Genomic DNA, 57,063 nt, shown 5'->3' on the forward strand with positions numbered 1-57,063 from the left:
TACGCACTGAGCCTGCGTGACGCAGCAGGTCTTCGAGCAGGCGAAATTCCGTGGCGGTGAGGTTGAGCATTTCGCCGCCCACCTCTGCGGAATGCGCCTCGGTGCGCACACGAATGCCGTGCCGCTCAAGCACCGGGCTTTCGGCTGTGCGCCCACCGCGCCGTAGCACGGCCTTTACCCGCAGCATGAGCTCGCGCACGCTGAAAGGTTTGACCACGTAGTCATCGGCTCCAAGGCTCAAACCCACAACGCGGTCCACTTCTTCGCCTCTGGCCGTGAGCATGAGCACGGGAATGTGCGAGGTTTCGGACTGCGCGCCAAGACGGCGACACACTTCAAAACCGTCCACCCCGGGCAGCATCACATCCAGAATAACCAGATCGGGCGTGTACTGCCGTGCCAGGGCCAATCCCTGCGTACCGTCGGCAGCTTCATGCACCGTGAACCCCTCGCGCTCCAGATTGAAACGCAAAAGTTCGCGAATGTCGGCTTCATCTTCTACAATCAATATTTGCTGGCTCATATGTTTCACCTCTATGACGCAAGCAGAGTAAAACGACTTTGTGCGCCAAACTCATGGAGGGCATGTTACAATTGCGTGACGAAAATTCTTTTAAATTTTCATTTTAATTTCAGCATGTTAGTTGCGCAACCTCCAGCTTCACGCAGTCTTCTTCGTTTCGTCATATTTCTGTAACAGAGGAGGGCAAAAAGGGAAACGTACCGGGAAGCACCCCGGTATCAACCACGACAAATAGAGGAGAATCTCCATGACTATCGGAAAATTGTTCGCCACCGCCCTTACGGTTCTGAGCCTCAGCGCTCCCGCCATGGCCGCCCAGCAGGTTGTCATCAACGGCTCAACCACGGTGCTGCCTGTGGTGCAGAAGGCTGGCGAATCCTTTATGGCCTCGCACCCCGATGTGGAACTGAGCATCTCCGGCGGCGGTTCCGGCAACGGCATCAAGGCCCTGATCGAAAAGCAGTGCGACATCGCCATGAGCTCGCGCGACATCAAGGAAAAGGAAGTTGAAGCCGCAAAGAAAAACGGCGTGACTCCCAACCGCATCACCATCGCTGTTGACGCCATCGTGCCTGTGGTCAACCCTGCCAACCCCGTTACGGCCCTTACCTCTGCCCAGCTGCGCGACATATACAGCGGCAAGGTTACCAACTGGAAGGATGTGGGCGGCGCCGACGGCAAGATCGTGGTTATCTCGCGCGACACCTCTTCCGGCACCTTTGAATGCTGGCAGGAACTGATCATGAAGGAAGAACGCGTGAGCCCCGCGGCCCTGATGCAGGCCTCCAACGGCGCAGTGGTGCAGACCATTTCCAAAAACAAGAACGCCATCGGTTATGTGGGCCTTGGCTACATGGACAAGTCCACCAAGGGTCTCAAGGTCAATGACGTAACCGCCAGCGCCCAGACCGCTCTTTCCAAGCAGTGGCCCATCGCCCGCGAACTCTTTGTGTTCACCAACGGTGCTCCTGCCGGCGGCGCCAAGGCCTTTGTGGAATACCTGCTGGATCCCGGCAAAGGCCAGAAGGACGTGCTTGAAGTGGGTTATGTGCCCCTGGGCAAGTAGGTAGCTGACTACCGCGAACACCCACAGCATCGGCGGAGCGGGCCGCCCCGGGCCCCCCCCCACCGCCGGCGAGAAGGCGCAATGCGCTCCAGAGACATCAAGGAAAAATCGGTGCGGGTCACCCTTACCGCCCTGGCAGGCAGCTCTTTGCTGGCTCTGGCAGGCATTGTCATTTTTCTCTTCATGGAAGGTCTGCCGCTGTTCAGCGAATATTCCTTCTTCAATTTTCTGTTCGGCAGCCTGTGGTACCCCACCGAAGAGCCGGGCCTGTTTGGCATTTTTCCGCTGCTGATAGCCTCGCTGGCGGTTACGGTGCTCTCATCGCTGCTGGCTGTGCCCATGGGCGTGCTGACAGCGGTTTATCTGACAGAAATTGCCCACCCCACCGTGCGGCGTGTCATCAAGCCCTTTGTGGAATTGCTGGCCGCGCTGCCTTCGGTTGTGCTGGGCTTTTTGGGCATGGTGGTGCTTGCGCCATTTTTGCAGGATTTTCTGGATGCCGACACAGGGCTTAATCTGCTGAATGCCTCGCTCGTGCTGGCTCTCATGAGCGTGCCAACCATATGCTCTGTCTCGGAAGACGCCCTGTTTGGCGTGCCGCGCGACCTGCGTGAAGCCTCGCTGGCTTTGGGCGCAACACGCTGGCAGACCACGGTACGCGTGGTTATTCCCGCTGCGCTTTCCGGCATTGGTACGGCTGTGATGCTGGGCATGTCGCGCGCCATTGGCGAAACCATGGTCGTGCTCATGGTTGCTGGCGGGGCGGGCATCATACCCACATCGCTGCTCTCTCCAGTGCGCCCCATGCCTGCGAGCATTGCCGCGGAAATGGCCGAAGCGGCCTTTCGCAGCGAACACTACCACGCCCTGTTTGCCATCGGCATTGTGCTCTTTTTCCTGACGCTGGCTTTTAACCTGGCCGCCGGGTACATCGCCGAAAAGCACCGTCAGGTGGGGACGTCCAGTCTGTAGGCTGCCCTTGGGCAACCAGCAGACAGGCCGCTGCACGCAGTTTTAAGCCAGTTCACACGAGGAACATTCATGTCAGCCACAACTCGCCTCACCCCAGTTACTTCCGATGGGCCCAGCATCAAGCTGGAACCGCGCCCGCTGGAGGAAGACCTCATGAACCACGACGTGGAACCACCCGTGAAAGACGGCGTGCGTTTGCAGTTTGCCAGCGGCAAGGGTCGCGGCCAGTATCAGACATTCATGTTCTGGCTGCTGAGGGCCGTGGCCGCCTGCAACGTGATGGCGTTGCTGGCCGTATGCGCGTTTCTGTTCCAGAACGGCCTGCCTGCCATGAGCTGGACATTTCTTACAGAAGCGCCGCGTCAGATGATGACCAAAGGCGGCATATTGCCCTGCATTATCGGCACGGCAATCCTGTCGCTGGGTTCGCTGCTCATTGCCTTTCCTCTGGGTGTGGCCTCTGCCGTGTACCTGAATGAATACGCCAAGCGCAATGCCTTTGCCCGCTTTGTGCGCCTTGGCGTCAACAATCTGGCTGGCGTGCCCTCCGTAGTATTTGGCCTGTTCGGACTTTCATTTTTCGTAACATTTTGCGGATTTGGGGTGAGCATCCTTTCTGGCGTGCTCACTCTTGCGGTGCTGACACTGCCGGTGATCATCGGCACGGCCGAGGAATCGCTGCGCAACGTGCCCGATACCTACCGCGAAGCCTCGCTGGCCCTTGGCGCAACCAAGTCGCAGACCATTGCCCGGGTTATACTGCCCTGCGCATTGCCCGGTATGCTTACCGGGGCCATTCTTGGCGTGGCGCGCGCAGCGGGCGAGACTGCCGCCATCATGTTCACGGCCTCCGTGTTCTACACCCCAAAAACTCCGGATTCCATTTTCAGCCCGGTCATGGCCCTGCCCTACCACATGTACGTGCTCGCCACCGCCGGTACGGAAATCGACAAGACGCGCCCCCTGCAATACGGCACAGGCCTTGTGCTGCTGTTGCTGGTACTGGGCATGAACCTCATCGCTATCATCCTGCGCGACAGGTTGCAGAAACGTCGCTGATCTCTCAACACCCTCCTGCCTCATTCTCCAAACACCGCCTTCCTTCCTTTCTCCGCCAGAGCCCGCGCAAGCGGGCTCTGCCTGTCTGTGCGGTCTGCACTCGCAAAACCTACCCACCTGCCCGCCTCCTGCGCCCCATACACACGGGCTTCTGGTTTACAGGCGTAAAAAAAGGGAGGCCCGAAGGCCCCCCCTTGAATGCGTATCCTGTCGTGCGAAACGACCGGCGCTTGAATTAGAAGCTGTACGCGAAGACCACTTTGGCCTGGTACATGTCCTGCTTCTGGAAGGAGCTGGCGGTGTTGGCCTTCTTCCAGGTGCTGTTGTCCATGCAGTTGACCATGTAGTCGAGTTCGACGTTCATCTGCAGGTTCTGGTAGATCTGGTAGGTGTTAACCAGGTTGAATTCCACCAGACCGTCGTTGGTGGTCAGGTAAGGAGCGATGTTGCTGCTCAGGCCGGTGTTGAAGGCGTAAGCATTGGGCATGAACTTAACCATGCCGGTGCTGTTGGTGCCGCCCCAGTAAGCAACACGGAAGGTGTGCTTCAGGTCCTGCAGGAAGCTCATGTCCTTCAACTGAGCGCCGATACCCCAAGTGCCGGAGTAGTCAACGCCGTAGTCCTGACGCAGCCAGCCAAGGTTGCCGTCGCCCATGTAGGAGGTCATGTTGCCGGTGGGCACCAGGGAAGGCATGCGTTCGGAGCCGTTCTTCACGCTGTTGTCGTCACCGGAGGCGTACCAACCGAACAGACCGGGGGTGGCCCAATCCATCTTGTATTCAACAAGAGCCTTGGCCAACCAGCCCTGACGCTGGGTGTCGCCGCGCACGGTGGGACCATTCTGGCCCTTCACCACGTCGTAACGGCCCATGGCTTCCACGAAGCCGTAGTTGATGTCGAGTTCGATGTTCAGGGGATCGAACGCGGTAACGGCGATGGGCAGACCGGCCCAGAACATGGAGCCGTATGCCTTGGAGGTACCGGTGGTGGCGAGGTCGTTACCCTGGACAGCCAAGGGGTAAGGACGCAGGGTCAACGGCGGGTTGCCGTCGGTCACGCGCCAGTTGTTGCGGGTGTAACCGGTCAGGGTGTTGCGGCCCTGCATGCCGTACATCACCCAGGGGGTGGTGCTGACGCCGTCAAACGTCAGGGGGGCCATCAGACCGAACAGATCCATGTTGTCCAGATAGTTCTGGGGATTGCCGTTGTAACGGGCGTCGGTGCCGTTGAAGTTGTCGTTGAAGGGGCGAGCCCAGAACGCGGTCATGCTGACGTTGTCGTTGAACTTGTAGGTGCCAACCACAGCGGCCACGTCGGTATCAAGAATAGCAGAGCCACCGGCAACGGTGTTGGGCAGGGCAAGACCCTGAATACCCATGCGGATCTTGGCATCGGTCTGGGGGATGGCCCAGTCGATGTAGGCGTTCTTCACTTCAACGACCTGGCCGTCAGCACCAAGGGCGGCGCCGCTGCTGGACTGGCCCCACTTCTGGTCGCCGATTTCGAAATACACGGTGCCGGACAGGGCTTCGGAAGCCACGGCGTCCAACTGCAGGCGCACGCGCTGCTGGGCAGCAAAGGTGTCGCTGGTGTCGGCCTTGACCTTGCCGTTGTTGCCAAGGCGGGTCTTGCTCACCAGGCTTTCGTTACCAGCGCTGAAGCCCACGAGCCACTGGCCCTTGGCCTTGAAATCAATGGCGCTGGCACCGGTGGCCGCGCCGAACACCAGGCCAGCGGCCAGGATGAGCGTACAAATGCGTTTCATAAATCCCTTCCTCTCTAGTTTTTCCCACAGGGTTAACACAGGCCTGCTCCAACACAGGCGAAGAAAAGATACCTGCGTTTTGTGTCGAAGGCAACCGTTTTCGTCAAAAAATTTTTACCAGTCTGTGACAACGGCATGATTCTGACACCTCGCCGACACATCTACTGAAGACCCAAACTTGCCATCAAGGCTCACACAGCCAGTTGCAGCCCACATATTTCGCAATGACTGCTTACTTGGGGATACGGCGCCCACCCTGATAGAGTACAATTTTTTTGCGGCTACTCTGCGGCATACCGCGTTAGGCAACAAAAAAAGGCCCACTTCCAGCAGGTGCTGCACGCAGCACAAAACCGGAAGCGGGCCGTTGATTCGAACAGGAACAAGCTGAAACTACAGGAAGTCCGGGTCCGCCGCAGCCTTACCCTCTGCCAGCATGATGCGCACATAGTGCAGACTGTGCTCGTCAACCGGAATGATGGGAAACGTTTGCGAGCATCCCGGGCAGCGTACCATGCGCGGCTCTGTGGGGCTGGCCTGTGGCACATGCTTGCCGCAGTTGGGGCACTGGTAAAAAAACAGTATCTCCATGCCGTCGGGTGCAACGGGCTGGATGGGACGCTTACGCTCAGCCACGGTTGGCCTCCCCCTCGGTTTGGGGCGCGGCCAGATTGCGCCCGGTCATAAGCTCGGAGGGTTGCATTCCCCAGAGGCCAAGAATAGTGGTGGCCACGTCGGCCAGTCTGCCGTCCTGCAATGCATGCACCTTGCCATCGGATTCCAGCAGAATACACGGCACGGGATTGGTGGTGTGGGCCGTATGCGGCTGCCCCTCGGGGGTGAGCATCTTCTCGCAGTTGCCGTGGTCGGCAATGATAATCATACGCCCACCGCGCGCCTCAACGGCAGCGGTCATGCGGCCGACACAGGTGTCCACCACCTCGCAGGCATGCACCGCGGCCTCAAGTATGCCTGTGTGACCGACCATGTCGCCGTTGGCGAGATTGCAGACCACCAGATCATATACGCCAGAATTCCAGGCTTCCACAAACCTGTCTGTCACTTCCGGCGCGCTCATGGCAGGTTTCTGGTCATAAGTTTTCACCTCGCGCGGCGAAGGCACCAGGATGCGGTCTTCTCCGGCAAAGGGTTCCTCAACCCCACCATTAAAGAAATACGTAACGTGGGCGTACTTTTCCGTTTCTGCCAGGCGCAGCTGACGCAGCCCATGACGCGAAACAACCTCGCCAAGCCCCATGCTCACGGCCTCTTTGGGAAATGCCACGGGAATGTTGAAGCTCGACTCGTAGGCGGTCATGGAAGCCACGCTCGCAAGGGCAGGCACACGGCCACGGTCAAAACCGTCGAACCCAGGCTGGATAAAGGCCTGCGTAAACTGGCGCATGCGGTCAGCTCGGAAGTTGAACAGGAACAGCCCGTCGCCGTCGGCCATGCCAAGGGGCTCGCCCCCGGCCTCAAAGCATACGGGCTTGATAAATTCATCGGTCACGCCTGCGGCATATGAAGCCTCTATGGCCTCTATGGGCGAGATGGCAGCAGCAGGAACCCCGTGAACAATCACTTTCCAGGCTTCCTGGAGGCGTTCCCAGTGCTTGTCCCGGTCCATGGCAAAAAAACGGCCCACCATGCTGGTAACGCGGGTCTGGCCCTGCCCCTCGATGCTCTGCAAAAGCGCGCGCATAAAATCCACGCCGCTGTGCGGGTCGCGGTCGCGCCCGTCCATGAGACAGTGGATGCGCACAGGCACGCCAGCCTTGTGAGCCATGGCGCACAGGGCTTCGAGATGATGGATGTGGCTGTGCACGCCGCCATCGGAGAGCAGACCTGCCAGATGCAGCTTGCCTCCGCTTTGCCTTACCGATTCAATCAGGCCGTTGAGCACCGGGTTGGCGGCAAAACTGCCGTCTTCCAGGGCAACGTCAATGCGCGTCATGTCCTGATACACCACGCGGCCCGCGCCGATGTTCAGGTGCCCCACCTCAGAGTTGCCCATGTAACCGCGCGGCAACCCCACATCGCGGCCAGAGGCCACAAGGCGGGAATGCGGACAGCGGGCGTTGAGCGCGTCCATATTGGGTGTTGCAGCCACAAAGGGCGCGTTGCCGGGCCCCGGCTCGGCGAGGCCCCAGCCATCAAGAATCAGCAAGAGCGTGGGCGTCATGATTATTCCCCGGTACGGGCGCTTGCCAACGAGGCAGCCTTGCCCCACAGGGCTTCAAGACCGTAGAGCTCGCGCACAGGTTCCAGAAAAACGTTGACGACTATGTCGTTCATGTCCACCAGAATCCACTGCCCGGCGGTGTAGCCTTCCATGCGCAGGTATTCATAGTTGCTGGCACGGCACAGCTCGCCCACGCCGTCGGCAAGGCTCTGGGCGTGGCGCACTGAACCGGCGCTGGCAATAACCAGAGCCTCGGCAAAGCCGCCCTGTTCAGCCATGTCTATTCTGACAACGCGCGCGGCCTTATGCTCTTCAAGCCAGGTCATCACGGCCGCCAGTTTTTCTTCCAGGGGAACATCCGCAAAACGCTTGGGGGCAGCGCCCCCTGCAGGTGATAAAGGAGTATTGTTTTCCATACGCTCCACATAACGTAAAGCCGGGCCAAGGGCAATGCCGCCAGCGGCCCGTGGTGCTGCAAACCCCATTGGGGGCCGCTGCGTGCGCAGAATCGCCGCAACCCGTATTGACCGCGCCCGCGCATTGCGGCATACCCAAACGAAGCTTTTATCTAGGGATCAGTGTAGCGCCAATGCGCCGCCAAACGCCAGCCGCAGAAGGAGAGGGCCGTGCTTTTCAACATCAAACAGGAAACTCTGCCACGCGAAGACATGGAGGCGCTGCAGCTGCGCCGCCTGCGTGATTTGTGCAACCGCGTCTACGCCAACGTGCCCTTTTATCGCAAGCGCTTCGACGAAGCGGGCATCACCCCTGCCGACATCAAGTCTCTGGCAGACCTCAAGCTACTGCCCTTTACGGAAAAACAGGATCTGCGCAACAACTACCCCTATGGCCTGTTTGCGGTTCCCAAGGACCACATCGTGCGCCTGCACGCCTCAAGCGGAACCACCGGCAAGGCCGTTGTGGTGGGATACACCCAGCGCGACCTTGAAACCTGGGCAGAGCTGATGGCCCGCAGCCTCTCCGCGGCCGGTGTTGTGCGCTCTGACGTTGTGCACGTGGCATACGGTTACGGCCTTTTCACCGGCGGCCTGGGTGCGCACTACGGTGCCGAACGCCTTGGCGCAACGGTTGTGCCCGCTTCGGGCGGTGCCACACGCCGCCAGGCTGGCCTGCTGCGCGACTTTGGCGCAACAGTGCTGTGCGCCACCCCCTCCTACGGGCTGCACCTGTGGGAAGCATCAATGGAAGTGGGCGTGAACTTTCGCGAGCTGCCTCTGCGCATCGGCATCTTTGGCGCAGAGCCCTGGTCCGAAGCCATGCGCCGCGACATTGAAGACAAGATGGACATCAATGCCCTCAATATTTACGGCCTCTCTGAAATCATGGGCCCCGGCGTGGCCATGGAATGCGAAGAAGCCAAGTGCGGCATGCACCTGTGGGAAGACCACATTTTGCCCGAAATCATCGATCCGATCACGGGCGACCAGCTGCCCCCCGGTGAAGTGGGCGAACTGGTGCTGACCACTCTGACCAAGGAAGGCATCCCGATGTTGCGCTACCGCACGCGCGACCTCACAAGCCTTGACTACACGCCCTGCCGCTGCGGGCGTACCCACGTGCGCATCTCGCGCCTGCAGGGTCGTAGTGATGACATGCTCATCATCCGCGGCGTCAACGTGTTCCCGCAGCAGATTGAGGGCATTCTTATGGAAAGCAACGGACTTTCCCCCAACTACCAGATTATCGTCGACCGCGTGCACAACCTCGACACCCTCGAAGTGCGCGTGGAGATGAACGAAAATCTCTTTGCCGACGAAATCCGCAAGCTGCAGATGCTCGAAGGGCACCTGCAAAAGGCCATCAAGGAATATCTGGGCGTTTCCGCCAAGGTGCGCCTGATGGAACCCCGCTCCATCGAACGCTCAGAAGGCAAGGCCAAGCGCATCGTGGACAACCGCCCCAAGGACTAGGGCAAGAAAACAGCCATATCAAATTGGCACAGACATTTGGCTGTGCCTGTGCATATTGCAGGGGCTGCCGGTGATGCCGGTGGCCCCTGAGCATGACTTGATACCGCCGCCTAGCCTTACACGAATTTCAATAGTAATTTTAGCATGTTATGCGTGTTTACAAATTTGTTGCGGAAAAAAGTTCAGCAATGCTTGACACCTCAGGCCAGTCAGCGTACAACCCTTCTTCGTTGAGCGGGAGTAACTCAGTGGTAGAGTGCAACCTTGCCAAGGTTGAAGTCGCGGGTTCAAATCCCGTCTCCCGCTCCACTTTTTTTGCTGGCGGCATAGCCAAGTGGTAAGGCAGAGGTCTGCAAAACCTCCATCTCCAGTTCAAATCTGGATGCCGCCTCCAAACAGCATCCTTTACGCTTCGCCGTTTCGCATACCATGCGGGAGTAACTCAGTGGTAGAGTGCAACCTTGCCAAGGTTGAAGTCGCGGGTTCAAATCCCGTCTCCCGCTCCACTTTTGCGGGAATAACTCAACGGTAGAGTGTCAGCTTCCCAAGCTGAAGGTTGCGGGTTCAAATCCCGTTTCCCGCTCCAAAAAAGCTTGCAATATTAGGCTCTTGCAGAACATCTCTGTAAGAGCCTTTTTTGTTGCCCCAATTTTGGTCGCCCCTCGAACAACGTTCAGCAAACATCCACAAAACTGTCACCTGATGTCCTCATTCTTACGTTGACTCCTCACCATTTGGGGCGTAGGTGTCTTCTAGCTTATCGGTAGGCGAGGCTACCTCAGGGATATGGGTTACTGCCGCGGAGTAGTGGAGACACTATGAGAAGGCCAACAGTCGATGTCGCATAAGGCATGGACTATGTAACTTCACCGCCCTGGGGAGCTAAAACTTGAACGATGCGAATGCCCCGCTTGGGGCTTTGGGTACGTCCCTGTCATCGTTTTGCGCCATGACCGGGGCGATTTTTTTATCACAACTGGCAATTCTGCCTAAACAGGGAAATTCCCAAACTCAGAGGACAAAAATGGAACCGGACAGTAGATACAGCCCAAATTCTGATTTCGTACCGCGAAGGTGCGTGACGGAAGGGATGTTCATGTCCGTTCCGCCACGATAGCTCTGGGTTCATCAGATTATGGGCTGTGCTTCCATCAGTTTTCATTTGTGGAGGTGCACTCATGCGTCAAACTACTCGCACTGCGCGCAAAAATGCCCGTGCAAGGGAACGCCACTATAAAGAAGCTGGCGATCGTCTTGCGCTTGCGGCAATGCTCGATGCCAACACCCTGCTCAAAAAGCTCAAGACGGCCAGAGATGGCCTGAATGAAGCACAGATACGCACGTCACGCGACCTGTTCGGCAGCAATGTCATCACCCGTGGCAAAAAGCAGTCTCTTTTCAGCAGGCTGGTTGGGGCGTTCATCAATCCCTTTACGGCCATTCTTCTTGGCCTGGCCACAGTGTCTGCCTGTACGGATATTTTGTGGGCAGATCCGGGCGAGGCGAATCCCAAAACTGTTATCATCATCATGACCATGGTCATGATTTCTGGCCTGCTGCGCTTTGTGCAGGAGGCCCGGAGCGGCGCGGCTGCCGAAAACCTGCTCAAGATGATCAAGACCACAACCTGCGTGCAGCGGCGTGAAGTGGGCAGAGCAGAAATTCCGCTTGAAGACGTGGTGGTGGGTGACATTGTCTATCTGGCCGCTGGTGACATGATACCAGCGGACATGCGCATTATTCAGGCCAAGGACCTTTTTGTCAGCCAGTCTGCCCTGACCGGCGAGAGTATCGCCATAGAAAAAATCGCCACAGAGGTTGAAAGTGGCCTGAGCAGCATGGCTGAATGCCGCAACCTGGCCTTTATGGGGTCAAACGTGGTGAGCGGCAGCGCCATGGGTGTTGTGGTCGCCACGGGCGATTCCACCATATTCGGCGAAATGGCAAAGAGCATCACGGCAAAGCCGGTGCAGACCAGTTTTGAAAAGGGCATTAACCAGGTTTCCTGGGTGCTTATCCGCTTCATGCTGATAATGGTTCCCCTGGTTCTGTTTATCAACGGCTTTACCAAGGGCGACTGGGTAGACGCCGCTCTGTTTGCCCTCTCGGTTGCTGTGGGCCTTACCCCAGAAATGTTGCCCATGATCGTGACAACATGCCTTGCCAAGGGCGCGGTAAGCATGGCCCGCGAAAAAACCATCATCAAGAACCTCAATTCCATCCAGAATCTGGGGTCTATGGATATTCTGTGCACTGACAAGACGGGCACGCTGACCCTCGACAAAGTCGTTTTGCAGTACCACCTGAATATCCATGGGCAGGAAGACATACGCGTGCTCCGCCACGCCTTTTTGAACAGCTACTATCAGACCGGCCTTAAAAACCTGATTGATTTTGCCATCATCGAGCGCACCCTGCAGGAACAAAAAGAAAATCCTTCTCTGGTTGACCTCTCTGACAAGTTCACCAAGGTGGATGAAATTCCTTTTGATTTTGAACGGCGGCGCATGAGCGTTGTGGTGTCAAACGGCAAAACCCAGATGATCACCAAGGGCGCCGTGGAAGAAATGCTCGCTGTGTGCGGCTATGCCGAATACAAGGGCGAGGTGCTTCCGCTCTCTGATGAAATCAGGGAATACATTTTAAAGAAAGTGTCGGCCCTCAACGACGACGGCATGCGCGTTATCGCGGTTGCGCAAAAAACAAACCCGTCGCCGGTGGGCGCTTTTTCTGTCGCCGATGAATCCGACATGGTCTTGATGGGCTATCTGGCTTTTCTTGATCCGCCCAAGGAATCAACGGAAAGAGCCCTGAAAGCCCTGCATGAACACGGCGTGGGCGTAAAGATTCTTACGGGCGACAACGACAAGGTGACGCGCTGCGTATGCCGCCAGCTGAAGATTCCCGTGGAGCACATGATGCTGGGCTCTGACATCGCGGGCATGAGCGAAGAAGAGCTGTGCCTCAAGGTTGAGGATGTGAGCGTTTTCGCCAAGCTTTCTCCCCAGCAGAAAACGCAGGTCATCACGGCCTTGCGTGCAAACGGGCACAGTGTTGGCTACATGGGCGATGGCATAAACGATGCCGCAGCCATGAAGGCCGCCGATGTGGGTATTTCTGTAGACAGCGCCGTTGATATCGCCAAGGAATCGGCGGACGTCATCCTGCTGGAAAAAGATTTGATGGTTCTGGAAAAAGGCATCGTTGAAGGCAGAAAAACGTATGCCAACATGATCAAATACATAAAAATGACGGCAAGTTCCAACTTCGGCAACATGTTCTCGGTGCTTGCGGCCAGTGCGTTTCTGCCGTTTTTGCCCATGCTCTCGATCCACCTGATTCTGCTGAATCTTATTTATGATCTGAGCTGCACGGCAATACCCTGGGACAATGTGGACAAGGAGTATCTGGCTGTTCCCAGAAAGTGGGATGCCTCGTCCATTGGCAAGTTCATGCTGTGGATCGGCCCCACGAGCTCTGTTTTTGACATCACAACCTATCTGCTGATGTATTTTGTCATCTGCCCCATGATGTGCGGCGGGCAGCTGTTCCACCATATTACAGACCCAGCGGTGCAGGCCCAGTACATTGCCGTATTTCAGGCGGGCTGGTTTGTGGAATCCATGTGGAGCCAGACCCTGGTTATTCACATGATCCGCACGCCCAAGATACCGTTTTTCCAGAGCCGCGCCTCTGCCTCGGTAACCCTGGTAACGTTTACCGGCATTGCGGTGCTCACCATGATTCCGTTTACTGCATTTGGGGCATCCATCGGGCTTGGCACGCTGCCGCCTGTATACTTTGCCTGGCTTGCGGTAACCATTCTGCTGTACATGGTGCTGGCAACTATCGCCAAAAAGGCCTTTGTCTGGAAATATGGTGAGCTCCTGTAAAATGATGCCTGTCTGAAAACAGCGCGCTGAATATCCAGCATCTTGGCAGAACGCCAATGAACAGAAAGTCCCAGTCCAGCGGCAAGCTGAACTGGGACTTTCAATAGTGACGCATTCCAGAAAAGAGCCATCGCACAGGGCAGCGGGCGTAGGCCCCAAATACGGCAAACATCTCAAGAGAACACGCGGCGCATGCGCCGACGTATTATTTGCAGTAGATCCCCTGGGCGGCATCCTTGTGGCAGGAGACGCAATCCGCAAAGTTCGATGAACCGGGCAGTTTGCGGTGTTTGTGTACAAACCAGGGGGTATCGGTCACCCGCAAGGGGGATTGCCCCGCGAGATGGCGCGCAACTTTGTCCCCTCGACGGTTCGCACCTGAGCCTGCCGCCTGCTCTTTCAGCCAGCGCTCAACGACAGCAGCGTCTTCTGCTGGCACAGAGACCTGCGAACCAAAATGCTCATCAAGATTACTCATGATTTTGCTCCAGGAGGTTGCCGGCAGCATCCAGGCGGGGTACGCAATGTGGCATCCGCCACAATTGTTTACGTACGCGGCAGGCGGGGTCGAATCGCAGTTTCTGTTTCCCCTGTCATGTCTATCACCCGCCGCTGAAACAGCGGCAAAAAACAGACTCACAGAGAAGAAGACCACCACGACACCCAGGCTTTTCAAACAGGCCATCACATACTCCTGTCCCTGTTATCACACCAGAGAACACCCTAGCGCTCACAAACGCAATTGCCGCATCAGCAGTACCGTTGAGCAATAAAGACATTTCGCGGCGGAAATGTCCGCAACTCTCTTTTTTTCGATATCTTATACCCATACCTCGAAATGCATCTCTCAACTTCGCCAGTGGTCATGCGAAATGTATATTCTGATGGCCGCCTTTTTTCCATAGGCAGGCGCACGTCTGCAGTATGGTTTTTGTTGTTTGGCATTGCGTTGTATTTTGAGCTGATGCAGTCAAAAGCCATATATCCTTTTGGCTTGACGCACTCTCCGTAAATCTTGAACAGATCTTCCAGTGACGCTCCGGGGATATGATACAACCAGTTTACGGAAAGCAGCACATCAACCTTTTCAGGGCGAAATCTGGGGTTCAGTGCATCATCCACAATAGTGTTAATGCGGGTCTTGTAATATTTTGCCAGCAGGTCGCACATTTCAATCGCGGAAACCGCAATATCGCTCCCCCCCAAACGCTGAAAACCTCTTTGCTGCAGCCAGAGCAGGTTCGCGCCACTGCCGCAACCCACTTCAAAAACATGCGCGGAACTGGGCACCATTTGCGTAATCCACTCGCAGGGCACACATACGTGCGGCCGCCAGGGACGGTGTTTAATGGCATACGCATGCCACCAGCTTGCATTTGTTGTTTTGGAGCACCACTGCAGGTATTTCTGGGAAACACCCAATCTGTAACGATAGCTCTGCAGCCAGCCATTGACATAACACACGGCTTTATCAAGCATAGAACAATCTCCCATGCCTATAGAAGCCGTGAACGCAAAAAGCGTCCACAACTTCACAGGAATAGTTGCGGAAAAAAGGATCTGCCTTTTAGGAAAAAAGCAGAGCTTCGGGAGGATGTTCTATGGAGTGCGCTATGCAGTACGTGTTTTGCAGCAACTGAAAACACGGCACCAAGGAAAGCGAAGGCACAGCGCTTAAAGGAATCGGCGAAGAATAAAGAAAATGACTTAACGGCTCAAGATCTTGATGCTCATTTGTTTCATGCTGTAGCTGAAACTTTGAAACGCGGGCATTGTCATCATAATCATTAACTATATCAAGCACCGGTGAAAAAACGACAAAAAGCATCATAGCCACGCACAACGACCTCAAGAATGTCACGGCTAAAGAACCGGACATTGTCGCCGGGGATTTCCCCTTGATCGCGTGCTTCATACTCAACATAAAATTCCGTATTCATCAATTTTAGAATGACGAATAATATTACATTGGCAAAGTACATGCAACACCGCGCCACTGCAAAAACCTTATGCCCCAGACAGTGAGACATTCTTGCATTATCAGCAGCAAAAAAGACAAGTTGCGTTATGCCAGTTTTTCTCATGATTGATTTTAACACAATAAAAATTTCGGTTGGCCTTTTTTGTGACAGACAACACTTGGCTGCGCCATGTGGGTAATCTCTCCTCAGGCTTCGTGCCCGCCCTCAAGCACCAGCACCAGCAGGTCGAGCCCCTGGCGGAACGTCTGCATGGTTTCGGGCGACGATATGGCCAGCCTTACGCAGTTTGGCGGCGGCATATGCCCAACGGTGAACTTTTCAGACGAATACACCTGCAAACCCACCCGCTGCGTGGCCTGCTCAAAGGCGGTGCTTGTCCACCCATCCGTCAACTCAAGCCACACATGCATGCTGCGCTGGTCCAGCACAAAGCTGTGGCCGTGCAGCCGTTCTTTGAACAGGGCCATGCGCCTGTCCAGCTCGCTTTTTTTTCCGGCTATTATTTTGTCCGCAATGCCAGAATTGATGGTTTCACAAATAATCTCTGCGCAGAGGGGCGGCGTCATCCATATGCTGTCCACCACGCCTTGCGCAATGCTGGCGCACATGGCCTGCGGCGCAACTACAAAGGCGATGCGCAGCCCGGTATAAAAAGCCTGCGCCATGCCGCAGATAAAAATACTCTGCTCTGGCAGCAAGGCAGACAGGGTGCGTTCGCCACCTTCTGCCAAAAAGGCGTCAACGCCATCCTCAAGCAGAAGCAGGCCATGCCGCCGTATTACCTCACTCAAGGTAAGCCGCCGCTGCGGCCCCATGGAACTGTTGGTGGGGTTTTGCACCAGCCCCGCAGTGTACAGGCCTTTGACCGCCTGGCGCTGGCACAGGGCGTCCAGCGATTCGGGCAGCATGCCCTGCGCGTCCATTTCTACTGCTTCCAGTCGTATGCCGTTGGCCCGCGCCGCAGATTTAACGCCGGGATAGGTGTACTTTTCCACGGCGACCCTGTCTCCGGGCTCAAACAGGGTTGAAAATATGCAGTGCAGGGCGTGCTGCGTGCCTGCGGTGACAACCACAGTTTCTGCCGAGGCGCATACGCCAAAACGGGCCACCCAGCGCGCACCAGTTTCGCGGTGGCCGTAATGCCCCTGCGGAAAAGCGTACGGCACATAGCGGTGCAGCCCCCCGCGTGCAAGCACCTGCCCCACAACCTCTTCCAGATAGTGTTCTGAACCGTGCAGGGGGTGCACAAGCCCCATGTTTACCGCCTTTACGTTCTGGACGGTGGTATCCACCAGTGAAGCGGCTACCCCGGCATCAGCCGCCACAAACGTGCCCATACCAACCATGGCCGTGATGAGATTGCGTTTCTCAGCCTCTGCATAGGCCCGCGTTATGGTGGTGACCGTTACCCCCACTGCCTTTGCCAGCTCGCGGTGCGAGGGCAGGCGGTCGCCCGGTTGCAGCACCCCCGAGCGGATATCACGCTCAAGAGCATCTGCCAGCGCGATGTACAGGGGTTTGTTGGTATCCATTATTTTAAGATTCCACATGGGTGTGCCAGCCAGGGTATCAGGTGTCTTACATACAGCTGTGTGTTTACGCACCAGCCATTTATGCGTATACAATAAAGCAATCTTCGTAAATTTCTGCCGCCATGCTCTGCCCGGCCGGGCATAACCGCACCGCAGCAGAATCACGGCAGGGGATGCGAATGCAGACCCCCCTGCAGCACTTAAGGAGAACGCATGCCTTTTTTCAAAGACTGTTCCGGCACCGCCGCGGTTGCGGCTGTACTGGCTGTCGTCGTCTCTTTTACCGGATCTGCCGTGCTCATCTTTCAGGCTGCCCATCTGGCTGGCCTGTCGGAGGCTGTGACTTCCTCATGGATATGGGCTGTATCCATCGGCAGCGGCATAACCGGAATCTTTTTGAGCTGGAAAATGAAGATACCGGTTATCACGGCATGGTCCACGCCGGGGGCCGCCCTGCTGATTGCCATGCTGCCCGGAGTACCGCTGGGCGAGGCTATCGGGGCCTACATTGCCAGCGCCCTGATCATCACGGTCATCGGCCTCACCGGCACGCTCGACGCCATCATGAGGCGCATACCGGCGGCGGTGAGTTCCGGCATGTTTGCGGGCATTCTTTTCAGCTTTGGTGCACGGGTTTTCAGCAGCGTGCGGCCTGATCCCGTGCTGGCTTTGGGCATGATTGGGTGCTTCATCGTGTTTCGGCGCGTCTCGCCTCGGTATTCAGTGGCGGTGGTTATGGCTGTGGGCATGGGCATAGCGGCGGCAGGCGGCATGATGCATTTTGAAAGTCTGGCTTTTGCGCCCACCGCACCGGTATTCATCACGCCGCAGTTTTCATGGGCAACCGTTGTGGGTCTGGGCATTCCGCTGGCCCTGGTAACCATTACGGGGCAATACATTTCAGGCATGGCAGTGCTGCATGCCTCTGGCTACCGTGTGCAGTCCAACGGCATCATGGCTGTGACAGGCATATGCTCTGCTCTGCTGGCTCCCTTTGGCGCACACGCCATCAACCTTTCTTCACTCACGGCCGCCATCTGCACCGGGACGGAAGCCCACAAAGATCCGTCCAGACGATACGTTGCGGGTGTTTTTTGCGGGGGGCTGTATATTGTTGCCGGGGTGCTGGGCTCAACCATCATCTCGCTGTTTTCGGCCCTGCCCCAAACATTTGTGGCTGTGCTGGCGGGCCTTGCCCTGATCAGCGCGTTTACCACTGGCTTTATGGGTATATTCAAGGACAGCGATAACATCGAAGCGGGCATTTTTGCCTTTCTGGCCACGGCCTCGGGTATGGATTTTCTCGGTCTTGGTTCCCCTTTCTGGGGCTTGCTGTTTGGCGGCCTTATGTTTGCAGTGCTGGCCTGGCGTAAACCATGTCCTCAATGCTCACAAAAAAAGGCATAGCGGGTTACCCCTCGACAAAGCCCGCAGGGCAGCCCTGCGGCATGGAGCTGGCACATAAAAACGTGCGTTTATCCATCTGCTTATCCACATATTGAAATATATGCAACATGCTGATATAAAACAATTTTTATATGTTTCTGATATATTTTTTCCTCCATCCCCCAAAGCCATTGCGTCCCGCCTAGTGACGTGCTAGCTTTTTTTTGCGGAGATTAGTTCGCAACCACCTATAGCAAGGAGGCAGTTTATGGATAATGCCGTTTTGTTGAGGCCCTTCGGATGGCGCATTGAGGATTCCGTCCTCGGCTCTGTTTGGGATGGTTGGATGAACTGGTGGCGTCGCATGCTGGCAGCCGCCGACCGCTTCTAAGCACAGTCTGTGCACCGAACAAATAAGTAAACCTGTGATTGAAGGCCGGGAAAAATCCCGGCCTTTTTTCTTGCCTGAAATCTGTCGCAGACCAGAGCCCGATTACCCTGTACTGCGGAACACGCCGCAGTTCTGCGGGCACATATAAACATTGCTCAATAATGCCATTTACCTGAAATACGCTTGTCAAAAGTCGAGCAAAACACTATCGCTATCCATCAACTGATGCTTGTTTTCAGTGTTGCCCGGTTGTCATTTTCAGCAGCAGGCTGTTTTTTGTATTCTTACCCCCCCTCAGGCGTTCTTACATGATCTTCAACCTTTCAAAAAAATACGCCTTTTGGGATCTGGCCTTTATAGTCGCCATTGCAGGCTATGTGCTGTACGGTCTCTGGGGTGTGAGCATTCTCTCCAGTGACGGCCTCAACATAAGCTCCGACCTTTGCTGCTATGTGCAAAACATGGCGGGCGAGCTACACCGCGAGCTGTTTTCCCAAGACCCGCTGCTGGCCATACCCACCACCGCCAACTCCATCATCAGCCTGGAATCAACTCTGGCAACCCTGCTGCAGCCCGGCAACGACATAGTTCAGGGCATGCTGCGGGCCGGGGCCGTCGGCGTTTTTTTCCATTATGTCGCCTGCTATTATCTGGGCCGCCGCCTGTGGGATTCACCGCTGATCGCCACCCTGTTTGCCATGCTGACGGCCGTTACCGTATGGATCAGCTTTGGCACATACTGGGGCTTTGGCTCGGGCGATATAACACCACGGGTGTTTTACGCGGCCCTGTTTCCTGTTTTACTGGCCGCTACGCTTTCCTCCCTTGATAAACCCCAGCTGCGCCCCCTCATTCTCTTTGCCTCGGGCTGCGGTATGTACCTGCACAGCATCAGCTCGCTTGTGGCCAGCTGCATGCTGTTTACGGTTTTTTTCTTTCACCGGGCCAAGGGCGAGAGCCTGCTGCGGCACTGCGGCTGGCTACTGCTGAGCCTTGCCGCCTGGAGTCTGCCCACACTGCTCTACCTGTTCAGTTCCATCAATTCGGTCACACCCTTCTCTGCCCATGATCTCAAAGTATTTCAGCAGGTGTTTGACCGCCGCTTCATCGAGGACGAAGGCAGCCTGTGGCAAAGGCTTGCTGGCCATTTGCACCCTCACAGCGACTCTTTCCCTCTACTGGTGATGGGTTTTCTGAATTATTTTGTTGTGCGCCGTTTTGGCTCGCCAACCATGAAACGGTTGACCTCAATCATTCCCACGCTTTTGCTTGGCGTGTGCATAGCCGTGCTGCTTTCTGTGGCAGAAACCCATATCGCCGAGAGGCTTGGCAGGCTGCCTATGGCCGCAGAACTGCCCAGAGGCGTTCGATTCATAATTTTTTTGTGCTGGATTATGATTGTGGGGGCTTTTGTCTGCCTTTGGCAGCGAACGCCAAAATGGGCGAGCCTGCTGGCCGTTGCCGCAATTGGCTGTGTGCTGTTTTTTGATCAGGGACGCTGGGCTACAGGGGTGCGCTTTGCTTTCAGGCATATGATTGGCATACAACACCCTGAGAGAATTCAACGCTGCCAGATCAAAGGGACAAGCTTTGCCGAAGCGCTGCAGGCAGTGGAACAGTTTGTGCCGCAGGATGCCCCAATTTTTGCCGAACCGGACGCAATGGCCGTGCGCTACCGTCTGTACCGCCCCCTGGCATATGCCTTCAAGGACGGTTCTTCATACCTTTACAGCCAGGATGCCCAAGGCGCTGCCCACTGGCTTGACCTTGTTACCCTACGGGACAAACAGGGGCTGGCGGCTGCATGGATTGCTTCCGGCGCGCAATGGATATTATGCGGCGAGACCGCCGAGCAGGAAGATATCGCCCGACGGGCAACCATTGTATGGAGCAATGACCAATGGTTTCTGGCCAGGCGCTCCGCAACGACGGCAACCAACATTCCGTGAGTTTTTTCATGCGTCGAACCATTATTTCTGTTGTTGCTCCAGTCTACTGCGAAGGCGACCAGCTGCCCGAATTTGTGGCATCACTTACGGCAGAACTGGGCCAGCTTAAAACGAGTACGGGTCTGGATCATGAGGTGGTGCTCGTTGACGACGGCTCATCCGACAATACATGGGAAGTCATGCGCACGCTCACTGCGCAGTATTCCTGCCTGCGCTGCCTGCGCCTGAGCCGAAATTTCGGCAAGGATGCGGCCCTCTCTGCCGGGCTGGCTGCCACACGTGGCGATGCCGTCATCACCATGGACAGCGACATGCAGCATCCGGCCTCGCTCATTCCAGAAATGGTCGCCTTGTGGCGCACCGGCAATGTGGACGTGGTCGACGTTTGCAAGCAGGAGCGGCAGGTGGAATCGCTGCTCAGCAAAGTATGCGCCATGTCTTTTTACCGCCTTTTTGAAATGCTCACCTCTTATGACCTGAGGGGATCGGGCGATTTCAAGCTGCTTGACCGCAAGGTGGTCGAAGCATGGAAAAATCTTGGCGAACGCAAGCTCTTTTATCGCGGCCTCACCTCATGGATGGGCTTTCGGCACGAGCAGATCATGTTCACACCCTGCCTGCGGTGTGGCGGGTCAAGCAAATGGAGCCTTGCCCGCAGGGTAACCCTGGCGGTGGATTCCATGACCTCGTTCAGCGGCAAGCCCCTGCTGCTCATCGGCATCATTACCCTGCTGTTTTACGCACTGTCGTTCTTTGTGGGCTGCGAGGCGCTCTGGAGCTATGCCACGGGGCATGCCCGATCGGGCTTCACCACGGTTATTCTGCTTATTCTGCTCACGGGTAGCGCCATTCTCACGGGCCTTTGCATCATGTCAGCGTACATCCATCACGCTTTTATCGAGCTGAAAGGCAGACCTCGCTACCTGCTGGCAGAAACGCTGGAAGCCCAAAATACGGATTCCTGACAAATGTCGCGGCATGCAGCCACAGACAGTGCAGAATCCATGCGCTTTATTGTCCACGCCGATGACTGCGGCCTGACCCGCCAGATCAGCGATGACATTTTTGACTGCCTTGCCTGCGGGCCCCTCAATTCCGTATCTGTAATCATGGGCGGTACGCACGCGGTTGCAAGTCTGCAAAAACTTGCCCGCATGCCGCATGTGCGCACATGCCTGCACCTCAACATCCTGGAAGGACTCTGCACCGCACCGGTGGCGCAGGTACGGCCAATTGTGAATGCTGAAGGCATTTTTCGCTACGGCCTTGGACAAATGCTCGCCCTGCTTGCCGCTGGCACGGGTACCAAAAAGCGAACCCTGCTCTCGGCCATACGCACCGAGCTGGAAGCACAGGCAGACGCTTTTGCCGCAGCTTTTTCACTGATGGATTCGCGTAGGGGCCTGCATCTTGACGGGCACCTGCATATCCACAGCATACCGGCCCTGCGCCAGACCATGACCGAATTCATGCGAGAGCGCAGGCCAACATACGTGCGCCTGCCCAAGGAGCCCGCACACGTTGCCCCCCTGCCCTTTTTGCCGCTTGTGGTGGGCTGCGCACGGCGCGCCCTGCTGGCCTACTGGTCAAAGGGGCTTGAGGCCCTGCTTGACCGCGCAGGCATCGCCCACAACAGCTATTTTTGCGGACTTGTTTCTGGCGGCAGCCTCACGGCAGACAGGGTGGCTGCGTCTCTGGCCGCCATTGCGCGCAAGCGGCAGCCTGCGCAGCTTGTAGAAATAATGTGCCACCCCGGCGGCATAAGCCAGACAAACAGCGCTGCCGACGAAGAAGAAAACGACGCAGCCCCTGTACGCCATAACAGTTTTTACACCAGCCCCGCCCGCAAGGTGGAAAAATCCATGCTGCTTGACACCAGCCTGAGCCAGGTTCTGGCCCGTTACGGCACGGTACAGTCCTTTTAATAACTCCACAGCCGCAAGGCGCGCATTTTTCCCGCGCCGCCTCTGCATGCTGCAAAAGAAATCGGCCCCGAGGCAAACATCCTCAGGGCCGAAAAAACTCACGCGCCCACCGTACGTGTCAGACACGCAAAAACATTACTGACCGCGTATCCAGTAGGTTTCAAAACCGTCTTCAAGCCAGCCGTCTTTCACCTTGATGAACCCCGCCTCCTTGAAAAGATCGCGGTATTCATCCTGCGTGCGACGCCAGCCCCAGAACTGCTGCTTGCGAATGCCCAGGTGATGCAGCACCGTCCGAATGCCAATCTTGATGGCATTCACGAAACTGCCGATAAACGAGTCTTCTTCCAGCAACGAGGCCGAAAGCAGCACAAGCTCGCCACCGGGAGCAAGCTGGGCGCGCAGTTCCCACAGCAGATGCTGGAATTCGCGGGTGGGAATGCCGTAGTCGACGGTTGAGAGGTAAATCATGTCGTACTGCACGTCCGAGGGCAGACAGGCGGGCGGCAGACCGATATAGATACGGTCGCTGGGAATATATTCGCGCAGCCACTTCATGCCCACGGTGCTGGGTTCATTGACGTGCAACTCCAGCTCGGGCATTTCTTCCAGCAAGATTTTTTCCATGTAGCCCACGCCGCTGCCAATGGAGAGCACGCGCACCGGTTCTGTGCGTTGACCAGATTCCTGCGCCAGTTTGGCGCGCAGCTGCCCGATGAGCCATTTGGCGTCGGTGCGCTTGTTTTCACGCCATACCGACGGCAAATCGTCCCAGCTTTTGTAGCGACGAAACAGTTCTTCGTAAAAAATCGCGTAGAACTTTGGCTCCGCCAGATGAAAAAATGATATATGTGAAAAAGACGTGAAGGGGATGCCTTGCCAGCTTTCCTGATAAAAACGCCGCACGTTAAAGCCTCCGAGACATGGCCGCAAAGGCGTGTCGTGGGCAGGATTGCGCCACAAACAGGCCTTCGATACACAAAATCATACCCTAACCGACAGCAAGGCGCAATGCACGGCAGCGGCACAAGGGCAAGTTGCGCCATAACGTCACCCGGCAAAACAATAAAACAGCATCTCGGCATGTTTCGCCTTGGCCGCCCGCAGGCGCTGGCCCGGGGCCTGCTTTTTACCGGCGGCTTTTCACACTGCCCTCCAAAAAATAAAAATGGGGAGAGTCTTTTTCAGAACCTCCCCACAAAACCTCTGGTTTCAGGACTTGAGGGCTTAACCCGCCTTCATTTCGCCTATCAACTGGCGCAAAACCTGCGCCTGCCGGGTCATTTCAGACATGGCCTCGCTGGCCCGGTTCATGGCTTGCGCGGTTTCTGCCGAGATTGTGGCCACCTGCTCCACTGCGCGGCTTATTTCCTCGCTGGAGGCAGACTGCTCTTCGCTGGCTGTGGCTATGGAACGCACCTGATCGCTGGCCTGTTCCACCAGGGTTACTATCTGGGCAAGTGATTCGCCTGATATTGTGGCCCGCTGCGTGGCACCTTCAATAATGGACACAGACCGTTCCACGCCATCAATGCTCTTGCGGGTCCCTTCCTGAATACCGCGAATAACCCCGCCCACTTCCTGCGTGGCAGACATGGTTTTTTCTGCCAGCTTGCGCACTTCGTCGGCCACCACGGCAAAGCCGCGCCCGGCGTCGCCAGCGCGGGCCGCTTCAATGGCGGCATTGAGCGCCAGCAGGTTGGTCTGGTCGGCGATATCGGAAATAACGCTCATGATCTGCCCAATGCCGTCGGCCTGTTTGCCGAGAGCAGCCATGTCTGTTTTTACCTCTATGGACTGACGCTGTACCGCCGTGATGTCGTTCACCACATTGCTGACCATCTGCGCGCCTTCCTGCGCCTTGATGCGGGCAGAATCTGAAGTTTCAGAGGCCTTGGCGGCATTTTCGGCAACTTCTCCCACCGTGGCGTTCATTTCTTCCATGGCAGAAGAGGTCACGGTAACCCGGTGCGACTGCTCCTCGGCCCCGCGGCTCGACTGTTCAATCAGGGCTGAAAGCTGTTCGGTAACGGTAGAAACGACCTCAACCACGCCCTCAAGCTGATGCGCGGCCTGCAGCATGCCCTCGGCCCGGGCACGTTCGGCCTGAGCCTTGGCGGCTTGCGCCTCCTGCGTGGCCAGCTCAGCCTGCTGCGCCTGTTGCGCTGCTTCCTGGCTTTTCTGCTCCGCTTCGGCGATCTTGTCCTTCATGGTTGCAACCATGTTTTGCAGTACATGGTACACGCCGCCCTGCCTTTTTTGCGGGCGAAACGCCACGTTCAGGTCGCCGCCGGCGATCTTGCCTGCCACCTCGGCCAGATAGCCTGGGTCTTCACCCAGCTGCTTCATGACTGCGCGGGTAAGCAGAATGCCCAGAGCCACCGAAAAAAAGAACCCAAGGGCAATGGCGAGAAAAATCATTTTTGTGGAAAAACTGGCAAGATTGTTATTCTTCTCTGCCAGAATATGCCCCTGCTCTTCCTTGGATTTAACCAGCCGGTTGATGCCATCCTGATACTGGTTGGCAAGCGTCTGGCCTTCACCGTCCAAAAAAGCTTCCGCACCCTGGCTATCACCGGAGCTCTTCAGCTTTATGACCTTGTCGGTCATCTGCCTGAACGCGGCACGGTGGACCTTGTATTCCTCGATTATCCTTTTTGCTTCGTCGGAAATAAGCGTTTTTTCCACAGCTGTGGAACTTTCATCAATGTCTTTGCGCAGTCTTTCTATCTGGGCAATGCGCTGCTGTACTTCCGTCTCGGTAGAGGCGCCCACAATACCCTGCATGTTCACCCGGATACGTTGAAAACCCACTGACAGGCGCAACAGGTCCTTCATGGGTACAGTAGCCCGTTCGTACAGCACGGTATCAGCTTCGTTAACCTTGTGCAGCTCAATAACGGCAAACACACCTACTGCCAGGGTAACCAGAGACGAAAGCACAAAGCCCGCGATCAGCTTTGTCTGCAACCGAGTATGTTTCAAAAGGTTCATGATTTCTCCATGGGGATTCATCAAACTTGATCTTGCTGGTAGTATTAACGGTTACTTTTGAGAACAATTTAGGCTATCGAAAAAAGTTATCAGGGATATTTATGACATAACAGCCAATTATCACTAATCTATTTAATGAGACAGCAAATAGGCCAGACTGCATCCCCCATTGGCCCGCACTTCAGGAACTGTGTGATTTGAGCGGGATACATATCTCGGTCAACAACTCTTCTTCTGGCGTTGAATGCGGTGAATTCCAGTAAATTTCAAAGCCCGGATCATTAAAAGGTTCGCGCCCGCTCTGCGGAAACCACATACCAAACAGTGAGCGGTAGGCCGGGTGCAACAGTGTGTAGGAGCCCCTCACATGCAAGGCCGCGTATTCCTGTTCGCTCCCTACCAATCGCAAAATAATTTCCTCATGTTGCGCCAGGGCACGCAATTCCGCGCTTGTTTGCGTCATGTGCGGGGGCAGACTCACACAGGCATCCATACGGCATTTTTGTGGCAAAGTTATGTCTGGATTATCGTAGCTTACGCCATACGCCACTGATTCTGCCGAAAGCAGACCGCTGGCCGCCAGCGTGCCGCACAGTTTATCCCATGCCGGGCCGCATTCCTCATAGGGGCCAGTATGCCGCACCGCCGCCACCAGACGGGGGGCAAACCTTTTGATCTGCACTTCCATGGGGTGGCATTGCGGCATTTCATGGTAAAACAGGGGCCGGTCTTCACCGGGTTTGCGCACCACCTGCCTGTACGTTCGCCTGCGGCGATATTCAGAGGGCAGCATGCCAATATGGGCGCGAAAGGCACGGGTAAATGCGTCCACACTGTCGTAACCCGCGCCAAGGGCAATCTGCATAACTGATTCTGCCGAATGCCCAAGCTGCATGGCGGCGCGTTCAAGCAGCAACCTGCGCACGTAGGCCGCCACACTTTCACCCACCATTGCTGAAAAAATGCGGTGGAAATGGTAAGGAGAAAAACAGGCAATGCGGGCCAGTTCGTCCAGATCGGGCCGAGTGTCCAGATTCTGCTCAATATGGCGTATAACAAGGCCGATGCGTTGCTGGTAGCTGAGTGTTTCCACTGGTGCTCCTTTGGCGGATTGTGTCCGCGCCCACCACAGGGTGGGCAGAAGCGCAAAAAAAGTCGAGCGGGTTTTTGTGCGCTGCGTATCCTGACTCCAACGTTCACCCTAAATTGAAGGAGCCCGTATGAGCGGATTTGAAGTAACGATTGTGGATCTCGCGGCCAAACAGCTTGCAGGTATCAAGGTGCGTACATCCATGGCCAAGGCCAAACAGGACTGCCCCGCCCTGTGGCAAAATTTCTGCCCAAAAATGCCCGACATTTTTAACAAAAAAAGCTACGGCATATCCGTCATGCTCAACGAGCAGGATTTTGATTACTGGGCCGCCGCAGAAGCGCCCGAGGGCGCATGCCCTGCAGGGCTTGAGTCCGTGGGCATTCCTGCTGGCGCCTACGCCCGCTGCGAGGTTCCCAATCTGGAAAGCATCGGTGAGGGTTACATGTTCATGTACCAGACATGGCTTGCCTCTCAGGGTGAGTGGAAGCTCAATGTTCAGGCCCCCTGCTTTGAACTGTATTCCGCAAACTGGAATCCGGCCATGCCCTTTGAACTGTTTATGCCAGTGATGCGATAGCTTTTTCTGCCTTGCGGGGAAATTAGTATTACCGCCCTGCGGGCATCTGGTGTTGAGTGAACTTGCAAAATACGCTTCTTTCTGGCCTGACAAGGAAAAATCCTGTTTTTGAGAGCAGCGTACTCAAGTACGTAAGCATCAAAAACAGGATTTTAACGTCGGCAGGCTCCAAAAGACGGGTTTGCGTAAATACGCCCGGCAGGCTCTACCCGCGCCACCAGACTCCCCGGCCTTTTTACGCTTTCGGCTTCCGACTCAAAATCAGCGACATATAGGGCGGCGTGCCCACAAGCCCGCCAAGCCCCTGCCGCACACTCTCGGCAGGCTGCTCCACATGGCTCGCCAGCAAACACGAATCCAGCCGTCTGGTGGCATCCAGAGCTTCTGCAATGGCAGGCAGGTTACGATAAGCCTTCAATATCACGGCTGTATCACTATCTTGCAACGAATCTTCCAGACTCTTCCTGCTGTTGATGCCGGGAATGATGCGCAGGGTTTCGCCGTTTTCGCACAGCACCGTGCGGGTGCGCGCGGCAGCCGCCTGAAAAGACGTAATACCCGGCACAACCTCCACCGTCAGGTGGGGCGCGCATTCACCGAGGGTACGCATAAGGTAACCAAAGGTGCTGTACACAAGTGGATCGCCAATGGTCAGAAAGGCGGCGCTCTGCCCGCTCTCCAGCACCTCCCTTGTGGTCTGCGCCGCAACGCGCCAGGCCTCGTGCAGCACTGCCTTGTCTCGCGTCATGGGAAACTCCAGCCGCTGCACACGCACGTCGGGGCGCAGATGAGGCCGGGCCGTATCCAGCGCCGCAGAAAAGTCATTGCGGGGCGAAGCGGCCGCAAGAATCACATCTACCTCGCCCAGCACGCGAACAGCCCGCAGGGTCAAAAGGTCGGGCGCGCCAGGGCCAACGCCCACACCATACAATATTCCATGCATCAGATAACTCACTTTAAAGACTCAAAAAACATACAGCCATGAGAATTTCATGCCCTGTCAGCGGTGCAGCCAGTCAGACAGCTCTTCCACCGCATCCAGAGCACGGGGCCCGGGGCGGGCAAAACGTTCTTCGTCCACCACCAGTACACGCCCCTCACGCACGGCGCGCAGCCCCTTGTAATGGTCGCGTTCGGCCAAAGGAGTGGGGGCGGGATTCATCGGCCCGTGCTGGATCAGGTACACGTCCGGGTCTGCCGCAATCAGGGCTTCCTCACTGAAGCGCACCAGCTTTTTGCTGTCGGTAACCACATTTTCGCCACCGGCAAGGGCCAGTATTTCACTGCTTATGCCACCCCGCCCCGCTGCCAGCAGGTTGGGATAGCGCACCTCGTAAAATATGCGTGCTGCAGGTTTGCCCGCTGTGCGGCTACGCACTGCATCGAGCCGCTGTTTCCAGCCGGTCACAAGGGCCGAAGCCCCCTGTTCACGCCCGACAAGCCGTCCCAGGGTTTGTGTAACCTCAAACAGTCGCTCAAAAGAATTGACTTCAAAGGTCAGCACCTTGAGGCCCAGAGCGCGCAGGTTTTCGGTCTGGGTCTGGGATTCGCTGCGACCTTCAAGCTGCACCACCACGTCGGGTTGCTGCGCCAGCACAAGCTCCGCATTGGGGCGCATGTGCGTACCAATGGCAGGCAGGGCGGCCAGCTCCGGCAGGTTGCCGTCGGCAGCGGTGCGGGCCACCAGCAGATCGCCCGCTCCCAGCGCCAGAAAAATCTCGTTAAACGCGCCGTACAGGGCAATCACACGCCGCACAGGCTGGTCAAAGGTAATCGTGGTGCCCGTATCGTCGGTAATGACAATGGAGGCCGCAACATCCTCAGCGCTGGCGATCCGCACGCCCGTCGTCAGGGTCAGGCACAACGTCATCAGTGCCAGCAGCACGGTTTGCACCATCGGCAATGCAGTCAGCCGCAGCCCGCCATGGCCCGCAGGCACTGGCAAGCAGGGCTTGAGGCAACCCAAACCGGGGGTGGGGCAATATGCTGATGGGAATGTTGTAAAGCTCACCAAGGTTCTCCTCTGTAAAAACCCTTGCCACCGGACCGTCAAAAACCAGATTGCCGTCCTTGAGGCCCATAAGGCGCGTGGCATACAGCGCCGCCAGGTTGCAGTCGTGCACAGCCATGAGCACACAGGCCCCGGCAGCTCGGCGGCGCTCAAGCAGGTCAAACAGCTCGACCATGCGCGCCCAGTCGAGGCCCGCGGCCAGTTCGTCCAGCAGCAAGAGCGGGCTTTGCTGGGCCAGCGCACGGGCCAGCAGCACCCTTTGCAGCTCGCCGCCCGACAGCTCCGTGAGCCTGCGGTGGGCCAGCGTGGCAGCGCCTGTTTCATCAAGCGCGCTGTCGGCCGCCGCGTAATCCTCGCGGCCATAAGCCCCCAGCCAGCCAAGGTGGGCAAAACGCCCCAGCAGCACCATTTGCCGGGCGGTGAGACCCTGCGGCAGCTGCCCGCGCTGGGGCACAACAGCCACCATGCGGGCGCGTTGCCGTGGTGAAAGCGTCGCCAGCGGGCGGCCCAAAAGTTCGATGTCGCCCCCTTGCGGGGCAAGAACACCAGATATGGCGCGCAGCAGCGTGGTTTTGCCGCTGCCGTTGGGGCCCAGCAGGGCCGCGCACTCACCGGCGCGCAGGGTAAGTTCCACACGGCGCAGCACGGCTTTTTCATCATACCCGGCGCTTATGCCAGCCACCCGCAAAACAGGAGCCCCGGATGCGCCGTTCGCTATCTGATACGGTGCAGCCATCAGCGCCTCCGCACCAGCAGGGCAAAAAACGGCCCGCCAAGCAGGGCTGTCACAACGCCCACGGGCAGTTCCTGACCGCCAGAAAGCACGCAGCGGGCCAGCACATCGGCCCAGACCAACAGCACGCCGCCGCCAAAAAACGCCGCCGCCAGTAGGGTGCCGTGGCCCCAGCCCAGCAAAAGGCGCAGCACGTGCGGCACAATCAGCCCCACAAAACCGATAACCCCGGCCACTGCCACGCAGCCAGCAGTCATGCAGCTGGCCCCGGCCAGCAGCCACAGGCGGGCGCGGCCCACATCAAGGCCTGCCTGCGCCGCCTGTTCGTCGCCCAGAGCAAGTACGTCCAGCTTTCGCCAGCCAAGGGCTGTAATCAGCAGGCCCGGCACGGTTGTCGCAAGCAGCAGGGGCATGCTGTTCCAGCCCCGTCCTTGAAACGACCCCATGATCCAGAACACGATGCTGGTCACAGACTCTTCATTGAGGGCCTTTACCAGCGCCACCAGGGCACCCAGAAAGGCCGCCACCGCTATGCCAGCCAGAATGACACTCTCCCGGCTGAACGCACCGTCGCCACGCCCCAGCCACAGCGCCCCGCCAAGAGCCGCCAGCGCACCCACCAGCGCGGCTGGGGCCACCAGCCCCGCATGACTGAACCCGGCCAGCCCTGGCAAACCACCAAGCAGGGCCACCAGCGGCCCGCCAAGGGCAATGGCCATGCTGGCCCCACAGGCGGCCCCGGCAGAAATGCCCAGGGTAAAGGGGTCGGCCAGCGGATTACGCAACACGCCCTGCAAGGCAGCCCCGGCCATGGCCAGTGCGCCGCCGCACAGGGCGGCCAGGCACACACGGGCCAGCCGTATGCTCACCACAACCGTGCCCAGAGCGGGGTCTTCGGGCGCAGGCGCAAGCCCCACCAGTGCCCCCAACGCACGAAACACGCTTGCAGCACTCAAATTTACAGGCCCCGGCAAACAGGCCAGCGGCAACGAGGCCAGCCACAGCAGCACCAGACCGGCAAAAACCGGCCACAGCCTGCGGGACTGCGGGAAGGAGGAGGGAGAAGATGCGGTGGTAGTGGTCATGCCGGCCCTCTGGCCATACCCTGCGGGCAAACGCGGGCCAAAGCGTTGGCCGGTCTGTTGGCCAGACCGTGCCCATGGGCGGCAGCGCCGCGCGAGCATAAAAAAAAGCCTCTTCCACGCGTGGTGGAAGAGGCCCGTATTTCCTCTGTCCTGCCGGCAAAAACCCGTTGCCGTGGGGCGGTCAACGCCGCACCGTGGGGCCGTCATTCCATGACTGCGCACCGTGGGGCATGGCAGGTCTTCCGGCTTGGTTCCCCTGCTCCGGCCTTCCCGTTTCCAGTGGCTCAAGATGGAGCAAGGTTAAGAACCTTACGGCGGCGGGTCCGCTCCCGTTTTGCACGGGATTCCCTTTTCAAGCCGGCTTCCCGGCTACCAATGCCGCAAACACTCTAGGCGCGGGCTTGCGGCCTGTCAATGGCTCAGGCCTTTATCCACAGCAGACTGGCCTGACGGCCCGACTGCCGGGCACAGCGGTACGAAAAGAACTGCCCGTTGTTGCTGGCGGTACAGATGTCGAGCCCGTAGATATTGCGCGGCAGCAATCCGGCCTGTTCCAGTTGATGCCGCGTAAGGCCCCACAAATCCATGGTCTTACTGCTGGCATCAAACCAGGGCAGGTAGGGATCGCCCCACTCCCTGTCGAAATTGACAAATTCCGCCTTGCCGGGGCCAAGACTTGGGCCGCGCACGGCCAGAAGGTCGCGCGGGTCAAGTCCGTAGCGCTCGCAGAACCGCGCAACACCCGTGACGGGAAAGTCGCACCGGTTGCCGCGCCAGCCCGCATGCATGGCGGCAATGTGTTTGCCACTCTTGTGCGCAATCAATATGGGCTGGCAGTCGGCGGTCTTGATAAGCAGACCAAGCCCGGGCCGCGAGGTGCCCATGCCGTCACCCTCTGCGGTAACGGCTACCTCGCAGGGTACAGCCTCTGGTTCAAAGGCCATGACATCACCGTGAACCTGCATAAGCTCGGCCCATTCGATCATGCCCTGCGGGCGCAGGCTTTCAAGCAGACTGCGACGGTTGGCAATAACGTGGTCTGGGTTGTCCTGCACGGTAAAGGCAATATTGCCGCCGCCGTATTCACCAAGGCTCACGCCACCGCCACGGGTCTGAAAGACACAGCCAACCTGTGACACACCGGGAAACTCAAAAGGAATATAACTTACAGACACAGTATACGCTCTTCAGTGCATATGTAGTTGACCCGCTGGTCCCATGGGGCCAGGGGCAGGGATGGTACCAGCTGAAACTCGAAGCACAGCCCCACGCGAGGGCAGTTGAGGGCTTTTTCCAGAAAGCGGTCGTAGTAGCCGCCGCCGTATCCCAGCCGCCCGCCTTCAAAATCAAAGGCAACGCCGGGCAGCAGGGCAAGGTCGGGCGCAAAGGCTGATTCTACAGCTTGCCCCGATTCTGCGCTGTGGGTATTTGCCGCTTCCGGCCCCACACCGGGCAGGCTGTCCACTGGTTCAAGCAGACCAAGGGGGCCGGGTCGAAGCTCATGCATGCCGCCGCAGGCCACAAAATCCATGAGCCCCGGTGCTTCTGTCCGCACGCGCGGCAGCCACACCACCTTTTTATCCTGCCAGGCCGCCTGCAACAGCTCATTGGTGGCAAGTTCGCCCCTCACTCCCACATACAGTGCCACGGAGCGGGCCTGACACCACAGGGGGCAATCCAGCAGACGTTTCTGGGCTGCAGCGCTGCGGCTTTGGGCCAGCTCTGGCGGCTGCTCCGCGCGCAGGCGGCGCATGGTGCGGCGCACGTCAATCCTGGCCTGTGCGGTTTCTTCTGGCAGCGCTGCCATGGCCGTGGAAACACCGGGGGTTTGCGGAGTGGTGGACACGTGGCTCTTTCCTTGTAAGGCGATGTGTGGCAATGTAAAAGCCTGCGCCACTGTAACAAAGGAAGCAACACCATGCCAAGCGCCGACTCTCAGGACTATCTCTGGATCGCCGTGGGCGACATTCACGACGAGCCCGAACGCTTCACCAAAATACCCGAACTGTCGCAGGCTGACGGCATCATCGTTACCGGCGACCTGACAATAACAGGCGGCGTAAAACAGGCCGAAATGGTCATGGATACCCTGCGCGTGCACGATATTCCCGTGCTGGCCCAGATAGGCAACATGGACAGGCCTGAGGTTGACCAGTGGTTGAGCGAAAAAGGCTGGAACCTGCACGCCCAGTGCCGCGAACTAACGCCTGAAATCGCCATCTTTGGCGTTGGGGCCTCCACCTTTACCCCCTTTGGTACACCCAGCGAATTTCCCGAATCTGCCTTTGCCGCATGGCTTGAGGCCTGCTGGCAAAAGGCCCGCAATTACCCGCACAGCGTGCTTGTTTCGCACAATCCGCCCAAGGATACGGCCTGCGATATCATTCCCGGCGGCATCCATGTGGGCTCTACGGCTGTGCGCGAATTTCTGGAAGAAGCCCAGCCCGATATCTGCCTGTGCGGTCATATTCACGAAGCCCGGGCCATGGATCGCGTGGGGCGTACCCTTGTGGTCAACGCCGGCATGCTCGCCCAGGGCGGTTACGTGCTGCTGCGCTCCAATTCGGGCCAGCTTTCTGCCGAACTGAAGATGCTCGAAGACTAGCTTTTTTGGGGGCTTCCGCCGGGATTTCAGCAGGAAACACCGGCGGAAGCTTCTGCCTCCCCCTGCCTGTTTTGGGGCTGCCCTGCCCGCACAGCTTTTCCATCTCGCTGATATATCTTCATCTTTGCCTCTGCTTTTGCCCTCTGCCCCTTGCCCGCTTGCATATTTTCAAAAAAAACGTACTCTCCAAAAAGCGGATTAGCATGCTGCCGCCTTCGCGCGCCTTGTTGGCGCTGCGGCGGTGTATGTACGGCACATTCCCGTAACTACATGGCATGCTGGCTGAAATTTTCGCGGAGGCGTTCGCGCCCCGCAGCAAAAGGATTTTCATGACCACAGACCAAGACACTCCCGTGGCCGCTTCACAGCCAGCCACGGATACATCGTCGCAGGAAGTTTCCAAGCCCAAGCGCACCCCCACAACACGCAAGGCCAAAGCGGCCACCAAACCTGCTGCTGGCAAAAGTACTGCTAAATCAGCCGGTTCCGCCCCCACTCAGGAGCCGCAGGAAGCCAAAGCCACTCCGGCCCCCGCCGCTACGCCCAAAACTTCTGCCTCAAAAACTGCAACCGCCAAGGCCACAAGCCGTAGCGCGGGCAAGACCACCAAGACTGCCGCCGCCAAAAGCAAAAAAACGGCAACCACAACCAAAGAAATTTCCACTGTCGCGGCCGAGGCCACCGGCCCGGCAAGCGCTGCTGCGGCAGACGCTGCGCCTTCTGCGACGCCCACTGCCAAAAGCACCGCCAAAACGGCAACCAGCCGTTCTACGTCGCGCGGCCCCGCCGCGCGCAAACCCAAGCGCGCGGCAGCCCACACCGGTGACCGCCCGCCGCCGTCTGTCAGCACCGCCAGCCCTGCGGCGGCCGAGGTTGCACCCAAGGCCGCCGCACCCAAGACGGCAAAAGCTCCCAAGGGCCGCTCCACTGCCGCCAAGGGCAGTGCCAAAGCCGCTGGCGCCAAGGCCAAAACCGAAGGTGTAGCCGCCAGACCCGCTGCCGAGCCTGTTGCGGCTCAGCCCTCTGAAAGCAGGGACGCTGACGACAAGAGCGCAAAGGCCGCAGGCCAGGCTGCACAACAGACCAGCAAGCCTGCCGCTGCTGCAGCCCCAGCGGATGTTGCCAAGGCCGCACCCGAAAAAATTTCTGACAAACCGGCAGACCGTACTCCCCGGCAGGATGCGACTCCTGCGGCCCCGCAGACCGATTCTCAGGAGCCCCGCCAGCAAGCAGAGCAGACCGCAGAAACCTCTGGCGCGCCCGCAGCTGGCGATGCCCCTGCAGGTGATTCGCCCCGCCGTAAAAACCGCCGTGGCCGCCGTGGCGGACGCGGGCGCAACCGCAAAAAAGATCAGAGCGCGCAAAACACGCAGGATGGGGACACCCAGACCAGCGCCGATGCGCTGAACGGCATCGCCGCTGATGGACAGCCAGGTGCTCTGGCAGATGATCTGGACGATATTCTGGCAGACGATCTTAATGACGATGCCGACAGCCTTGATCTGGACGACGACCTGTCTGACACCGCGCGCGAATCGCGCCCCCGGCAGGCTCCCCGTCAGGGCAAGCAGCCCGGCAAGCAGGCAGAATCTGGCAAAACCGCAGACGGCAAAGCCTCCGACACCACCAAGGGCAAGGGCGAAAAGGGCACAACCGAGGCTCCCAGAGGCAAGCGCCGCATGTTCATCAGTGTGCTGCCCGGCGAGCAGGTGGAAGTGGCGCTGGCAGAAGATGGCCAGCTGCTGGAATACTATCTGGACATGCTGCACCAGCGCAAAATCAAGGGCAACATTTACAAGGGTGTCATCCACAACATCGACACCAACCTGCAGGCTGCCTTTGTGAGCTACGGCGCTGGCAAAAACGGATTTTTGCAGATCGACGAGGTGCACCCCGAATATTGGCTGGCGCACCACGAACCCTCCAAGGGCAAAAAATTTCCGCCCATCCAGAAAGTGCTGAAAGCCGGTCAGGAAGTGCTGGTGCAGGTGGTTAAAGAACCCACAGGCAGCAAGGGCGCTTTTTTGACCACGTGGCTTTCGCTGGCTGGCCGTTTTCTTGTGCTTACGCCTGGGCAGGACCAGATTGGCGTTTCGCGCAAGGTGGACGACGACGACGAACGCGCCCGCCTGCGCGAAATGATGAACGGCATTGATCCCGGTCAGGGCCTTGGCGTTATTGTGCGCACAGTAAGCGCCGGCACCACCAAGACCACGCTCAAGAACGACCTGCAGTACCTCAAGCGCGTATGGCGCGACATTCGCAAAAAAGCCACCGAGGTTTCCGCGCCTTCGCTCATCTATCAGGAGCCGGGCCTTTCGGAACGCGCGGTGCGCGACTACCTGACGGAAGACGTTTGCGAAATATGGGTGGACAACGAAGACGTGGCCCAGAGCGTGCGCGAAACGGTCAACCTGCTGTTTCCCCGCCGCCGCGACCTGGTGCGTCTGCACACTGACATGCGCACCCCCATGTGGGAACGCTTCAATCTGCGCCGTCAGCTGGAGCAGATATACTCGCGCGAGGTGCTGCTGCCCTCTGGCGGCCGTCTGGTGTTTGACCAGACCGAGGCGCTCATGGCCATCGACATCAACTCGGGCAAAATTTCCGGCAAGGGCAACTTTGAGGCCATGGCGCACAAAACCAATATGGAAGCCGCCGACGCCATTGCCCGCCACCTTAAGCTGCGTGATATCGGCGGGCAGGTGGTGATCGACTTCATCGAAATGCGCGACAAAAAGCATGTGCTTGAAGTGGAAAAAACCCTGCGCACAGCCATGAAAAACGACCGCGCGCGTCACGATGTTTCGCGCATGAGCTCGTTTGGCCTGCTTGAGCTGGTTCGCCAGCGCACGGGTTCGTCTGCTCTCGCCATTTCGCTCGAGCCCTGCCCCGCTTGCGGCGGCACGGGCATGCGCCGCAATATTGAGTGGCAGGCCCTGCAGGCCCTGCGCGAACTGCGCCGCATGATGAGCGTTGAGCCCAAGGAAAAATGTGTATACTCCGCCAGCCCGGAACTGGCCCTGTATCTGCTGAACCACAAGCGCGACACGCTACGCGAGATAGAGCAGGATTACGGAAAATGTCTGGAAATTATGGTTCGTCCATAACGAATGAAGCACAGGCAGCCGGGGTGGAAACCCCGGCTGCTTTTTCTGCTGCCGCCGCTCCCGAAACAGGAAGCGCCCTCAGCCCTAAGCAGGGCAACAGCCTGCTGCTGCATGTTTGCTGCGGGCCGTGCGCTGTCATGCCCATAACCCGCTTGCTGGACGAGGACTTTGCCGTTACCGCCTGGTTCATGAACCCCAATATCCAACCACTGGCAGAATACCTGCGCCGCCGCGAGGCAGCAGGCCAGTGCGCAGAGCGCCTGGGCGTGCCCATCATCTATGCCGACGAAACATGGAATATCACCAGCTGGCTGCGTGCCGTGGCCGGGCGCGACACCCCGCCCGCCCGCTGTGCCTACTGCTGCGAAAGCCGCATTGAGGCCGCCTTTGCCTTTGCCCGCCAGCAGGGCTTTGCGTGGGTGAGCAGCAGTCTGCTGTATTCACGCTACCAGCCGCACGAGGTCATCAAAAATGCGGGCGAAACGCTTGCCGCCCAAACGGGCGCGCCGGGCTTTGCCTACCGCGATTTTCGTACAGACTGGCAGACGGGTATTGACCGTTCCAAAGCCATGGAACTCTACCGCCAGCCATACTGCGGTTGCGTTTACAGCGAGTCAGACCGCTACCAGAAGCAGCTTTTACGGTGCATCAAGGGCTGATGAAAATTTTTTGCAATTTTCGCTTGACCTTGCCCCTGATTTTCCGTAAACACTTCCTTGCCTGAACGATCCCCGATAGCTCAATTGGCAGAGCGGGTGACTGTTAATCACTAGGTTGGCGGTTCAAGTCCGTCTCGGGGAGCCAAAAGAAAGTAAGCCTTTGCGAGAAATCGCAAAGGCTTTTTTCGTTATTGCCTTATGGAGGGGTTCTGTATTGGCAAAAAATCCAACTGCGGGCAGGTATTGATCTGATTGCAGCCCAAACCGCATTCTGCGCACTGTAATACCCACTTCCATATCCCCCGAGATCGGACGTTCCTGAATCAACACGGCCCCTTCATGACGTGTTTGAATTTCTGCCTTCAAGTTTTTTTGATTCCAGCCAGCGGTCTGCCAACCTTGCCCGGATGTGGCAGAGTCTCGTACCGCCTCACCACGGGTGCCACACGGCACGCCTACAAAAAATAAACTATTACATATCAGTAGCTTAAAATTTATTCAGTATTTATATTTAAAAAGCGCAAATCATCGTGTAATCATTGCTCGACAGCTCAGATTTCCGCCGTGCAGCAGGGCGCAGACCGCCGCAACTACGGCCTCAAGCTGGACTCTTTTCACATAGTGGTGAAATAATGCCCGCAGTTGAGAACAGTTCAAGGCCCAGGAACGGTGTGCCCCGCCACAGCAACAGGCGCACGCTTGCCATCACATCAGCTGTACTCCTCTTTTTGCTGACGCTTATCTGGTCGGCAACTCTTTGGGATATATCACGTTCTCAAAAAGAAGTTCAGTCTTCCGTTGAAATTACCACACGCACACTGGCGCGGGCTCTGAGCGAGCACATGATGTCCACGGTAAAACGGCTTGAACTCGCCGCCCGTGAGCTTGATGAGTCGTGGACTCCCTCTGGCGAAGAAATGATAGTGGAAGCCACCCTCCTTAAAAAAAGCGTCGGCGATCTCGCAATGCAGATCACCATTGTCGATGCCACTGGGGCCGTAAACTATTCAACGCTACCCTTTGCTGCCGGGGTCAGCATTGCAGACCGCGAGCACTTCAAGGTGCACCTTACCCCCCCCTGGCGTGACATTTACGTGGGCAAACCTGTTTTGGGGCGAGTTTCCGGCAAATGGACCATCCAGTTTTCAAGCCCCATTGTTCGCGACAACAAACTTGTGGGCGTCACTGTACTTTCTGTTGAACCAGACTATTTTGCCTCGTTTTTTCGCAGTCTTGGGCTGAATCCGCTCGATTCCATCGATGTGATCCGGTCAGATGGCACCCTGCTTGTACGCTCCACGGGCGACGCGCTCATCTACGGGCATGTTATCTCTGGCACATCCTACCTCAGGGAAGATTCGCCCCTCAGCGGCAACTTTCGCCGCCCTTCCCAGATAGACGGCATCGAACGAATCTTTGGCTTCTACAAGCTCAGTCACTACGGTCTGACCTTTGTGGTTGGCAGCGATGTGCAAAAAGCCTTTATACCCTACGAACAGATCCGAGCCATCACGCTGTGGGGCACATCGCTGTTATCCATCCTGCTGGTGGCACTGGCCATTCTTGCCTACGACAGTGTTCGCCGCCGCGATGATGCCAACAGGCAGCTGGAACTTACCGGCCAGGTTTTTGACTTTACGGGCGAGGCCATCTGCATAACAGACAACAATACTAATATTCTGGCGGTCAACGAATCCTTTTGCCGACTGACCGGCTATTCGCAGGCCGAAATTATCGGCAACACGCCCAGAGTGCTGGCCTCTGGCCGACACGGCAAAGAATTTTATCGGCACATGTGGGATCAACTGCTCTCTACCGGCTGGTGGGAGGGCGAGATATGGAACCGCAAACAGGATGGATCACACTACCTTGAATGGCTTAACATCAAGGTTGTGCGCGACCTGCGCGGGACAATAACCAACTATATCGGCGTGTTTGCCGACATCAAAAAAATTGCCGTTACACAGCGGCGCATAGAGTTTCTGGCTACGCACGACGAGCTCACCCAACTGCCCAACCGCGCCGTGTTCTGCGACCGCTTTCGCAATGCGCTTGATTCCTGCCCCTCAAAGGGCTGCACATTTGCTGTGCTATTTATCGACATTGACGATTTCAAAATCGTCAACGATTCCATTGGCCACGCTGCGGGCGATAATTTGCTGAAAGAAATGGCAGTTCGGCTCACAACCGCGGCTGGGCCCAATGCGGTGCTCTCGCGTTTTGGGGGCGATGAATTCACCCTGCTGCTTGAAGAGGCCGATGAGGCGGTTGCCGCAGCCATTGCGCAACGCATCATTGAGTCATTGCGCCAGCCCATTCAGGTCGGCGACTTTGAAATCTACAGCGGTGTGAGCATTGGTATTGCCCTGTACCCGGTGCACGGCAGCGACATAAGCACCCTGCTGCAAAATGCAGACAGCGCCATGTATCACGCCAAGGAACAGGGCAAGAATACATACAGCTTTTTTAACGATGACCTTCAGATCAAGGCGGCCATACAGCTGCAAATAGAGAGCGGCCTGCCCCGCGCAATCGCTGAAAACGAGCTGATTCTGCACTACCAGCCGCAGGTCGAGCTTGATTCTGGCCGGGTGGTAGGGCTTGAGGCGCTGGTGCGCTGGCAGCATCCCAATGACGGGATGCTGTTTCCCGGCAAGTTTATTCCGCAGGCGGAAAAAAGCCGCCTTATCGACAGACTGGGTGAATGGGTGGCAGACAGGGCTGCCGCACAGATAGCAGAGTGGCTCAGCGCGGGCTACAGCCTGCCCAAGGTGTCCATCAATATTTCGCCCTCGCAGTTTTTGCGGGGCGCGGCCCTGCCCATGATCGAAAGAATTCTTGCCAAATATTCCATACCGCCGCACCTGCTGGCCATTGAGCTGACCGAAAGCGCCCTTATGTCCGACCCCAAAGAAGCCCAGCGCACCCTTGGCAAGTTCAGGGACATGGGGCTTGAAATTTCCATTGATGATTTTGGTACGGGCTTTTCTTCGCTCTCGTCGCTACGCCACTACCCCATCAACCTTCTCAAGATTGACCAGTCTTTTGTGCGCGATCTGGAGCAGGCGCCTGACGCGTGCGCCATCACGCAGACGGTCATTGATCTGGCCCGATACCTCGGCATATCGTCCATAGCTGAGGGCATTGAAAACGAAGGGCAGTTTACGAAGATAAAGATGATGGGCTGCAATATTGGTCAGGGCTTCTTTTTTTCAAAAGCCCTTTCACCGGCAGAGCTGGAACAGAAAGGTATTATTACCATGGGCACGGCGACCATCACGCGGCCAACATAGCGGTTTGTCTGATTGAATCAGGCAAGCGCCACAGCGTTCTTGCCCCTGGCCTTTGCGACATACAGGGCGGCATCTGCCGCGCTGAGCAGGTCAAAACGGTTTGCATTGCGCGCAGGAACCTGCACGGCAACACCAGCGCTTACGGTCACCACGTTGCCGTGGCCCATGCCTTCGTGCTCAATGCCAACCCTTTCAAAAACCCGCCGCACCTCTTCAGCCAGAGCGGCCGCCTCTGCGCCGGTCATGCCCGGCAAAATCAGGGCAAATTCTTCACCACCATAACGGGCCGCCACATCCATGGTGCGCCGGGCGTGCTCCCGCAGCACCTGCGCCAGCGTTCGCAGGCAGGTGTCCCCCACCTGATGGCCGTACCTGTCGTTGTAGCGCTTGAAGTCGTCCACATCCAGAATCACCACGGCCATGGGCTGTTGCAAACGCAATGCCCTGTCCCACTCGCTTTCATAAGCGAGATCGAATTTGCGGCGGTTGGCCAAGTTTGTCAGCGCATCTGTTTCAGAAATGGCCTGCAGATCCTCGTTGGCGCGGCGCAGCTCCGCCTCCATTCTGGCAAAGGTCATTGCGATGATACTGAACGACAGAATGGGCGTTATCACTGTGGCCATCAGAAACAGCAGCTTTGCCATGTCGTCCGGACCGGAGGGGGCGCAGTTTGTGGAATGCAGGGCATTGTAGGCGCGCACTGCAAATGCCGCACCCAGCAGAAGAAAGAACAGGGAAAAAACAGATTGGGTTGCATGTCGTCTCCATTTTTTTGTTGCGTAAGGTTCTATGGCAATACGCAAAAAGAAAAATGCCATGCACGATGAAAATGTAACCACCCGCGCGCAGGTATTGAAATCCACAAACATGTAATACGCCTGCACCGCCGAAGCCACTGCAAACACAAGGTAGTTTACATACAGAAGGCAGCGCGACGATACCTCGCCATAAGCTACAAGCCCCCGGTACAGCAGCACACCGTAAAACATCATGAGCAACGCGCCCAGATACAGGCACGGTATCGTTTCAAACGGGCGAAAATAGTTGAGAAAAAGCCCGGCAGACCAAAAGACCTGGGCCAGGGCCATGCTGCCAAAACCAGCGTAGGTGCGCCTGAAAAGTGCGGTGTAGACAAGAACGGCAGACAGCGACAGGGAAAGAATTGTCACCATAAATGCCATGGTAAAGGCGTCAAAACCACGCAAAAATTCCGTCATTGGCACCATCCACCAGCGTTATACGGCACGGGCTGTTGCTGCGAAATGCACAGTTGTTAAAAATACCATGAGGTTCTACTCCTGAAAAGCAGCCCGATCTCAGGAATAGCCCAGGTTTTGTTATCTTTTGTAATTTATTGGCACGATTCGCCGGTTGCACTTTGAAATTACTATACTTCCGATACGCACATGCCATCCTGTGCAATCATTGGAGAATTAATTTTTTTATTAAACAGCAAACCGCGCCAGGGCTCCGCCCCGCAAAATATCGATAAATTCCATTTGGCGGCAGCGGGCATGGTTGAGCCAGAACTATCTACTAGGTTTCTGACAAAAACACTACGTTTAATGCCTGCTTACGTCATAAGAGAGAATGGCCTTATTACCCAGCATGTTAGCCTTTCCATATAGTGCAGGGGGGAACTGCCAGCATCGTATTGAAAAATCCAGGTGCATCCTGTGCGGTTGACCAGCCCGGCTCATGACGCGTACTCAGGTGTTGGCGGGCTGTCGGTTCTGCGTGCAGCCACTCTTTTTTGCTTTTACCCTGGCCTTGGGCCAACCAGGCGAAGATTTTATGGATATTCCTGTTCTGATGGTGGTGCTGGCATGGTTTGCCGGTGGCTTTGTTTCTGGCGCAAGCGGCATTGGCGGTGCCATGATCGCCCTGCCCGTTGCCGCCCTGTTCATCCCCATTCAGGATGTCATCGCCCTGAGCTGCATCCTCAATCTGGTTATGGACGGCATGATTACGGCACTGCACTTTCGCCATTGCAAGGTACGAGCGCTCTATCCCCTGTTTGCAGGGGCCATTCCCGGTTCCATCATCGGACTTTTCATTCTGCAAATGGTTCCGGGTAGCATGCTGCAAGGCATTACCGGCATACTGCTGCTGATCTTTGTACTGTGGCAGCGCAAGGCCGCCTTCAGCCAGAAAGGTGGGGAATCGTGGGCCAAGGGCGGGATTGCGGGTTTTGCCTCGGGCGTGCTGGGCTCGGCCATATCTTTCGATGGCCCACCTGTGGGCGCTTATGGCCTTTATGCCGGTTGGGCCCCCAGGGTTTTTCTTGGCACACTGGGCGTATTTTTTATCATCCGCGCGTCGCTGACCTGCGTGCTGCAGGCCGGAGCGGGGCTCTATACGCCGGAAGTACTGCGCTATGCCGCATATGGCCTGCCTGCAACCATGCTGGGCACGTTGTGCGCCTTCCCTTTTGTAAAACGAATCAACCCAGAACCGTTCCGCAAGGTTTTGCAGGGTATTATTGCCGTTGCCGCCATTATGTGCATCTGGCGGGCATGGTTATAGCGCCCACTTCACCACCATATTTCGGCTTTTCCGCCTCCAACCGCCCCCTTAATGGGGGCTTTTTTATGCCGCCCGAACAAAACAGCCTTACACCACCCTAAAATACCAGCACATTATTTTGTTCAAAACCATTGCCGCGTGAGTTGATACAATTTTGCAAGAATCGTCTCCAACACGCGGAAAATAAAACATTATTGTTTCATCAAACAATCGAACTTAAACTTTTAATTTCATAACTCTTTTAGATTAATAAATTTTTATCATTGGCAACCATATTGCAAATCCTCTCTGCAAATCTGGAGGATTTTCCTATGAATATGTTGCTCAAAAAGTTCGTATGCGGTGCGGCTCTGGCCAGTTCACTTCTGCTTGGCGCCAACGCGGCTCAGGCCGATCTGCTTGAGGATATCAAGGCCAAGGGCGAAATCGTCATTGGCACCGAGGCCCGCTTTACCCCGTTTGAATTTATGGAAAACGGCAAAATCGTGGGCTACAGCACCGATATGCTTGAAATTATCATGAAGGATCTGCCCGGCGTGAAGGTCAAGCGCATGGACATTCCGTTTCAGGGCATCCTGCCCGGCCTGAGCGCCAAAAAATTTGATTACATCGTCACCTCGGTCACCGCCACCAAGGAACGCAAAGAACACTACGCCCTCAGCGTACCAGTGGCCGACGCCACAGTGGCCATGCTTGTGCGGGCAGACAGCCCCTTTGCCAATTCTGAGGAAATGAGCGGCAAAACCGTGGGTTGCCAGACCGGCTCTGCCCAGATCAAGGCCATCGAGCTGCTTGCCGAAAAGCTGGGCGGCAAGGACAAGATCAAGGTCAAGGAATACGTGGCCTTTGACGAAGCATACGCCGACCTTGCCGCTGGCCGCCTTGACGGCGTGGCACAGTCCTACCCCAACCTTGCGGACGTCATCAAACGCCGCCCCGGTGTGTTCAAAATCCTCACCCCGCCCTTCGGCCCCAAGGTCTACTTTACCTGGGTTGGTCGTAACGATGTCGACAGCGCGAGCCTTGTGGCTTTTTTCAACGATGGCCTGCGCAAGCTCATCACCAGCGGCAAGATGGCCGAGCTGCAGCAGAAGTGGTTTGGCTTCATCATGGAAATTCCCACCGATCTGCCCGACCCAGTTCAATAACCAGCAATCCGTTTCGTGCACTGGCCTCGGTCACGTAAGACCGGGGCCAGTGTGTCATTTCGCCTTATTTTCAGGAGAACAACTATGAGTCCGGTAAATTCCCTGCAATCACCGCGCTTTTGCGGCATCCGCACCTTCATGCGGCAACCGGCAGCCACAACAGAAACCCCGCAGACCGATATTTCCATCATCGGCGTACCCTTTGACAGCGGCGTTTCGTACCGCCCCGGTACCCGCTTTGGCCCGGCAGCCATCCGCGAAGCCTCCACCCTGCTCAAGCCCTACTGCCCCGAGCTCGATGTGGACGTAAACGAGCACTTTACCATTGCCGACCATGGCGACATAGACACCATACCCGGCTACATGGAAGACAGCTTTGCCGCCATAACCAGCGGGCTTACACCTTTTTTTGCCTCAAAAACCCTGCCCGTGATTCTGGGCGGCGACCACAGCATCAGCCTTGCCAATCTGCGCGCGGTGCACGCTGCCATGGGGCCGGTGGCCCTGCTGCATTTTGACGCGCACAGCGACACCATACCCGGCTATTACGGCAAGCCGTACAACCACGGCACTCCTTTTTACTGGGCCCTCAAAGAAGGTCTCATTCTGCCGCAGCACTCCACCCAGATAGGTATTCGAGGGCCGCTCTACAGCCGCAGCGCGCTCGACTGGCCGCGCCAGCAGGGCCTGCGCATCATCATGGGATACGAGGCCCACGCCATGGGCCTTGAGGCGGTGATACGCGAGACACTTGCTCGCATTGGCGACGCCCCGGTGTTTTTGAGTTTCGACATTGATTTTCTCGATGCCGCATACGCCCCCGGCACCGGCACGCCAGAGGTGGAAGGCTTTACCACGTACGAAGCCATGACGCTCGTGCGCGGCATATGCAGCAAGTGCCGCACCGTGGGCATGGATTTGGTAGAAGTGCTGCCCGACAAGGACGTGGCGGGCATTACCGCCCTTGCCGGAGCCTCTGTGGCCTTTGCCTTTATGGCAGCCAATGCGGCGTGGCGGCGCACCATGTCGGCAGCGTGACCGGCGCGGCGATGGGAACAAAAATGTTTTGGAAAAATACCACCACCTGACGTCAAAATAATTTTGTTCTCACTTTTGGCCGCGCAAGAGCATAATTTATTCAACTATCAGCAATTTAAAAAATAGATCCAACGGCACTCGATTTGGTCAGAGCAGCCTATCTTCACGCAGCAAGGCGTAGACCGGGGTCAGCCCCATCACGCCGCGTCCTGCTGCAAACGGACAACAGTATGGGCTCCCCCCACGGCAGGCTACCATGAACGAACTCGGATTCATTCTTTCCATCATGCCAGAGCTGCTGCAGGGCGCGGTAACTTCGGTTCTTGTGGCCATGGTTGCCATTGCCCTTGGCGTTGTGCTCGGCATTACGGTGTGCCAGATGCGGCGATCGCAGCTTTGGGCCTTGAGACGGGCAGCAGGCCTGTACATCAGTTTTTTGCGGGGCATTCCCGTGCTGGTGATTCTGTTTCTGCTTTTTTACCTGCCTTCGGCAGTAAATGTTGAGGTACCCTCGCTGCTGGTGGCAGTGCTGGCGCTTAGCCTCAATACCAGCGCCTTTCAGGCCGAAATCTATCGCGGCGGATTCAATTCCATACCAGTGGGGCAGATAGAAGCGGCAAAGGCCCTCGGTCTGAGCCGCGTGCGTATCCTCACGCGCATCCAGCTGCCGCAGGTGCTCTCGCTTACCGGGCCTGAGCTGGTCAACGAATTCATCATCCTGTTCAAAAATTCCTCGCTCATTTCCGTAATCGGCGTCACCGAACTCATGCGCCACAGCGAGCAGCTTGTATCCACCACCTACAAACCAGTGGAAGTGTATCTGGCGGCTGCCATCATCTATCTGGCCCTGTGCCTGATCATCTCTCGACTGGGCGAACGCCTCAAGGGGAACCACTGATGGATGCCCTCACTATGTATCTGCAGCACTGGCAAACATTTTTGATCCAGAACGGCCCGGACTTTGCCGCCGCCCTGTGGGTAACCATCCGCATAAGTCTGGTGGCCATAATCTGCGGCATGACCCTTGGTTTTGCTGCCGAGCTTGGCAGGCGCATCTGCCCCTGGCTACGCAAACCAGTGGCCTGCTATGTAGAGTTTTTTCGGGGCACGCCCCTGCTGATCCAGCTGTACCTGCTCTATTACGGCGGCCCCAGAATCGGCCTTGTGCTGGATGCGGAGCCAGCTGGCATGCTGGGTATGTCACTGTATGCGGCGGCGTACTTCTGCGAAATTTTCCGCGCCGGATTCGAATCCATTCCCGAGGGCCAGCGCGAGGCCGCACACTGCCTGGGCATACGCCCGTGGCGCAGGCTGTGGCGCATCGAGCTGCCGCAGATGGCCCAGATTGTGCTGCCGCCCGCAGTCAACCAGATCATCACGCTTATCAAGGATTCTGCGGTACTTTCCATCATCACCGTGGCCGAACTGACCAAAACAGCCACGCGCATCATGAACATCAGCTTTGAAATTGTTATGCCCCTGTGCCTGCTGGCCCTGTTGTACTGGATTATCTCCGAAGCGGTGGCTGTTGTGTGCAACAAGGCTGAAGCCCGCCTGACAAGGCATCTGACGCGTTAGAAAGGAGAACAGGCCATGGAAGAAACAATCACTCCGGCCATCAGAATATGTGATGTGCGCAAGCGCTACGGGCAGCACGAGGTACTGCAGGGTATTGATATGGAAGTCATGCCCAGAGAAGTGGTGTGCCTCATCGGCCCCTCCGGCTCCGGCAAAAGTACCCTGCTGCGTTGCGTCAACTTTCTCGAAGTATACGACGATGGCGAGATTCTGGTTGAGGGCGCTCTGATGGGCTACGAGGTGCAATACAACGGCACCCGCCGCCGCGCCAGCGAGGCCCGCATACGCGACAGCAGGCGCGACCTTGGCATGGTGTTTCAGCATTTCAACCTGTGGCCGCACATGACGGTGATGGAAAACGTCACCGAGGCGCTCATCTCCGTAGCGGGCAAAAGCCGGGCAGCGGCTGAAAAAAAGGGGCTGGAATGCCTGGAGCGCGTTGGACTGGCCGAAAAGCGCAGCAGCTGCCCAGCCCAGCTCTCTGGCGGGCAGCAGCAGCGGGTTGCCATTGCGCGCGCCCTGGCAACAGAACCACGCATCATGCTGTTTGACGAGCCTACCTCTGCCCTCGACCCCGAGCTGGTGGGCGATGTGCTGCAGGTCATGCGCAGCCTGGCCAACGACGGCATGACCATGCTTATCGTGACCCACGAAATGGGTTTTGCTGCCGAGGTGGCTGACCGCGTGGTCTTTATGGAAGGCGGGCATGTTGTGGAACAGGGCCCGCCCGACAGGCTCTTTCACTCACCGGAAAGCCCGCGCCTTGCGGCCTTTCTGAAAAGCTGGACACACCGCAACGGTCAGGTGGCTTAGTCTGGCCTCATCAGCACATTACAAAAGAGCAAAGACATGAGCGAATACATTACCATTCCAGGCCGCTGCGGCGATGCCGCCATTGTACGTGCAGGCGAGCGTATACAGATCGTCAACATTACGGGCGAACAGGTGGTGGACACCTGGGCGTTCAATCTGCACAACCCGCTGGAATATATGTCTATGCAGCATGTACGGCCCGATCTTAACAGGGGCATTCCCGGCCCCGGCGACAGGCTGGTTACCAACTACCGCCGCCCGGTGCTCACCATGCTCGAAGACACCAGCAACGGCGCGCACGACACCTTTATGGCAGCCTGCGACATCTACCGCTACATGGGTCTTGGCGTGCAGGGCTACCACGCCAACTGCACAGACAACATGTACGCGGCCCTGCGCAAGGCGGGCATACAGACAGATTTTTGCCCCTGCCCGCTGAATTTGTGGATGAATACCCCCATCGTGGACAACAAGGCCCAGTGGCTGCCGCCCCTGAGCAAGGCGGGCGACCATGTGGTGTTTGAGGCCCATTTTGACTGTGTGGTGGTCATGTCTGCCTGCCCGCAGGACATCTTGCCCATCAACGGCAAAAACTGTGTGCCGTCAGACATCAAATACAGGGTTTACGCAGCCTGAACGCGAAACAGAAAGGGTACCGCCCTTACAAGGCGGTGCTCAGCATAACCAGACCGAGCATTACCGGCCCAAACATCGAGGTTTTTATGGCTTCCATGCAACCACCCAGCGCGTCTTCGTCCCCCCGTTTCTGCAACACTGGCAGCTTCATGCGCATGCCGCGCATGGACGATCCGACAGGCATGGACTTTGCGGTTTTCGGCATTCCTTTTGACACGGGCAGTTCGTACCGCACGGGTTCGCGCTTCGGGCCTTCGGCCATCAGGCATATCTCCAGCATGATCAAGCCCAACAACGTCATCTTCGAGGTCAATATTCTCAACGAGTTGACGGGAGGCGATTTTGGCGACGTGAATATCGTTCCCGGCTACATCGAGCCCTCGTACGCGGCCATTACCGAGTTCATGCGGCCCCTGATCGAGGCGGGCGCAATACCGCTGGCCCTTGGCGGCGACCATGCCATCACCCTGGCCGAACTGCGCGCCGTTGCCGCCAGGCACGGCAAGGTAAGCCTGCTGCACTTTGATTCGCACCTTGATCTCAACGAATCCGTATTCGGCCAGCCCTACAACCACGGCACACCGTTTCGGCGCGCGCTGGAAGAAGGTCTCATCGACCCCGCAACTTCCATCCAGCTGGGCATGCGCGGTTCGCTTTACGACCCGGACGACTTCAGGATTGCCGCCGACCTTGGCTTCAAGGTGCTGCCCGCGCACATCATGCGCGAAATGGGCCTGCCTGCCGTGATTGAAGCCATTCAGCAACGGGTTGGCAACACAAGAGTATTCCTAACCTTTGATATTGATTTTGTGGACCCGGCCTACGCCCCCGGCACGGGCACGCCAGAGGTGGGCGGTTTTACCTCGTGGGAGGTTCTGAGCATTGTGCGCGCCCTCAAGGGCCTGAACTACGTAGGCTTTGACATCGTGGAAGTGATGCCGGGCATCGATCAGGCAGAACTGACCGCCTATCTGGCGGCCAACATCGGCTTTGAATTTCTGTCCATTCTGGCCTTTCAGAAAAAGAACGGCCTGCGCTAGCCGGGCAGTCACGTTCCGCCTAATCTGTCATCATGCGCGTGGCGCAGCCCGGTTACCCTCACCGGACTGCGCCGCCATATTACCGCTGCACTGCAAAGTTCCTTTCATGAGCACATCTGCTGTGTTTATGCCTGCTGCCCCCTGAAAAAATGCTGGCGGTACTGGTAAGGGCTGAGGCCCAGACGCCGTACAAAGGCCTTGCGCAGGCGTTCCTCACTGCCGAATCCGGCCTGCTGGGCCACCGCCGCAAAAGAATCCATGCCCGATTCCACAAGCTCGCGCGCCCTCGCCATGCGCAAACCCTCCACAAAACGGGCCGGGCTGCACCCGGTTTCTGCGGGAAACACCCGGGCAAACGACCGGGGGCTCATGTGCGTGGCCTCGGCCAGTCGCTCGACTGTCAAATTTTCTGCAAGATTGGCTTCCACCCAGCGCACAAGTCCGGCAAAACGGCCAGCATGGGTCTGTGCTGCCAGCACCGTGCTGTACTGGCTCTGGTTGCCGGGGCGACGGCGGTACAGCAGCAGGATACGCGCCACCTCAACGGCCAGCCTGTCGCCGTAGTCCTGTTCCACCATGTCCAGCGCCAGATCTATGCCAGCGGTAACGCCGCCGCTGGTGGAGACATGACCATCGCGCACAAAGATTGCGTCTGGCTCCACGCGTACCTGCGGAAATATCTCTGCCAGACGCGCCGCCACCATCCAGTGTGTTGCCGCCCGCCTGCCGTTGAGCAGACCGCCTGCCGCCAGAATAAACGCGCCGCTGCATACGCTGGCTATGTGCCCTGCCCGCACCGCAGCCTCCCGTACCTGACGCACGGTTTCGGTATCTGCGGCGGCAAGCTCCGCATCCGGGCCGCCGGGCACTATCAGTATGTGGGGGCGCGTGCTCTCAAGTGTCGCATCCGCTACCATGGCAAGGCCAGACGAGGTGCGCACAGTGCCGCTGACGCAGGCTGCGAACATTGGGGTATAGCCCTCTGTGCCTTTGTTGTCGCGCGCAAGCAACTCGGTTGCCGTTGCGAACACTTCCAGCGGGCCTGTGACATCCAGCGAAACAATACCGGGATAAAGAAAAAAAACGACGTTCTGCTTCATGTGCGCAGCATAAAAAATGGCAGTACTGACAGCAATGACAAATTATGGTCATTTTCTGCCATCACGGTCAGCACGGCTATCAGCAGCGCAGTCAGCACATTTTCGACTCGCCAACGGCAAGGGCCGCCCGACATGTCCTTAAGACATGCCGGGCGGCCCCGAATATGGGCTAAAAAACATCACGCGTTCGGGCCGCCGCTGCCGGCACACCCAAGAGATGCTTTACTGCTTCTTTTTTTCGCGGGTCTGCTTGGTGGGGCTGGCCGCCGCCTTGGCAGGGGCCGGAGCCGGGGTCTTGATGGTGCGCAGGGCCGCCTTGGCATCAGGATCGCCGTTCTTGGCGGCCAGCTGGTACCAGCGGTTGGCTTCCGTCAGGTTGCGGGGCACACCCGTGCCCTGTTCATACATGAGGCCAAGGCTGTACTGGGCGGCGGGTTCGTTCTGTTCCGCAGCCTTGCGGTACCAGTCAACGGCCTGCGTGTAGTCCTGCGAGGTGCCACGTCCCTGCTCGTACATGTAGCCCAGGTTGTACTGCGCTTCAGCGTAGCCCTGTTCTGCCGCACGGGTGTACCACTGCACGGCCTTGGCCGGATCCTGGGCATAGCCGCGCCCTTCGGCATACATGTAGGCCAGATTGTTCTGAGCCTTGACGTTGTCCTGTTCCGCAGCCTTTTCAAACCAGTGGGCGGCCTTGGTGTCGCTCTGGTTTTCGCCCTTGGCGTTCATGTAGGTCCAGCCAAGGGAATACTGCGCAGTGGCAAGGCCCTGGTTGGCGGCACGGGTATACCAGTCGATGGCGGCACTTTCGTCCTTGGGTACGCCCTTGCCGTAGGCATAGAGGTAGCCAAGGTTGAACTGGGCCATTGCCAGACCCTGCTCGGCAGCCTTGCGGAACCAGCGGGCGGCCTCATGAAAATTGCGGGGCACGCCGTCGCCGGTAACGAGTGAGGTGGCCCATGAATTCATGGCGCTCACGTCGCCTTTTTCAGCCGCAAGACGGAAAAATTCCGCCGCGCGGGTGTTGTTTTTCTTCACGCCCTTGCCGTCAAGGATCAGGCGCCCCATGACGTAGAGGGCTTCGGCATTGCCGCTGTCCACCAGCGGCTTGAGAATGCGCACGGCCTGATCGTAATCGGCCTTGTCCAGCGCGGCCTGCGCCTCACGCAGGGTCGAGGCATCGTCAGCCCGAACCACACTGCCAGCGAACAGCACAGAGCAGAAAACTGCGGCCATCAACAGCGACAACGAAAAAACACGAACTTGCATGTGTTACAGACTCTTCAGCATTTTCAGCCAGTAAGGGTTAGGGCCCCCCTGTACGGTCAGGGCCTGCTGCGCGCAGTATTCTTTGCGCGCCTGCTGCACTTTATCGCTCATCCACCAGCCCAAGGGGTCGCTCCAGACCTCGGCGGCCTTGGCCGCTGCCTTCTGGGGCGTTTCGTGCCATATACCCGCTTGGGCCAGCATGTCCAGCAAGGCCGTGGCATCGCTCGTGAGCGCCCAGGCCTCGCGCCGCCAGAACAGCACCATGGGAATGTTGGCCACCAGCGATTCGAGCAGGGTGGTTCCATTGTGGTCCAGCACCAGCAGGCGGCAGGCATACAGATGACTGGTCAGCACGCCAGTTGCCATGCGCACCGCAGGAAAGCGTGCCAGCACCCAATCCGCATCGCGCAGGGAACCCGGCACGGGAAAATAGGGGCGGTACAGCGACCTGCCCTGTATATCGCGGCCAAGGGCCTCAAAAAAACGGGCTTTGTCCTTGCGGTATTCTACCACCTGCAGGGGCGAGGGGTGCGCGTCGAGCCGGTAGGGAAAGGCGGGCATTTCCGTGCCAACAAACAGCAGGTTTTCGCCCTGTTGCCCCTGCCAGCGGCCTTCCAGCCCATCGAGCTGCGGGTACGGCAGCGGAACAAAGTTGCCAGCTGAACCCTGATGTTCCTTCCAGCCCCATGTTCCAAAAGCGTGCTGGCTGTATTCCACCATTTCCACATCCGAAACGCAACGCACCTGACCGTAATCGCTGCCGTGCTGCACATACATAAGGCGGTTGCCACGGCCACGCCATTTGGCCAGCGCCTGGCGGTAGGCGGCGTCTTCGTAAGCCAGCACGCTGGCAACGCGCAGCCGCGGCCCCAGCGGGTCTGGCGCAAGCCGGGCCGGGTGCTTCTGGTTTGCCAGCAGTTGCGGCAACGAAGCCATAAACAGGGTCACAAGGGTACTTGCAATGCTCTGGGGAAAATCGGCTGCGATGCCCGTGGCGGCGCTTCCATATTCCGCCTGCGGGCGCGACCTGTCCGGTCCGTGGCTGCGGTGCAGCAAAGCCAGAGAAAACCGCAGACTTTGCCCGATGCTCATTCCTTTGAGGCGCGGACAGGGCAGGCGCAGCATGAGGTTGCGCAGTACCTCCCGCAGCTTTTCCTTGCCGGAAAGCTGTTCGTCTTCCCCGTAATTTTTTTGCACCGCAGGCAGATATTCCATGCTCCAGGCAGGGGGAAAAACCTCTTCCAGCAGGCGCGAAAACAGCCAGTGGTTGTAGGTATGCCCCAACGCCCCGTGCAGCACAAAATCCGGCCCGGTGGCAAAACTGAAGGTACAGTCTCTGGGCAGCAGAGGCACATGCAGAGGCTCGTGCCCCCAGGTCTGCACCATTGCCTTGACCCGCCACCAGCGCTCCACCACCTGCTTTGACACGTTCATGACCCAGGGCGTCAGCAGGGTTTCCCAGTAGGCAGGCGGCAAAGTGCGGGCATGGCCGCACAGCCTGTCTGCCACCAAAGGCAGAATATCTGCGCAGAGGGCCTTTACCTCAAGGCAGGCCCTTTGCTGCAGATCAATATCAACCAGCGGCTCGGGAGCAAAGGTAAAGTTTTTATCCCAGTCGGGAAAAAACTCTTCCTGCTCGGCAAAGCACCAGGGACCGGCTGCGCGATAGTGCGCGGGGTCGGCCTTCAGGGGCATGCGCCCAAGAACCAGGGTTGTGCGCCCGCTGCTCATGTTAAGCCTTGTTGAGGTCGGCCCAGGAAAGCACGGCATCCTCAGCCAGATCATGACGGGCGCGCATGCCCAGCACCTCGTCAAAATTGCGGGGCGAAATACCGTGGGCGGGTCGCTTCCAGGTAAGGTCGGCAGCGGTCAGGGGCTGACCGGCAGGCACGGCACGGGCGGTCACCAGCGACCGGCGGGCATGCTGACGGGCGGGCTCTTCTTCGGGCAGGGCGCGCAGATTCATGCTGCCAACACTGGCAAGGGTGGCGTTGAGGCGCTTGTAAAAATGCTTGAGGTCTTCCTTGTCCATGGCGTGATAGTGGTCGTTGCCGGGCAAGGTTTTGTCGTGCGAAAAATGCTTTTCAAGAATCCGTGCACCAAGCAGGGTTGCGGTTTCGAGAATGTGCATGTCGTTGGGCAGGGTGTGGTCTGAGTAGCCGATGGCATGCTGCGGAAAATGCCGCTTGAGCGCGGGTACCATGCCCAGTGCCGCGTTTTCGTCGGCAGTGGGATAGTTGAGTACGCAGTGCAAGAGGGCCAGCTTGTTGCCCTTTTCTTCAATCCATTCCACGGCTTCGGCAATTTCATACAGATGCGCCGCGCCTGTGGAAAGAATGATGGGCTTTTTGAAATCGCAGAGAATGCGAATAAAGGGCTTGTTGGTGATGTCGGACGAGGAAATCTTGAACACGTCCATCAGATCGTTGAGAAAATGTGCGGATTCCACGTCAAAGGGTGTGGACATAAAGGCAATGCCAGCGGCATCGCAGTATTTTTTGAGGGCTTCAAATTCATTTTTCCAGAACGAATCGTGCTTTTTGAAAAGCTCGTACTGACTGGAGGTCGGCTCCTTGGAGGTATCCCAGTACGCGGGCGAATCCTTGGAGGCCAGAGTTCCGGCCTTGTAAGTCTGGAACTTGATGGCATCTGCGCCACCTTCGGCGGCTTCGTCAACCAGCCGGCGGGCAATATCCATGCTGCCCTCGTGGTTCACGCCAGCCTCGGCGATGACATAGGGAACGGGAATGCTGGTTTCCTGTGCGGGAACGTCAAATATTTCCATGAGTTTCATGCTCATTTCCTCGCTGATGAATGTTGGATGAAAACTATACTCTCGCACGCGGCAAAAGAAAAGCGGGCTCCGCGGGCATTATGATAACACACTTGAATTAAACATTTTTTATAAAAGTCCGATTTGGATCTGCCCCTTTACCTGAGTGCACACTCTGGCTATGCTTTTTGCCCAACCCCATAAAGGATACAAACATGTCGCAAAACAAGGCTCTTCGTGTTGTTCTGGCCACCAGCAACGCTGGCAAGGTTCGTGAGCTGGCCGATCCCCTGACCGAATTCGGCGTAGAGGTTGTGGGCCTTTCGTCCTTTCCTGAAATCGGCGAAATTGAAGAAAACGGAACCACCTTTGAAGAAAACGCGCTCATCAAGGCGCGCGCGGTGGCGGCCATTACCGGCCTTGTGAGCGTGGCCGACGATTCCGGCCTTGAGGTGGACGCACTCAACAACGCCCCCGGCGTATACTCTGCCCGCTATGCGGACGACTGGGAAAGCCAGCCCGGCGAAAGCCGCGATGCCCGCAATATTCGCAAATTGCTGCACGAAACGGCCAACGTGTCCGCCGAGGGGCGCGGCTGCCGCTTTGTGAGCTGCATGGCCGCCGTCAGGCCCGACGGCAAGGAAATGGTCGTGCGCGGCACATGGGAAGGCCAGCTGCTTGCAAGCCCCCGTGGCGAGAACGGTTTTGGCTACGACCCCATTTTTTTTGACAGGCTTGTGGACAAAACCGCCGCAGAACTGACGAGGGACGAAAAGAACGCCCGCAGCCACCGTGGCAATGCACTGCGCGCGCTGCTGGCCCGCTGGGTAGAGTTCATGCAGTAACACAGTTTCCCGGGGGGCGGGGTCAACCTCGCCCCTCTGCTTTTACAGCCTGCCACTCCCACCCTTCTGCCCCACCACGCTTCCGTTTGTTTGCCACTGCCCGCCGCCCCGCGTCAGGAGACTGGCAGTTGTCTAAACTTTTTCTGCTCCCCTCCGTTAAGATGTATGCGGCAAGATGTCTCCCGCAGCAGGGCCTGGGGGCAAAAACTGCCTTGAGAACACCACCCGACAGACGCCAACCGCAACTGCGATAATGGCGATGGCGCTATAGCCTGATTTTTTTACAATTTTTTTCTGCCGCTGGCGGTGTCTTGTTCTCCCTGCCGGTTTGCACGCATCTTGCAAATTTTTTGGCGTCCGCCATGTTTTCGGCATGTCTTGCCGCTTTTTTGCACATGACGGCGGGCAGCTCCCCCATATCGCGACAGATTCGCGCCAGGAGCTGCACATTTTTCATGCGAGGCGCATATGAGCAGCACAATATCCGGTTCCAACGCCATATCGAACCTGAGCGGTTCGGATACGAACTTTGATACGGTTCTTGCCAATCTCAAAAAGGTGGAGTCTACCCAGCTCAACCGTCTTGAGGCATGGAAAAGCGACTGGAAGCTGCGCTACGACGCCTTTGACAAAGTCATTACCCAGGTCAGTACCGCCAGTAGCGTGCTCGCCAATCTCGCCAGCAAGAACAGTTTTGTTACCAAAAATGTGACCAGCAGCGACAGCAACATCATCTCTGCCGTTGCCAACGCCTCGGCCGACGATGTGCAGCACACCATCAATGTCACCCAGGTGGCCAGCAACGCTATCTGGGCCAATACCGGCCATGTTTTCAGCAGCAAAACCGACATCATCAATACTTCCGGTTCGGCGCAGACCTTTTCGTACTCATATGCGGGCAAGGAATACAGCATCGCGGTTCCAGCCAACACAACGCTCGATTCCTTTGCCAGCATGGTCAACAACTCTGTCGACAACCCCGGCATCAAGATCAGCATTGTGCAGGCCAGCTCGGGCTATGTGTTTCAGGTAGCGGGCAAAAGCACCGGCGCCTCCAACGGCCTTGTCATCCACAGCGCTAACCTTGAGGGCATGAACTCAACGGGTGCCACCTCGACATGGAAGACAAACAACCTGCTCGACATGAGCAGCACCGTTACAGATCCCACAAATTTTGCCTACGACCTCATCATGGAGGACGGCAACAAGTTTTCGGTCAAAATCGCGGGCAACAAGACCAACAGCGACCTTGCCACAGCCATCAATTCTCAGGTGGGGCGCAGCATTGCCAGCATTGACGGCTCGGGCAACCTGCAGCTCACAGACGTCAAGGCCATGTACCGCCGCGATGCCGACACGCAAACCACCTTCAGTACGCCGACCACCAAATTTACCATTAGTCCTTCGCCCACAACCACCACACTGTCGGGGGACCTGACCGTAACGCTGAACATGAACGACGGCGCAACCACAGGTACGCGCACGCTGACCATCAAGGCCGGAACCACCATGCAGAACGCTGCCATACAGATTGCCCAGGCTTCTGGTGCAAGCTCGGCAGACATGACCCTCAACAGCAGCGGC

52 protein-coding genes, 5 tRNA genes and 2 riboswitches (2 of these 59 only partly in view) are annotated in these 57,063 nt (G+C 57.5%); of the genes, 30 read left to right on the forward strand and 27 right to left on the reverse strand.

The window, feature by feature from the left end:
- A protein-coding gene (locus tag F8N36_RS11710) for a response regulator (protein WP_291332996.1) crosses the window boundary here: on the reverse strand, nt 1–523 show its 5' portion. The gene continues 155 nt to the left of window position 1, outside the view; 523 of the gene's 678 nt are visible here — the first part of the coding sequence; the start codon lies at nt 521–523; the stop codon falls past the left edge of the window.
- 247 nt (nt 524–770) lie between these two features.
- Between F8N36_RS11710 and F8N36_RS11715 the strand changes: the two genes are divergently transcribed.
- The 3 genes from F8N36_RS11715 (at nt 771) to pstA (ending at nt 3,620) form a co-directional block, all read left to right on the forward strand.
- The gene (locus F8N36_RS11715) at nt 771–1,589 is read left to right on the forward strand and encodes a PstS family phosphate ABC transporter substrate-binding protein (protein WP_291332997.1); all 819 of its coding nucleotides are present in this window, start codon (nt 771–773) and stop codon (nt 1,587–1,589) included.
- A gap of 81 nt (nt 1,590–1,670) precedes the next feature.
- Nucleotides 1,671–2,561 carry a phosphate ABC transporter permease subunit PstC gene (gene pstC, locus F8N36_RS11720; RefSeq protein ID WP_291332998.1) on the forward strand — a complete coding sequence of 297 codons (891 nt, stop codon included), beginning with the start codon at nt 1,671–1,673 and terminating at the stop codon, nt 2,559–2,561.
- Between the two features lie 240 nt (nt 2,562–2,801).
- Nucleotides 2,802–3,620, forward strand: coding sequence for a phosphate ABC transporter permease PstA (gene pstA / locus F8N36_RS11725; protein WP_291333080.1), 819 nt, complete (start codon nt 2,802–2,804; stop codon nt 3,618–3,620).
- A 235-nt stretch (nt 3,621–3,855) separates the two neighbouring features.
- Here pstA and F8N36_RS11730 read toward each other — a convergent pair whose 3' ends face one another.
- The 4 genes from F8N36_RS11730 to rsfS all read right to left on the reverse strand — a co-directional run bounded on the left by F8N36_RS11730 (nt 3,856) and on the right by rsfS (nt 8,052).
- Entirely contained in the window at nt 3,856–5,385 is a 1,530-nt protein-coding gene (locus F8N36_RS11730) for an outer membrane homotrimeric porin (RefSeq protein WP_291332999.1), read from the reverse strand.
- Nucleotides 5,386–5,778: 393 nt separating this feature from the next.
- Nucleotides 5,779–6,021: a hypothetical protein gene (locus F8N36_RS11735; protein WP_291333000.1), complete on the reverse strand. Its 243-nt coding sequence runs from the start codon at nt 6,019–6,021 to the stop codon at nt 5,779–5,781.
- Nucleotides 6,014–7,573 (reverse strand): 2,3-bisphosphoglycerate-independent phosphoglycerate mutase, encoded by a 1,560-nt coding sequence (gpmI, locus tag F8N36_RS11740; protein ID WP_291333081.1) that lies wholly within the window; start codon nt 7,571–7,573, stop codon nt 6,014–6,016. Before gpmI ends, F8N36_RS11735 begins: the two co-directional genes overlap by 8 nt.
- On the reverse strand, nt 7,570–8,052 hold the full coding sequence (gene rsfS / locus F8N36_RS11745; protein WP_291333001.1) for a ribosome silencing factor: 483 nt from the start codon (nt 8,050–8,052) through the stop codon (nt 7,570–7,572). The genes gpmI and rsfS overlap by 4 nt, the downstream gene beginning before the upstream one ends.
- A gap of 141 nt (nt 8,053–8,193) precedes the next feature.
- Between rsfS and F8N36_RS11750 the strand changes: the two genes are divergently transcribed.
- From F8N36_RS11750 to mgtA, 6 genes are all read left to right on the forward strand, one after another.
- Nucleotides 8,194–9,498, forward strand: coding sequence for a phenylacetate--CoA ligase (locus tag F8N36_RS11750; RefSeq protein ID WP_291333002.1), 1,305 nt, complete (start codon nt 8,194–8,196; stop codon nt 9,496–9,498).
- Nucleotides 9,499–9,732: 234 nt separating this feature from the next.
- Nucleotides 9,733–9,807 (forward strand) — tRNA-Gly (locus F8N36_RS11755).
- An 11-nt stretch (nt 9,808–9,818) separates the two neighbouring features.
- Nucleotides 9,819–9,892, forward strand: a tRNA-Cys gene (locus F8N36_RS11760).
- A gap of 37 nt (nt 9,893–9,929) precedes the next feature.
- Nucleotides 9,930–10,004, forward strand: a tRNA-Gly gene (locus F8N36_RS11765).
- A gap of 5 nt (nt 10,005–10,009) precedes the next feature.
- Nucleotides 10,010–10,084 (forward strand) — tRNA-Gly (locus F8N36_RS11770).
- A 166-nt stretch (nt 10,085–10,250) separates the two neighbouring features.
- A riboswitch (M-box (ykoK) riboswitch) is annotated at nt 10,251–10,406 on the forward strand.
- Between the two features lie 270 nt (nt 10,407–10,676).
- The gene (gene mgtA, locus F8N36_RS11775) at nt 10,677–13,391 is read left to right on the forward strand and encodes a magnesium-translocating P-type ATPase (protein ID WP_291333003.1); all 2,715 of its coding nucleotides are present in this window, start codon (nt 10,677–10,679) and stop codon (nt 13,389–13,391) included.
- A 205-nt stretch (nt 13,392–13,596) separates the two neighbouring features.
- On the opposite strand, the gene F8N36_RS11780 is transcribed toward mgtA, so the two are convergent.
- The 5 genes from F8N36_RS11780 to F8N36_RS11800 all read right to left on the reverse strand — a co-directional run bounded on the left by F8N36_RS11780 (nt 13,597) and on the right by F8N36_RS11800 (nt 16,905).
- A complete protein-coding gene (locus F8N36_RS11780) occupies nt 13,597–14,076 on the reverse strand; it encodes a hypothetical protein (RefSeq protein ID WP_291333004.1) in 480 nt (159 codons plus the stop codon).
- Nucleotides 14,077–14,141: 65 nt separating this feature from the next.
- Nucleotides 14,142–14,870, reverse strand: coding sequence for a class I SAM-dependent methyltransferase (locus tag F8N36_RS11785; RefSeq protein ID WP_291333005.1), 729 nt, complete (start codon nt 14,868–14,870; stop codon nt 14,142–14,144).
- 88 nt (nt 14,871–14,958) lie between these two features.
- Nucleotides 14,959–15,222, reverse strand: coding sequence for a hypothetical protein (locus F8N36_RS11790; protein ID WP_291333006.1), 264 nt, complete (start codon nt 15,220–15,222; stop codon nt 14,959–14,961).
- Entirely contained in the window at nt 15,188–15,331 is a 144-nt protein-coding gene (locus F8N36_RS11795; protein WP_291333007.1) for a hypothetical protein, read from the reverse strand. Before F8N36_RS11795 ends, F8N36_RS11790 begins: the two co-directional genes overlap by 35 nt.
- A gap of 227 nt (nt 15,332–15,558) precedes the next feature.
- Nucleotides 15,559–16,905, reverse strand: a complete 1,347-nt coding sequence (locus tag F8N36_RS11800) for a PLP-dependent aminotransferase family protein (RefSeq protein WP_291333008.1) — start codon at nt 16,903–16,905, stop codon at nt 15,559–15,561.
- A gap of 213 nt (nt 16,906–17,118) precedes the next feature.
- On the opposite strand from F8N36_RS11800, the gene F8N36_RS11805 reads away from it, so the two are divergent.
- The 5 genes from F8N36_RS11805 (at nt 17,119) to F8N36_RS11825 (ending at nt 22,556) form a co-directional block, all read left to right on the forward strand.
- A complete protein-coding gene (locus tag F8N36_RS11805) occupies nt 17,119–18,312 on the forward strand; it encodes a benzoate/H(+) symporter BenE family transporter (protein ID WP_291333009.1) in 1,194 nt (397 codons plus the stop codon).
- A gap of 247 nt (nt 18,313–18,559) precedes the next feature.
- Nucleotides 18,560–18,682: a hypothetical protein gene (locus F8N36_RS11810; RefSeq protein WP_291333010.1), complete on the forward strand. Its 123-nt coding sequence runs from the start codon at nt 18,560–18,562 to the stop codon at nt 18,680–18,682.
- A gap of 308 nt (nt 18,683–18,990) precedes the next feature.
- On the forward strand, nt 18,991–20,631 hold the full coding sequence (locus F8N36_RS11815) for a hypothetical protein (RefSeq protein ID WP_291333011.1): 1,641 nt from the start codon (nt 18,991–18,993) through the stop codon (nt 20,629–20,631).
- An 8-nt stretch (nt 20,632–20,639) separates the two neighbouring features.
- On the forward strand, nt 20,640–21,596 hold the full coding sequence (locus F8N36_RS11820; protein ID WP_291333012.1) for a glycosyltransferase family 2 protein: 957 nt from the start codon (nt 20,640–20,642) through the stop codon (nt 21,594–21,596).
- A 3-nt stretch (nt 21,597–21,599) separates the two neighbouring features.
- Nucleotides 21,600–22,556: a ChbG/HpnK family deacetylase gene (locus F8N36_RS11825; protein ID WP_291333013.1), complete on the forward strand. Its 957-nt coding sequence runs from the start codon at nt 21,600–21,602 to the stop codon at nt 22,554–22,556.
- Nucleotides 22,557–22,691: 135 nt separating this feature from the next.
- Here the strand turns inward: F8N36_RS11825 and F8N36_RS11830 are convergent, their stop codons facing one another.
- From F8N36_RS11830 to F8N36_RS11840, 3 genes are all read right to left on the reverse strand, one after another.
- Nucleotides 22,692–23,462 (reverse strand): hypothetical protein, encoded by a 771-nt coding sequence (locus tag F8N36_RS11830; RefSeq protein WP_291333014.1) that lies wholly within the window; start codon nt 23,460–23,462, stop codon nt 22,692–22,694.
- Nucleotides 23,463–23,783: 321 nt separating this feature from the next.
- A complete protein-coding gene (locus F8N36_RS11835; RefSeq protein WP_291333015.1) occupies nt 23,784–25,550 on the reverse strand; it encodes a methyl-accepting chemotaxis protein in 1,767 nt (588 codons plus the stop codon).
- A 181-nt stretch (nt 25,551–25,731) separates the two neighbouring features.
- Complete coding sequence (locus F8N36_RS11840; protein WP_291333016.1) at nt 25,732–26,643, reverse strand: AraC family transcriptional regulator; 912 nt, start codon at nt 26,641–26,643, stop codon at nt 25,732–25,734.
- Between the two features lie 127 nt (nt 26,644–26,770).
- On the opposite strand from F8N36_RS11840, the gene F8N36_RS11845 reads away from it, so the two are divergent.
- The gene (locus F8N36_RS11845; RefSeq protein WP_291333017.1) at nt 26,771–27,220 is read left to right on the forward strand and encodes a GyrI-like domain-containing protein; all 450 of its coding nucleotides are present in this window, start codon (nt 26,771–26,773) and stop codon (nt 27,218–27,220) included.
- Between the two features lie 235 nt (nt 27,221–27,455).
- Here F8N36_RS11845 and cobI read toward each other — a convergent pair whose 3' ends face one another.
- From cobI to F8N36_RS11875, 6 genes are all read right to left on the reverse strand, one after another.
- Nucleotides 27,456–28,163 (reverse strand): precorrin-2 C(20)-methyltransferase, encoded by a 708-nt coding sequence (cobI, locus tag F8N36_RS11850; RefSeq protein WP_291333018.1) that lies wholly within the window; start codon nt 28,161–28,163, stop codon nt 27,456–27,458.
- Nucleotides 28,164–28,220: 57 nt separating this feature from the next.
- Nucleotides 28,221–29,090 (reverse strand): ABC transporter substrate-binding protein, encoded by an 870-nt coding sequence (locus F8N36_RS11855; protein ID WP_291333019.1) that lies wholly within the window; start codon nt 29,088–29,090, stop codon nt 28,221–28,223.
- Nucleotides 29,041–29,967, reverse strand: a complete 927-nt coding sequence (locus tag F8N36_RS11860) for an ABC transporter ATP-binding protein (RefSeq protein WP_291333020.1) — start codon at nt 29,965–29,967, stop codon at nt 29,041–29,043. The genes F8N36_RS11855 and F8N36_RS11860 overlap by 50 nt, the downstream gene beginning before the upstream one ends.
- Complete coding sequence (locus tag F8N36_RS11865) at nt 29,967–31,049, reverse strand: iron ABC transporter permease (protein ID WP_291333021.1); 1,083 nt, start codon at nt 31,047–31,049, stop codon at nt 29,967–29,969. Before F8N36_RS11865 ends, F8N36_RS11860 begins: the two co-directional genes overlap by 1 nt.
- 214 nt (nt 31,050–31,263) lie before the next feature.
- A riboswitch (cobalamin riboswitch) is annotated at nt 31,264–31,441 on the reverse strand.
- A 27-nt stretch (nt 31,442–31,468) separates the two neighbouring features.
- On the reverse strand, nt 31,469–32,224 hold the full coding sequence (locus F8N36_RS11870) for a polyphenol oxidase family protein (RefSeq protein ID WP_291333022.1): 756 nt from the start codon (nt 32,222–32,224) through the stop codon (nt 31,469–31,471).
- Entirely contained in the window at nt 32,215–32,895 is a 681-nt protein-coding gene (locus F8N36_RS11875) for a 5-formyltetrahydrofolate cyclo-ligase (RefSeq protein ID WP_291333023.1), read from the reverse strand. Before F8N36_RS11875 ends, F8N36_RS11870 begins: the two co-directional genes overlap by 10 nt.
- A 72-nt stretch (nt 32,896–32,967) precedes the next feature.
- Here F8N36_RS11875 and F8N36_RS11880 point away from each other — a divergent pair, with 72 nt between their 5' ends.
- From F8N36_RS11880 to F8N36_RS11900, 5 genes are all read left to right on the forward strand, one after another.
- Nucleotides 32,968–33,654, forward strand: coding sequence for a metallophosphoesterase (locus F8N36_RS11880; RefSeq protein WP_291333024.1), 687 nt, complete (start codon nt 32,968–32,970; stop codon nt 33,652–33,654).
- 329 nt (nt 33,655–33,983) lie between these two features.
- A complete protein-coding gene (locus F8N36_RS11885) occupies nt 33,984–36,764 on the forward strand; it encodes an Rne/Rng family ribonuclease (protein WP_291333025.1) in 2,781 nt (926 codons plus the stop codon).
- On the forward strand, nt 36,737–37,423 hold the full coding sequence (locus tag F8N36_RS11890; protein ID WP_291333026.1) for an epoxyqueuosine reductase QueH: 687 nt from the start codon (nt 36,737–36,739) through the stop codon (nt 37,421–37,423). Before F8N36_RS11885 ends, F8N36_RS11890 begins: the two co-directional genes overlap by 28 nt.
- Nucleotides 37,424–37,492: 69 nt before the next feature.
- Nucleotides 37,493–37,568 (forward strand) — tRNA-Asn (locus F8N36_RS11895).
- Nucleotides 37,569–38,151: 583 nt separating this feature from the next.
- Nucleotides 38,152–40,716: an EAL domain-containing protein gene (locus F8N36_RS11900; RefSeq protein WP_291333027.1), complete on the forward strand. Its 2,565-nt coding sequence runs from the start codon at nt 38,152–38,154 to the stop codon at nt 40,714–40,716.
- Between the two features lie 17 nt (nt 40,717–40,733).
- Here the strand turns inward: F8N36_RS11900 and F8N36_RS11905 are convergent, their stop codons facing one another.
- Together F8N36_RS11905 and F8N36_RS11910 are read right to left on the reverse strand one after the other, a co-directional pair.
- Nucleotides 40,734–41,933, reverse strand: a complete 1,200-nt coding sequence (locus F8N36_RS11905; protein WP_291333028.1) for a diguanylate cyclase — start codon at nt 41,931–41,933, stop codon at nt 40,734–40,736.
- Between the two features lie 170 nt (nt 41,934–42,103).
- Complete coding sequence (locus tag F8N36_RS11910; RefSeq protein WP_291333029.1) at nt 42,104–42,232, reverse strand: hypothetical protein; 129 nt, start codon at nt 42,230–42,232, stop codon at nt 42,104–42,106.
- Between the two features lie 278 nt (nt 42,233–42,510).
- Here F8N36_RS11910 and F8N36_RS11915 point away from each other — a divergent pair, with 278 nt between their 5' ends.
- The 7 genes from F8N36_RS11915 (at nt 42,511) to F8N36_RS11945 (ending at nt 48,455) form a co-directional block, all read left to right on the forward strand.
- Complete coding sequence (locus tag F8N36_RS11915) at nt 42,511–43,242, forward strand: sulfite exporter TauE/SafE family protein (protein WP_291333030.1); 732 nt, start codon at nt 42,511–42,513, stop codon at nt 43,240–43,242.
- 311 nt (nt 43,243–43,553) lie between these two features.
- Nucleotides 43,554–44,390: a transporter substrate-binding domain-containing protein gene (locus tag F8N36_RS11920; RefSeq protein ID WP_291333031.1), complete on the forward strand. Its 837-nt coding sequence runs from the start codon at nt 43,554–43,556 to the stop codon at nt 44,388–44,390.
- A gap of 84 nt (nt 44,391–44,474) precedes the next feature.
- The gene (speB, locus tag F8N36_RS11925; RefSeq protein WP_291333032.1) at nt 44,475–45,428 is read left to right on the forward strand and encodes an agmatinase; all 954 of its coding nucleotides are present in this window, start codon (nt 44,475–44,477) and stop codon (nt 45,426–45,428) included.
- Nucleotides 45,429–45,684: 256 nt separating this feature from the next.
- Entirely contained in the window at nt 45,685–46,326 is a 642-nt protein-coding gene (locus F8N36_RS11930) for an amino acid ABC transporter permease (protein WP_291333033.1), read from the forward strand.
- Nucleotides 46,326–47,006, forward strand: coding sequence for an amino acid ABC transporter permease (locus F8N36_RS11935; RefSeq protein WP_291333034.1), 681 nt, complete (start codon nt 46,326–46,328; stop codon nt 47,004–47,006). Before F8N36_RS11930 ends, F8N36_RS11935 begins: the two co-directional genes overlap by 1 nt.
- Nucleotides 47,007–47,021: 15 nt before the next feature.
- The gene (locus F8N36_RS11940) at nt 47,022–47,819 is read left to right on the forward strand and encodes an amino acid ABC transporter ATP-binding protein (protein WP_291333035.1); all 798 of its coding nucleotides are present in this window, start codon (nt 47,022–47,024) and stop codon (nt 47,817–47,819) included.
- 36 nt (nt 47,820–47,855) lie between these two features.
- Entirely contained in the window at nt 47,856–48,455 is a 600-nt protein-coding gene (locus F8N36_RS11945) for an urea carboxylase-associated family protein (protein WP_291333036.1), read from the forward strand.
- A 25-nt stretch (nt 48,456–48,480) separates the two neighbouring features.
- Here F8N36_RS11945 and F8N36_RS11950 read toward each other — a convergent pair whose 3' ends face one another.
- Entirely contained in the window at nt 48,481–48,621 is a 141-nt protein-coding gene (locus F8N36_RS11950) for a hypothetical protein (protein ID WP_291333037.1), read from the reverse strand.
- On the opposite strand from F8N36_RS11950, the gene speB (F8N36_RS11955) reads away from it, so the two are divergent.
- On the forward strand, nt 48,620–49,495 hold the full coding sequence (speB, locus tag F8N36_RS11955) for an agmatinase (RefSeq protein ID WP_291333038.1): 876 nt from the start codon (nt 48,620–48,622) through the stop codon (nt 49,493–49,495). The two genes, F8N36_RS11950 and speB (F8N36_RS11955), sit on opposite strands and share 2 nt — an antisense overlap.
- A 125-nt stretch (nt 49,496–49,620) precedes the next feature.
- On the opposite strand, the gene F8N36_RS11960 is transcribed toward speB (F8N36_RS11955), so the two are convergent.
- The 4 genes from F8N36_RS11960 to F8N36_RS11975 form a co-directional block, all read right to left on the reverse strand.
- Nucleotides 49,621–50,595: a GlxA family transcriptional regulator gene (locus F8N36_RS11960; protein WP_291333039.1), complete on the reverse strand. Its 975-nt coding sequence runs from the start codon at nt 50,593–50,595 to the stop codon at nt 49,621–49,623.
- Nucleotides 50,596–50,817: 222 nt separating this feature from the next.
- A complete protein-coding gene (locus tag F8N36_RS11965; protein ID WP_291333040.1) occupies nt 50,818–51,861 on the reverse strand; it encodes an SEL1-like repeat protein in 1,044 nt (347 codons plus the stop codon).
- Between the two features lie 3 nt (nt 51,862–51,864).
- On the reverse strand, nt 51,865–53,592 hold the full coding sequence (locus tag F8N36_RS11970; RefSeq protein ID WP_291333041.1) for an LIC12162 family protein: 1,728 nt from the start codon (nt 53,590–53,592) through the stop codon (nt 51,865–51,867).
- A gap of 1 nt (nt 53,593) precedes the next feature.
- Nucleotides 53,594–54,655, reverse strand: a complete 1,062-nt coding sequence (locus F8N36_RS11975; RefSeq protein ID WP_291333042.1) for an N-acetylneuraminate synthase family protein — start codon at nt 54,653–54,655, stop codon at nt 53,594–53,596.
- Between the two features lie 194 nt (nt 54,656–54,849).
- On the opposite strand from F8N36_RS11975, the gene rdgB reads away from it, so the two are divergent.
- A complete protein-coding gene (rdgB, locus tag F8N36_RS11980) occupies nt 54,850–55,479 on the forward strand; it encodes an RdgB/HAM1 family non-canonical purine NTP pyrophosphatase (protein ID WP_291333043.1) in 630 nt (209 codons plus the stop codon).
- Nucleotides 55,480–55,744: 265 nt separating this feature from the next.
- Here the strand turns inward: rdgB and F8N36_RS11985 are convergent, their stop codons facing one another.
- Nucleotides 55,745–55,936, reverse strand: a complete 192-nt coding sequence (locus F8N36_RS11985; RefSeq protein WP_291333044.1) for a hypothetical protein — start codon at nt 55,934–55,936, stop codon at nt 55,745–55,747.
- A gap of 11 nt (nt 55,937–55,947) precedes the next feature.
- On the opposite strand from F8N36_RS11985, the gene fliD reads away from it, so the two are divergent.
- On the forward strand, nt 55,948–57,063 hold the beginning of the coding sequence (fliD, locus tag F8N36_RS11990; protein ID WP_291333045.1) for a flagellar filament capping protein FliD. It continues 1,971 nt past the right edge of the window; 1,116 of the gene's 3,087 nt are visible here — the first part of the coding sequence; it begins with the start codon at nt 55,948–55,950; its stop codon lies off the right edge, out of view.

Origin of the sequence: Desulfovibrio sp. (assembly GCF_009712225.1) — a bacterium.
GTDB lineage: Bacteria > Desulfobacterota > Desulfovibrionia > Desulfovibrionales > Desulfovibrionaceae > Desulfovibrio.

Coding starts and splice junctions, on each gene's coding strand:
- F8N36_RS11835 (WP_291333015.1), bottom strand. CDS start 25,550: ATGAACCTTTTGAAACATACTCGGTTGCAGACAAAGCTGATCGCGGGC.
- rdgB (WP_291333043.1), top strand. CDS start 54,850: ATGTCGCAAAACAAGGCTCTTCGTGTTGTTCTGGCCACCAGCAACGCT.
- F8N36_RS11985 (WP_291333044.1), bottom strand. CDS start 55,936: ATGAAAAATGTGCAGCTCCTGGCGCGAATCTGTCGCGATATGGGGGAG.
- F8N36_RS11785 (WP_291333005.1), bottom strand. CDS start 14,870: ATGCTTGATAAAGCCGTGTGTTATGTCAATGGCTGGCTGCAGAGCTAT.
- F8N36_RS11795 (WP_291333007.1), bottom strand. CDS start 15,331: ATGAATACGGAATTTTATGTTGAGTATGAAGCACGCGATCAAGGGGAA.
- F8N36_RS11935 (WP_291333034.1), top strand. CDS start 46,326: ATGGATGCCCTCACTATGTATCTGCAGCACTGGCAAACATTTTTGATC.
- F8N36_RS11820 (WP_291333012.1), top strand. CDS start 20,640: ATGCGTCGAACCATTATTTCTGTTGTTGCTCCAGTCTACTGCGAAGGC.
- rsfS (WP_291333001.1), bottom strand. CDS start 8,052: ATGGGGTTTGCAGCACCACGGGCCGCTGGCGGCATTGCCCTTGGCCCG.
- F8N36_RS11950 (WP_291333037.1), bottom strand. CDS start 48,621: ATGCGCGGCATGCGCATGAAGCTGCCAGTGTTGCAGAAACGGGGGGAC.
- F8N36_RS11890 (WP_291333026.1), top strand. CDS start 36,737: ATGTCTGGAAATTATGGTTCGTCCATAACGAATGAAGCACAGGCAGCC.
- speB (WP_291333038.1), top strand. CDS start 48,620: ATGGACGATCCGACAGGCATGGACTTTGCGGTTTTCGGCATTCCTTTT.
- F8N36_RS11860 (WP_291333020.1), bottom strand. CDS start 29,967: ATGGCTGCACCGTATCAGATAGCGAACGGCGCATCCGGGGCTCCTGTT.
- F8N36_RS11940 (WP_291333035.1), top strand. CDS start 47,022: ATGGAAGAAACAATCACTCCGGCCATCAGAATATGTGATGTGCGCAAG.
- F8N36_RS11960 (WP_291333039.1), bottom strand. CDS start 50,595: ATGAAGCAGAACGTCGTTTTTTTTCTTTATCCCGGTATTGTTTCGCTG.
- F8N36_RS11930 (WP_291333033.1), top strand. CDS start 45,685: ATGAACGAACTCGGATTCATTCTTTCCATCATGCCAGAGCTGCTGCAG.
- F8N36_RS11815 (WP_291333011.1), top strand. CDS start 18,991: ATGATCTTCAACCTTTCAAAAAAATACGCCTTTTGGGATCTGGCCTTT.
- F8N36_RS11880 (WP_291333024.1), top strand. CDS start 32,968: ATGCCAAGCGCCGACTCTCAGGACTATCTCTGGATCGCCGTGGGCGAC.
- speB (WP_291333032.1), top strand. CDS start 44,475: ATGAGTCCGGTAAATTCCCTGCAATCACCGCGCTTTTGCGGCATCCGC.
- F8N36_RS11885 (WP_291333025.1), top strand. CDS start 33,984: ATGACCACAGACCAAGACACTCCCGTGGCCGCTTCACAGCCAGCCACG.
- mgtA (WP_291333003.1), top strand. CDS start 10,677: ATGCGTCAAACTACTCGCACTGCGCGCAAAAATGCCCGTGCAAGGGAA.
- F8N36_RS11975 (WP_291333042.1), bottom strand. CDS start 54,655: ATGAAACTCATGGAAATATTTGACGTTCCCGCACAGGAAACCAGCATT.
- F8N36_RS11865 (WP_291333021.1), bottom strand. CDS start 31,049: ATGACCACTACCACCGCATCTTCTCCCTCCTCCTTCCCGCAGTCCCGC.
- pstC (WP_291332998.1), top strand. CDS start 1,671: ATGCGCTCCAGAGACATCAAGGAAAAATCGGTGCGGGTCACCCTTACC.
- F8N36_RS11790 (WP_291333006.1), bottom strand. CDS start 15,222: ATGATGCTTTTTGTCGTTTTTTCACCGGTGCTTGATATAGTTAATGAT.
- F8N36_RS11810 (WP_291333010.1), top strand. CDS start 18,560: ATGGATAATGCCGTTTTGTTGAGGCCCTTCGGATGGCGCATTGAGGAT.
- F8N36_RS11905 (WP_291333028.1), bottom strand. CDS start 41,933: ATGACGGAATTTTTGCGTGGTTTTGACGCCTTTACCATGGCATTTATG.
- F8N36_RS11920 (WP_291333031.1), top strand. CDS start 43,554: ATGAATATGTTGCTCAAAAAGTTCGTATGCGGTGCGGCTCTGGCCAGT.
- F8N36_RS11800 (WP_291333008.1), bottom strand. CDS start 16,905: ATGGATACCAACAAACCCCTGTACATCGCGCTGGCAGATGCTCTTGAG.
- F8N36_RS11915 (WP_291333030.1), top strand. CDS start 42,511: ATGGATATTCCTGTTCTGATGGTGGTGCTGGCATGGTTTGCCGGTGGC.
- F8N36_RS11805 (WP_291333009.1), top strand. CDS start 17,119: ATGCCTTTTTTCAAAGACTGTTCCGGCACCGCCGCGGTTGCGGCTGTA.
- F8N36_RS11910 (WP_291333029.1), bottom strand. CDS start 42,232: ATGCCCGCTGCCGCCAAATGGAATTTATCGATATTTTGCGGGGCGGAG.
- F8N36_RS11965 (WP_291333040.1), bottom strand. CDS start 51,861: ATGCAAGTTCGTGTTTTTTCGTTGTCGCTGTTGATGGCCGCAGTTTTC.
- pstA (WP_291333080.1), top strand. CDS start 2,802: ATGTTCTGGCTGCTGAGGGCCGTGGCCGCCTGCAACGTGATGGCGTTG.
- F8N36_RS11825 (WP_291333013.1), top strand. CDS start 21,600: ATGTCGCGGCATGCAGCCACAGACAGTGCAGAATCCATGCGCTTTATT.
- F8N36_RS11845 (WP_291333017.1), top strand. CDS start 26,771: ATGAGCGGATTTGAAGTAACGATTGTGGATCTCGCGGCCAAACAGCTT.
- F8N36_RS11780 (WP_291333004.1), bottom strand. CDS start 14,076: ATGGCCTGTTTGAAAAGCCTGGGTGTCGTGGTGGTCTTCTTCTCTGTG.
- F8N36_RS11945 (WP_291333036.1), top strand. CDS start 47,856: ATGAGCGAATACATTACCATTCCAGGCCGCTGCGGCGATGCCGCCATT.
- F8N36_RS11970 (WP_291333041.1), bottom strand. CDS start 53,592: ATGAGCAGCGGGCGCACAACCCTGGTTCTTGGGCGCATGCCCCTGAAG.
- F8N36_RS11855 (WP_291333019.1), bottom strand. CDS start 29,090: ATGACGTTGTGCCTGACCCTGACGACGGGCGTGCGGATCGCCAGCGCT.
- F8N36_RS11730 (WP_291332999.1), bottom strand. CDS start 5,385: ATGAAACGCATTTGTACGCTCATCCTGGCCGCTGGCCTGGTGTTCGGC.
- F8N36_RS11715 (WP_291332997.1), top strand. CDS start 771: ATGACTATCGGAAAATTGTTCGCCACCGCCCTTACGGTTCTGAGCCTC.
- cobI (WP_291333018.1), bottom strand. CDS start 28,163: ATGCATGGAATATTGTATGGTGTGGGCGTTGGCCCTGGCGCGCCCGAC.